Origin of the sequence: Pseudomonas sp. G34 (genome assembly GCF_031119625.1) — a bacterium.
Taxonomy (GTDB): domain Bacteria; phylum Pseudomonadota; class Gammaproteobacteria; order Pseudomonadales; family Pseudomonadaceae; genus Aquipseudomonas.
Genome location: NZ_JAVHZV010000006.1, coordinates 55,513 through 113,183, shown reverse-complemented (window position 1 = coordinate 113,183; position 57,671 = coordinate 55,513). Strand labels below are relative to the sequence as shown.

Here is a 57,671-nt window from a genome sequence, read left to right as displayed (position 1 = left end):
ACGGAGGCGGGCGCATGAGACGCGGTGCGGCGGCCTTGCGCCGTCGCACTAGCCGTCGCACTTTTCCGCAGGCAATAAAAAACCCGCCGAAGCGGGCTTTTACTGACCAATGCCAACATCCTGTCGGCTGCCATCCTGGCTATGGTCACGTCATCCATGACCCTGAGCACGTCCTGTGCTGCAGGTATGGGCATAGATTACGGCGCGGGCCGGGGTGCCACCAGAGCGAACCGGCGCGCCTTCGTGTAAGCCTTTGGCTATAGCGAGGTGCCGCTGAGAACCTGTTCAAAGTTCCTTCAGGCGTCCGGGCCGGGCGTTCTGCCAGGCAATGTCCGAATTCGGCACAGATGGTGATTTTGATTAATAGTTAATTGACATAACTATTTTTCAGGATTAGCTTCTGTTTATCGACAACCAAAACAAGAGCACACCCCCATGAGCAAGTACGAAGCCCGCTGGCAAACCGTGAAGGTCGATGTCGAAGAAGGCATCGCCTGGGTCACTCTCAACCGTCCTGAAAAACGCAACGCCATGAGCCCGACCCTCAACCGCGAGATGGTCGATGTGCTCGAGGTGCTGGAGCAGGACGCCGAGGCTCGCGTACTGGTGCTGACCGGTGCTGGCGAGTCCTGGACGGCAGGCATGGACCTCAAGGAATACTTCCGCGAAGTGGATGCCGGCCCGGAAATTCTCCAGGAGAAGATCCGCCGCGAAGCTTCGCAGTGGCAGTGGAAACTGCTGCGCATGTACGCCAAGCCGACCATCGCCATGGTCAATGGCTGGTGCTTCGGTGGCGGCTTCAGCCCGCTGGTGGCCTGTGACCTGGCGATCTGCGCCGACGAAGCGACCTTCGGTCTGTCGGAAATCAACTGGGGCATCCCGCCGGGCAACCTGGTCAGCAAGGCCATGGCCGACACCGTTGGCCACCGCCAGTCGCTGTACTACATCATGACCGGCAAGACCTTCGACGGTAAGAAAGCCGCCGAGATGGGCCTGGTCAACGAAAGCGTGCCGCTGGCGCAATTGCGTGAAACCACCATCGAGCTGGCGCGTAATCTGCTGGACAAGAACCCGGTGGTACTGCGCGCCGCCAAGCATGGCTTCAAGCGTTGCCGCGAACTGACCTGGGAGCAGAACGAGGATTACCTGTACGCCAAGCTCGACCAGTCGCGTTTGCTGGACGAAGAAGGCGGCCGCGAGCAGGGCATGAAGCAGTTCCTCGACGACAAGTCGATCAAGCCCGGCCTGCAAGCCTACAAGCGCTGATTGCCTGACCTCGGATCCGCCGGCGTCGACCACGGCGCCGCATGAGATTCGCCAGCGGCAGTTCTGCCAAAGACAGCTCCTGATAAAGACAACAATGAGGAATCATCATGCTGGACGTGCCCCTGCTGATCGGTGGCCAGTCGTGCCCCGCCCGTGATGGACGAACCTTCGAGCGCCACAACCCGGTAACCGGTGAGGTGGTCTCGCGGGTCGCCGCCGCTACCGTGGAAGATGCCGATGCGGCCGTCGCCGCCGCCCAGGCCGCGTTTCCGGCCTGGGCCGCGCTGGCGCCCAACGAGCGGCGTACACGCCTGCTCAAGGCGGCCGAGCAGATGCAGGCGCGCGCGGGCGAGTTCATCGCCGCTGCCGGGGAAACCGGGGCGATGGCCAACTGGTACGGCTTCAACGTGCACCTGGCCAGCAACATGCTGCGCGAGGCGGCGTCGATGACCACCCAGATCCATGGCGAGGTGATTCCCTCCGACGTGCCCGGCAGCTTTGCCATGGCGCTGCGCCAACCCTGCGGTGTGGTGCTCGGTATCGCGCCATGGAACGCGCCGGTGATTCTCGCCACCCGCGCCATCGCCATGCCGCTGGCCTGTGGCAATACCGTGGTGCTCAAGGCCTCCGAGCTCAGCCCGGCGGTGCATCGGCTGATCGGCCAGGTGCTGCAGGATGCCGGCCTGGGTGACGGCGTGGTCAACGTGATCAGCAACGCACCCGCCGATGCGGCGGTGATCGTCGAGCGGCTGATCGCCAACCCGGCGGTCCGACGGGTCAACTTCACTGGCTCGACCAAGGTCGGGCGCATCGTTGGCGAACTGTCGGCGCGGCATCTCAAGCCGGCGCTGCTGGAACTCGGTGGCAAGGCGCCGTTGCTGGTGCTCGATGACGCCGACCTGGATGCCGCCGTCGAAGCCGCGGCGTTCGGCGCCTACTTCAACCAGGGGCAGATCTGCATGTCCACCGAGCGCCTGGTGGTCGACAGCAAGGTCGCCGATGCTTTCGTCGCCAAGCTGGCCGCGAAGGTCGCCACCCTGCGTGCCGGTAACCCGGCCAGCAGCGAGTCGGTGCTCGGTTCGCTGGTCGACGTGTCGGCCGGCGAGCGCATCCAGTTGCTGGTCGACGACGCTGTCGCCAAGGGCGCGAAGCTGGTAGCCGGTGGCCAGGTCGAGGGCAGCATCATGCAGGCGACCCTGCTCGACAACGTCACCCCGGCCATGCGCCTGTACGCCGAGGAGTCCTTCGGGCCGGTGGCGGTGGTGCTGCGCGGTGACGGTGACGAGGAGCTGCTGCGCCTGGCCAACGACTCCGAATTCGGCCTGTCGGCGGCGATCTTCAGCCGCGATACCAGCCGCGCCCTGGCCCTGGCCCAGCGTGTCGAGTCGGGCATCTGCCATATCAACGGGCCGACCGTGCACGACGAGGCGCAGATGCCGTTCGGCGGCGTCAAGGCCAGTGGTTACGGCAGCTTCGGCGGCAAGTCGGCCATCGAGCAGTTCACCCAGTTGCGCTGGGTGACCCTGCAGAACGGCCCGCGGCATTACCCGATCTAGCCAGGCTTTTGCGATATTCCTGCGTGTGCCGGCTGCCTCGATCCAGAGGCGGTGCGGTGCTGCGTGACGACAAGAACAACAGCGGCGATCCAGTCGCCCGCGTGGAGAAGCACAGTGAACTCCGATACCGGACCGCGTTATCGCCAGGTGTCCATCGGCCGCCCGGCCGTGGAGGTCAGCGAACGTCAGGGCGTTTTGCACATGCGCTCGCTGGAACCACTGGCACCCTTGCCCGAGCGCCTGCTCGACCGCCTGGTGCACTGGGCCCAAGTGCGTGGGCAGCAGACCTTTCTGGCCGTGCGCGACGAGAACGGCGAGTGGCAGCACACCAGTTATGCGGGGATGCTCGACGCGGTGCGGGCCATTGCCCAGCGCCTGCTCGGCTTTGGCCTGAGCGCCGAGCGGCCGCTGGCGATTCTCTCCGGCAACGGCCTGCAGCATCTGCAGATGGCCCTCGGCGCCCTGTACGCCGGCATTCCCTATTGCCCGGTATCGCCGGCCTATTCGCTGCTCTCCCAGGACCACGCCAAGCTGCGCCATGTCTGCGACTTGCTGCAGCCAGGCCTGCTGTTCGTCGATAAGGCCGCGCCTTACCAGCGCGCCATCGACGCGGTGATGGCCGCCGATGTGCCGGTGATCACCGTGCACGGCGAGGTGGCGGGTCGAGCTAACATCGATTTCGCCAGCCTGCTGGCCGAGCCCGGTGGCGCCGAGGCCGAAGCGGCCTTCGCGGCCACCGGCGCGGATACCATCGCCAAGTTCCTGTTCACCTCCGGCTCGACCAAGCTGCCCAAGGCGGTGGTCACCACTCAGCGCATGCTCTGCGCCAACCAGCAGATGCTCCTGCAGACCTTCCCGGTGTTCGGTGAAGAGCCGCCGGTGCTGGTCGACTGGCTGCCGTGGAACCACACCTTTGGCGGCAGCCACAACCTGGGCATCGTGCTGTACAACGGCGGCACCTTTTATTTGGACGACGGCAAGCCGACGCCCCAGGGCATGGCCGAAACCCTGCGCAACCTGCGCGAGATTTCGCCGACCGCCTACCTGACGGTGCCCAAGGGCTGGGAAGAGCTGGTCAACGCCCTGGAGCAGGACGCAGCGCTGCGCGAAAGCTTCTTCGCGCGCATCAAGCTGTTCTTCTTCGCCGCCGCCGGGCTGTCGCAGAGCATCTGGGATCGCCTCGATCGCATCGCCGAGCAGCACTGCGGCGAGCGCATCCGCATGATGGCCGGGCTGGGCATGACCGAGGCGTCGCCGTCCTGCACCTTCACCACCGGGCCGCTGTCCATGGCCGGCTACGTCGGCCTGCCGGCGCCGGGTTGCGAAGTGCGCCTGGTGCCGGTCGACGGCAAGCTGGAAGGGCGCTTTCGCGGGCCGCACATCATGCCGGGCTACTGGCGCGCGCAGCAGCAGACCGCCGAGGTGTTCGACGAGGAGGGGTTCTACTGCTCCGGCGACGCGCTCAAGCTGGCCGACCCGACCGACCCGCAACTGGGCCTGATGTTCGATGGGCGCATCGCCGAGGACTTCAAGCTGTCCTCCGGGGTGTTCGTCAGCGTCGGCCCGCTGCGCAATCGCGCCGTGCTCGAAGGCTCGCCCTACGTGCAGGACGTGGTGGTCGCCGCACCGGACCGCGAATGCCTGGGGCTCTTGGTATTCCCGCGCCTGCACGAATGCCGGCAACTGGCCGGGCTGGCAGCCGCTGCCACTGACGCCGAAGTGCTGGCCAGCGCCCCGGTGCGTGGCTGGTTCGCCGACTGGCTGCAACGCCTCAACCGCGAGGCCACCGGCAATGCCACGCGCCTGGAATGGATCGCCCTGATGAGCCAGGCGCCGTCCATTGACCGTGGCGAGATCACCGACAAGGGCTCGATCAACCAGCGCGCCGTGCTGCAGTGGCGCGCCGAGCAGGTCGAAGCGCTGTACCGCGGCCGTGACGAGTCGATCCTGCGCGCCGAGTCGCGGCCATGAGCAGCGGCCAGTTCAGCGCCTTCGAGGATGTGGCGATCATCGAGGCGCTGCGCACCCCCTGGAGCGACCTGAACGGGCCGCTGGCCCAGGTATCGCCCATCGACCTGGGCATCAAGGTCGGCCGCGCCGTGCTGGCCCGCGCCGGCCTCGATCCGGCAGCGGTGGACGGCGTGTTCGCTGGCTCCATGGCCCAGGCCAGTTTTGACGCTTATATGCTGCCGCGGCATATCGGCCTGTACAGCGGCGTGCCGCAGCAGGTGCCGGCGCTGGCGGTGCAGCGCATCTGCGGCACCGGCCTGGAGTTGCTGCGCCAAGGGGCCATGCACCTGCAGTCTGGCGGGCAGCTGGCGCTGTGCGTGGGCAGCGAGTCGATGTCGCGCAACCCGATTGCTGCCTATGAACACCGGGCGGGCTTTCGCCTCGGCGCGCCGGTCGGCTTCAAGGATTTTCTCTGGGAAGCGCTGTTCGATCCGGCGCCGGGCGTGGACATGATCGCCACCGCCGAGCGCCTCGCCGCTGAACAGGGCATCAGCCGCGAACAGGTGGATGCCTACGCGTTGGGCAGCCACCAGCGCGCCCTGCAGGCCCGCGACAGCGGCTGGCTGGCCGGGGAGATCGTCGCGGTCGGCAACGAGCGCTTCGAACTGGACGGCTATCAGGCGCGCGGTATCCAGCTGCCCAGGCGGGTTGTCGAGGTGGCGCAGGACAGTCATCCACGGCCAACCGATGCCGAGGCGCTGGCCCGCTTGAGCGCCATCCATCCCGGCGGTGTGCAAACCGCCGGCAACAGCTGCGCAGTGGTCGATGGCGCAGCGGCGGCGCTGGTCGGCCGCGCCTGCGACTGCACCCGCCCACCCCTGGCGCTGCTGCGCACTGCCAGTGTGATCGGCGTGGCGCCGGAGCGCATGGGTATCGGCCCCGCACCGGCTATTGGTCTGCTGCTGGAGCGCAGCGGCCTGCGGCTCGACGAGATCGGCCTGCTGGAAATCAACGAGGCCCAGGGCGCCCAGGTGCTGGCGGTCAGTCAGGCGTTGGGGCTGGATCCGGCGCGCCTGAATCAACGTGGCGGCTCCATCGCCCTTGGCCACCCCTTGGCGGCCACCGGCCTGCGTTTGGTGATGACCCTGGCGCGGCAGCTGCGCGACGCCAATCTGCGTTATGGCATCGCCGCGGCCTGCATCGGTGGCGGGCAGGGCATGGCGCTGCTGATCGAGAATCCGGGCTATCAGGCCTGAGTTTTTGCCCTACAGGGAGGTTGACCATGTGGCAATATCAGGCGCCGCTGCGCGATATGCAGTTCGTGCTCGAGCATTGGTTGCAGGCGCCTGCGGCCTGGGCCGAGCTGCCGGCCTTCACTGACCTCGACCTGCCGCTGGCCATGCAGGTGCTGGAGGAGGCCGCGCGCTTCAGTTCTGCAGTGCTGGCGCCACTGAATGCCCGCGGCGATCGGCAAGGCTGCCGCTGGCAAGACGGCGAAGTGGGCACGCCCGAGGGCTTTGCTGCCGCTTACCAAGCCTATGTGCAGGGCGGCTGGCCGGCGCTGGCCTGCGCGCCCGCCCACGGCGGCCAGGGCCTGCCGCAGCTGCTGGATGCGGTGCTGCAGGAAATGCTCTACGCCAGCAACCACGGCTGGGCGATGTACACCGGTATCGCCCATGGCGCCTACCTGTGTCTGCATGCCCACGCACCGCAGCCGCTCAGGGACCGCTACCTGCCCGCCATCGTCAGCGGTGAGATGCTGCCGACCATGTGCCTCACCGAACCTCAGGCCGGCAGCGATGTGGGCCTGCTGCGCTGTCGCGCCGAACCCCAGGATGACGGCAGTTATCGCCTCTCGGGCAGCAAGCTGTTCATCTCTGGCGGCGAGCACGACCTGACCGAGAATATCCTGCACCTGGTGCTCGCGCGCCTGCCGGATGCGCCAGCGGGCACCCGCGGCATCTCGCTGTTTCTGGTGCCCAAGCGGCTGGACGATGGTACGCGTAACGGCGTGCGTTGCGACGGCATCGAACACAAGATGGGCATCAACGGCAGTGCCACCTGCTCGCTGAGTTTCCAGGGGGCGCAAGGCTGGCTGATCGGCGAGCCGAATCGCGGCCTGGCGGCGCTGTTCGTGATGATGAACTCGGCGCGCCTGCACGTTGGTTTGCAGGGCCTCGGGCATGCCGAGGCGGCCTGGCAGAACGCATCGGACTACGCTCGCGAACGCCGGCAGATGCGCGCGCCAGGCCGACCGGAAGGCGTTGCCGCAGCGTCTGTCGACCCGATCCATTACCACCCGGCGATGCGTCTGACGCTGCTGCGCTTGCGTACCGTCAGCCAGGGCCTGCGGGTGGTCGGTTACTGGGGCGCGCACCTGCTCGATCAGGCCGAGCATGCCAACAGCGAACCGGGTCGCCAGCAGGCCACTCGCCTGGCCGGGCTGCTGACGCCAGTGATCAAGGCGTTCTTCACCGACCAGGGTTTTCATCTGGCCAGCGAGGCGCTGCAGGTGTTTGGCGGCTACGGCTATATCGGCGAGTACGGCATCGAGCAGACCCTGCGCGACAGCCGTATCGCCATGATCTACGAGGGCAGCAACGAGATTCAGGCCAACGATCTGCTGCTGCGCAAGGTGCTGGGCGACGATGGCGTGGCGTTGGGTGAGCTGCTGGTGCTGGTCGAGCAGGAAGCGGCGGCGGGCGGCAGGTATGCCAACCCGCTAAGTGCGCTATCCGCGAAGTTGCGCGTCTTGGTGAAGGGCATCTTCGCGCACACCGAAGGTGACCACGAATACCCGTACCGTATCGCCGGCGATTTTCTGCACCTGCTCGGCTGGGCGCTGCTGGCTTATGCCTGGGCGCGCTCGGCACGCCTGGCAAATGCGCTGCTGGCCGAGGATCCCTGGTATCAGGAGAAGCTCGACAGCGCGGCGTTCTTCTTCAGCTACCTGTTGCCGGAGGTCGAGCTACGCATTGCCCGGATCGATGCAGCTCGGGCGCCGTTGGCGTTTCTGGATTGACGGACGCGCTCTGCCCACCGATGTTTGGCGTGCAGAGAACTGGCAGAAATGTGGCGGGAGCGGCCTTTCGTAGGGTGGACGACGCTTCATCCGTCCACCGCTCTGCGAGCGCAATGGTGGACAAAAAGAGCGTTGTCCACCCTACGCTGGGAACGTCCGCTCTTGCCTTTTAGCGGTCCATCATGCGCCCGCCGCCTCTCACAAGACGCCTTGGCGAGTGACCTTATGCAGCAGATGCAGCAACTGCGCACGCTCATCTTCGTCGAGGGCGGAGGTGGCTTCTTCGTCGCTGGCGACGGCGATTGCTTTCAGCTGCCCCAGCAGGGCAGTGCCCGCCTTGGTCAGGAACACGCCGTAGGCACGCTTGTCCTGCACACCGCGCACGCGCTGGGCCAGGCCGCGGCTCTCCAGCTTGTTGAGTAGCGGTACCAGTTGCGGCGGTTCGATGGCCAGTTGGCGGGCGAGGTCGGCCTGCATCAGCCCGGGCTCGCGCTCGATGATCACCATGGCGGTGAACTGCGCCGGGCGCAGGTCATGTTCGGCGAGCTTGCCGACCAGATGCTGAAACACCTGCAGCTGAGCGCGGCGCAGCGCATAACCCACCAGGGTATCCAGCCAGTTGTCAGGCAGGGCATCGGCCCTGGGCTCGGCCGTTGGCGAGGTGTCCATCTGGCTGGAAGTGGTGCTCATGGGGGCGGGCTTCTTCAGTTAAGCGAATTAAGCATTTTTGCACGTTGGTACCTGAGCTGACCAGCGCAGGCATCGCCAGCGGTCGAGCGAGCGTCACTGGCTGGAGCCTGGCTTGTGGTGAGGTGGGGCAGCGGCCTCAGGCGCGCTTCTTGACGCCAGGTGTAGCGCCCGGCGAGCGGTTGAGCTTTTCCGCGCTGAGGCGGCGCTGGCCTTCGCCGTCGACCCAGCCGGCTTCCCAGGCCGCAGCGGGAATGCTGTCGGCGAACGGCAGGGTGTCGGAGGGGTGCCCGGCCAGCCCTGCCATATAGCCTTGCTGGTAGGCCTTGGTGAGGCTTTCCAGGCTCCAGTGTTGCGTGTTGTCGCGGTGGCTCATGAGAGGGGTTCGCAAAGAGTGCTTGCAAACCATGCTAGCCAAATCCGCTCGGCGCAGCCGGGCCACCTGTCCCGAATTTATGACCATTGGTTTTTTTTGTGACGCAGTCGTCGCGGGCCAGCAGGTCGTTGAAAAACGTAGGCGAGGCAGCCAGTGCAAGGCAAAAACGGCCGAAAAAGCGCAGTTTACGTGTTGTAAATGAGCATTTTGAGGCTGTTTTTAACGCGGCAATGGCAACGTAGATAGTTTTCCAATGGCCTGCCAGGCGAGCCTGGCCCGGTTTCACACGGCCAGGGCGAGGATGCTGGCCTGATAGGCGGCGGCGAAACTGTCGAAGTCACCTTCTTCATGGGCTTCGAGTTCGGCCTGATCCAGCAGGGATTGCCTGGCGGCCTGCTCGAACTCGGCCTGCTGTTCGGCACTCAGCGGCTGGCTGCGGAAATGCTCGGCGTGGCGCTTGCTCTGGCGCAGGGAGAAGGCCGCGAAGGTTTCGCCTTTCTGCAACTCGGCCAGTACCTGCGCCGAGGGGGTGAGGCTGGCGTTGTCGACTTTCGCACGCTGGGCCTGCAGGGCGTTGGCGTGCTGGTTGCTGCCCTGGCTGGCGTCGAGCAGTTCGGCGATGGTTTCGATGCCGTCGAGCAGTTCGTGGGCCCAGGTCTGCAGCACCACCGGTACGCCCTGGCGAGACAGGTGCAGGCCCGGGCGACGGCCTTCCTTGACCACCTTGAGGAAGTTGTCCGAGCAGCTGCCACATTCGCCATTGCTCAGTTGCGGGCTGTCCTGCAGGGCGCAGTAGAGCAGGAAGGCGTCGAGGAAGCGCGATTCGGCGAGGTCGATGCCCATCGGCAGGAACGGGTTGATGTCCAGGCAGCGCGCTTCGACGTACTGCACGCCACGGGCCATCAGCGCCTGGATCGGCCGCTCGCCGCTGTAGGTCACCCGCTTCGGGCGGATGTTGGAGTAGTACTCGTTTTCGATCTGCAGCACGTTGGTATTGAGCTGCAGCCACTCGCCGTCCTTCTTGGTGCCGATGTTCACGTAGGGCGGATAGGGCGTGCCCACCGCCTGGCGCAGGCTGTCGGTATAGCTGGCCAGGTCGTTGTAGCAGGGCGTCAGCCCGGCCTGGGCTTCGCTCTGGTAACCCAGGTCGCTCATGCGCAGGCTGGTGGCGTAGGGCAGGTACAGGGTGTCGGCGTCCAGCTCCTGGAGCTGGTGCGGGCGGCCACGCATGAAGTTCTTGTCCAGCGCCGGCGAGGCGCCGAACAGGTACATCAGCAGCCAGCTGTAGCGACGGAAGTTGCGGATCAGCGCGATATAGCGCGACGACTGATAGTCGCGGGCACTGCGCCCGTCGCCTTCGGCCTCCTGCAACACCGCCCACAGCTGCTCCGGCAGGGAGAAGTTGTAATGAATGCCGGCGATGCACTGCATGGTCTTGCCGTAGCGCAGGGCCAGGCCCTTGCGGTACACGTACTTGAGCTGGCCGATATGCGAGCTGCCGTAACGGGCGATCGGAATCGTCTCTTCATCCGGCAGCGGGCCGGGCATCGACGGGCTCCACAGGTATTCGCCAGCGAGCTTGCTGTACACGAAGCGGTGGATGCGATCGAGCTCGGCCAGCGTCTCGCCCGGGTCGACCGCGGTGGCGGTGATGAACTCGAGCAGGGATTCGGAATAGTCCGTGGTGATCTGCCCATTGGTCAGCGCCGAGCCCAGGGCGGCCGGGTGATCGCTCAGAGCCAGTTGGCCGCGTTCATCGACGCGCAGGCATTCGCGCTCGATGCCGTGCAGGCACTGGGAGAGCAGGGACAGGTTGGCGTGCTCGCCGAGCAGGGCCAGACGGCGGGAGAACAGGTCGCTCAAGATTGCATTCCTTCACGCAGCGGTCGCCCCAATATGGGGGTGGATGCTGGACTCTACAAGGGGGGGATTGCTGACGTTGGTCGTCTGGCGAAAGGCATGTACGTTTTAGCGACACGCGCAGACGGCTTTCACGGCGCCGCTGCCCGTGAAATGGGGCCTCGGAGCCTGCTCACGATCTTTGCATGAAGCGGCAGCTGCAAGGCAAAAGCGGCCGTAGGGTGGATGACGCTCTTTTCATCCACCGTTGCGATCACGGGGCGGTGGACGGATGAAGCGTCGTCCACCCTACGAACTATTTGCCTGCCAAAAAGCGACGAATCTCTACTGAAAGACTAGAGGCAGGCGAAGGTGGCCTGGGCCTTGGCCACCAGCTTGTCGTGCTGGTGCACTTCGGCCTCGATCACCTGGGTGCGGCGGCCGGCGTGGATGACCCAGGCGCGGCAGCTCAGATCACCCTCGGTGACGCCGCGGATGTAGTTGACCTTGCACTCCAGGGTAACGCTGCTCGGCTCGCCGTCGCTCAGGCTGTGGCTGGCCTGGCCCATGGCGGTGTCGATCAGCGAGAACAGCGCGCCGCCATGCAGCTTGCCGTGCAGGTTGCGCAGGCCGTCGTGCATGCTCAGGGCGATGATCGCCTCGCCGGCCTCGGCCTTGACGATCTGCAGGCCGAGCAGGCGCCCGAAGGCGCTGCTCTTGCCGATTTCGTCCACGGGTTGGCTCATCGCTTACTTCCTCAATTGCTTGGCGTTGGCGAACAGCGAAGCCATGGCCGCATTGGCCGGGGCCGGTTTTTCCTGGCCGGAGTGGCGCTCGCTGCGCGGTGCCTGGCCGCCCTTGCCGCCGCCCTGGCGGGCGCCGCCACGGGGGCCATCGACTTTCTCGCCGGGGGTGTCGCTCATGCGCATCGACAGGGCGATGCGGTTGCGCGGGATGTCCACTTCCATGACCTTGACCTTGACCACGTCGCCGGCCTTGACCGCTTCGTGCGGGTCCTTGATGAACTTCTCGGACAGTGCCGAGATATGCACGAGGCCGTCCTGGTGCACGCCGATATCGACGAAGGCGCCAAAGTTGGTCACGTTGGTGACCACGCCTTCGAGGATCATCCCCAGCTCGAGGTCTTTCAGGGTTTCCACGCCTTCCTGGAACTCGGCGGTCTTGAACTCGGGGCGCGGGTCGCGGCCGGGTTTTTCCAGCTCGCTGAGGATGTCGCCAACCGTCACCAGGCCGAAGGTCTCGTCGGTGAACTTCTTCGGATCCAGGCGCTTGAGAAAGCCCGAATCGCCGATCAGCGAGCGGATATCGCGGCCGGTATCGACGGCGATGCGCTGCACCAGCGGGTAGGTTTCCGGGTGCACCGCCGAGGCGTCCAGCGGGTTGTCGCCATTCATCACGCGCAGGAAGCCGGCGGCCTGTTCGAAGGTCTTGTCGCCCAGGCGCGGGACTTTCTTCAGGGACTCGCGGGTCTTGAACGCGCCGTGTGCGTCACGGTGGGCGACGATGTTCTGTGCCAGGGTGGCGTTGAGGCCGGAAATACGCGCGAGCAGGGCGCTGGAGGCGGTGTTGACGTCCACACCGACGGCGTTCACGCAGTCTTCCACCACCGCATCCAGGCTGCGCGCCAGCTTGAGCTGGGACACGTCGTGCTGGTACTGGCCGACGCCGATGGATTTCGGGTCGATCTTCACCAGCTCGGCCAGCGGGTCCTGCAGGCGGCGGGCGATGCTGACTGCGCCACGCAGCGAGACGTCCAGGTCGGGGAATTCCTTGGCGGCCAGTTCCGAGGCCGAATACACCGAGGCGCCGGCCTCGCTGACCATGATCTTGGTCATCTTCAGGCCCGGGTATTTCTTGATCAGCTCGATGGCCAGCTTGTCGGTCTCGCGGCTGGCGGTGCCGTTGCCGATGGCGATCAGGTCGACGCCATGCTTGGCGCACAGCTTGGCCAGCACGTTGAGGGTGCCGTCCCAGTCGTTGCGCGGCGCGTGCGGGTACACGGTGGCGGTGTCCAGCAGCTTGCCGGTGGCATCGACCACGGCGACCTTGCAGCCGGTGCGCAGGCCCGGGTCGAGGCCCAGGGTCGCGCGCGGGCCGGCCGGCGCGGCCAGCAGCAAATCGTGCAGGTTACGGGCGAATACGCTGATGGCTTCGTCTTCGGCCGCTTCACGCAGCTCACCGAGCAGGTCGGTTTCCAGGTGGGTGTAGAGCTTGACCTTCCAGGTCCAGCGCACCACCTCGCCCAGCCACTTGTCGGCGGCGCGGCCCTGGTTGGCGATGCCGAAACGCTCGGCGATCATGCCTTCGCACGGGTGCAGGGTGCCCGACGGAGCGCCGCCCGGAAGCTCGTCGCCGACCTTGAGGCTGGCGCTGAGGATGCCCTCGTTGCGGCCACGGAAAATCGCCAGGGCACGGTGCGACGGGGCACTTTTGAGCTTTTCGTCGTGCTCGAAGTAGTCGCGGAACTTGGCGCCTTCGGTTTCCTTGCCGGCGATTACCCGGGCGCTGAGCGTGGCGTTGTCCTTGAGATAGCCGCGCAGGTTGCTGAGCAGGCTGGCGTCCTCGGCGAAGCGCTCCATGAGGATGTACTTGGCGCCTTCGAGCACCGCCTTGGTGTCGGCGAAGCCTTTCTCGGCATCGATGAAGCGCGCCGCTTCGGTCTCCGGCGTCAGGCTCGGATCACTGAACAGGGCGTCGGCCAGTTCGCCGAGGCCGGCTTCCAGGGCAATCTGGCCCTTGGTGCGGCGTTTCTGCTTGTACGGCAGGTAGAGGTCTTCGAGGCGCGTCTTGGTGTCGGCGAGGTTGATTTCGCGGGTCAGCTCGGGGGTCAGTTTGCCCTGTTCCTCGATGCTGGCCAGGATGCTCGCGCGGCGATCATCGAGTTCGCGCAGGTAGCGCAGGCGCTCTTCCAGATTACGCAGCTGGGTATCGTCGAGGCTGCCGGTGACTTCCTTGCGGTAGCGTGCGATGAACGGCACGGTGGACCCTTCGTCGAGCAGGGCGACGGCGGCAGCGACCTGTTGCGGGCGCACGCCCAGTTCTTCGGCGATACGGTTGTTGATGCTGAGCATAGAAAGAAGAATCCACCTTGAAACGACTAAAACCAGCCTCGCTCATGATTGGCCGGACGATAAAGCGGCGCATTATAGCCACGCCTGCAGGCGCGCATGCCACCGCCGCAAGCTGCTGTCAGACCGTGAATCGGCGGGAAGTGCGCCAATCGAGGCGAAAAATCTGCTAACAATGGACATTGCGTGGTCTACACGGCCTCTGAGCCATAATGCCACCGTTCAGCCGGGCGCATCGCGCCGCGGACTCTCGGTCAAGGAGCCTCTATGAGCAGCACTGCAGTACAACCGGTCGAAGGCGAGAAGATCCTGATTGTCGATGACGACGCCCGCCTGCGTCGCTTGCTCGAACGTTTCTTCGACGAGCAGGGCTATCGTGTGCGTGCGGTGGAGAACGTCGAACAGATGGACCGCCTGCTGTCGCGCGAACTGTTCAACCTGGTGGTGCTCGACCTGATGTTGCCCGGTGAGGATGGCATGAGTGCCTGCCGCCGCCTGCGCGCTGCCAACAACCAGGTGCCGATCATCATGCTCACCGCCAAGGGCGACGAGGGCAGCCGCATCCAGGGCCTGGAAATCGGTGCCGACGACTACCTGGCCAAGCCGTTCAACCCGCGTGAGCTGCTGGCCCGTATCAAGGCCGTGCTGCGCCGCCAGGTGCCGGTGGTGCCGGGCGCGCCAGGCAGCGAGGACGAGAGCGTCACCTTTGGCGAGTACGAGTTGTCGCTGGCGACCCGCGAGCTGAAGAAGGGCAGTGAGGTGCACATGCTCACCACCGGTGAGTTCGCCGTGCTCAAGGCGCTGGTGCAGCATGCCCGCGAGCCGCTGACCCGCGACAAGCTGATGAACCTGGCCCGTGGCCGCGAGTGGGATGCCCTGGAGCGCTCCATCGACGTGCAGATTTCCCGCCTGCGCCGGCTGATCGAGCCGGATCCGTCCAAGCCGCGCTATATCCAGACGGTCTGGGGTGTGGGGTATGTGTTCGTGCCGGACGGCAACAAGTAACAGGCCAGTGAGAAACTACCCGGGCTGCCCGCGCGGCTTTGAAGATGGGCGAAAGATGCTCATGTACCACTCGTACACGCATCGTCTTGCGCTGGCTGCCTCGGCTCGGGCTTGCTGCTTCGCGCTACCGCCTGTGCAGTCGTCGCCTACGTTTCTCAATGCTCTGTAAGCCAACAAGACGCATGAGGGCTGGATACCGAAACCAGCCCTCTTTCGTTCAGCCCTCCGCCTTCAGCGTTCTGCCCCGGCTCCTGTTCTTATGAAAGCTCCACTCTGGTTTCCGCAAAGCTTCTTCTCGCGCACCCTCTGGCTGGTGCTGATCGTCGTGCTGTTCTCCAAGGCGCTGACCCTCGTCTACCTGATGATGAACGAGGATGTGCTGGTGGATCGTCAGTACAGCCACGGCGCCGCATTGACCCTGCGCGCCTACTGGGCGGCGGATGCCGAGGACCGCGGCAATATCGCCGAGGCCGCCGGCCTCAAGCGGGTGACCCGTGCGGAAGTGCCGGCCAGCGAGGAGCACTGGCCCTATAGCGAAATCTTCCAGCGGCAGATGCAGTCCGAACTGGGGCCGGATACCGAAACCCGGGTTCGCGCCAAGAGCCCGCCGGCCCTTTGGGTGCATGCGCCGACGCTCGGCGAGGACTGGGTGCGCGTGCCGCTCTACCCGCATCCGTTGCGTGGCCAGCGGATCTGGAGCGTGCTGGGCTGGTTCCTGGGCATCGGCCTGCTGTCCACGGCAGCGGCATGGATTTTCGTGCGCCAGCTCAGTGCGCCGCTCAAGCGCCTGGTGATCGCCGCCCGTCAGTTGGGTCAGGGGCGTAGCGTACGGCTGCCGGTCGGCGACACGCCGAACGAAATGGCCGAGGTGTACCGCGCCTTCAACCAGATGGCCGAGGACGTCGAGCAGGCCGGGCGCGAGCGCGAACTGATGCTCGCAGGGGTGTCCCATGACCTGCGCACGCCGCTGACCCGGCTGCGCCTGTCGCTGGAGTTTCTCGACCATGATTCGGAACTGACCGATGACATGGTGCGCGATATCGAGGACATGGACGCCATCCTCGATCAGTTCCTGGCCTTCATCCGCGATGGTCGTGACGAACCCGTCGAGGAACTGGTGCTACCCGAGCTGATTCGTGAGGTGGTCGCCCCCTATAACCAGAAGAGCGAGCAGGTGCGCCTGTTCCTCGAAGCGGTGCCGGCCTTTCCGCTGCGCCGGGTGTCGATCAAGCGGCTGATCGTCAACCTCATCGAGAACGCCCTGCGCTATGGCGGCAGCCCGGTGGAGATCGTTCTGTCGGTGGCCGGTGACCACAGCGCGCCCTACGTGGTGCTGAGCGTGATGGACCGTGGCGCCGGGATCGACCCGAGCGAGCTGAGCAATATCGTCAACCCCTTCATCCGTGGCGACAGCGCCCGCGGTGGCAAGGGGGCCGGCTTGGGTCTGGCCATCGTCAAGCGCATCGCCTCGCTGCATGGCGGCAGCGTGGAGCTGCGCAACCGTACCGGCGGTGGGCTGGAAGCCCGTATCTGCCTGCCTCTGGGGTTGTTGCTACCACGCGACGCGGCCTGATTCTCGACTAGGCTGTTAAGTCGATGCAGGCACCTGTACAGCCCTTCCAGGCTGGTTCATGCTGTGCTGGCATAGCGCTATGAGGTTCGTATGCCCCGCACTGCTGAACGCCTGCCATCATGGACATGGTGGCTGCCGCTGCCGGCCTTCCATCTGGCCACCCAGCTGTCGCTGATCACTCAGTTCGAAGGCGGGCTGGGCATTTTCTATCTGCCGTTCGCCCTGGCGCTGGTTCTGGTGCTCTGGTGGGGGCCACGGGTGCTGTTGGCGCTCTACGCCAACGCGGTGCTCTCCACGCCGCTGTGGGGGCTGGACTGGCGCCTGGCGCCCCTGCATGGCCTCCCGGAAACCCTGGGTGTTGCCAGCTGTTACCTGCTGCTGCGCTGGCGCCCGTTCGACGTGGCGCTGCCGGACATCAGCCACGTGCTGCGCTTCGCTTTGCTGGGCGTGCTGCTGCCGGCGGCACTGGCCGTTGTGCTGCTGATCGCAAACCGGCTGCTGCTCGGCGAGTTGCCGGTGCGGCAGGTGCCGCAACTGGCGTTGACGCTCTGGCTGGTCGACAGCCTGACGGCGCTGTTGATCTCCAGTGCACTGCTGACCTACTTCAGCCCCTGGCTGCGTCGGCGTGGCTGGCTGATGCCGGTCGAGGGGCTGGCAGCGCCGCTGCTGCGGGTGCCTGATGCGTTGCGTAAGGTGCCGCGGCCCTATGTCCTGCTGCCGGTGCTGGTGTGCCTGCCGATACTGCTGGAACTGTTGCCCACGGCGTTGAAGTTGCCGGCCGTCGGCCTGATCATGCTGGGCCTGGCGCTGGTGTGGGGATTTTCCGGGGCGCTGTACGGGGCGACAATCAGCGTTCTGGCGGTTCTGGTGCTGCCGTGGCTTGATACCCGCGGTGCCTTCAGCTGGGTCGAGCCGCAGCGCCTGGAACTGCATGTCGGCATCCTGCTGTTCATCTTTGCGGCACTGCTGATCGGCCGCAGCCTCACCGATCTGCGCCTGGCCCTGGTGCACAGCGCAGCGGTGCAGCGCCAGCTGACCCTGGCGCATTCGGCGCTGGATGCCAGCCCGCTGGGGGTGCTGATCGCCGATGCGCGCCAGGCGCAGCTGCCGCTGGTCTACTGCAACCCGGCCTTCGAGCAGATCAGCGGGCGTGAAGCCAACGCCACGCTGGGGTTGAGCCTGCTCGAGCTGCTGCGTGGCGAGAAACGTCACGAAGGCCTGCATGCCCTGGAAACCGCCATCCGCCGTGAAGTACCCGGCAATGCCGTACTGCGCCTGCAGCGCCAGGATGGTGAAGCCTTCTGGGGCGAGGTGATCCTGGCGCCGATGCGCGACGAACAGGGTGTCAGCCACTTCATCGTCATGCAGCAGGACGTCAGCGCCCGCGAGCAGCTGGCCCAGGACATGCTGCGCCAGAGCGAAACCCTGCAGCAGCAGAGCCACCTGTTCACCCAGACGGAAAACATCGCCGACCTGGGCGGCTGGTCGCTGGACATGCGCGACATGAGCATGTACTGGAGCGCCGGCTGCTTCGCCATCTACGAACTGGATCCGAAAAGCGGCGCGCCGTCCTTTGAGGAATCCTTGTGCCAGTTCGATGCCGCCGGCCGCGAGCTGATCGGCCGCACCTTGCAGAACATGTACAAGGGCGAGGATCAGTTCGATATCGAGGTGCGCGGCACCACCGCCAGGGGCCGCCCGCGCTGGGTGCGCTTGCTCGGGGTTGCCGAGCGCGACGGTGGTGAGCTGGTGCGCATCTATGGCGCCGCCCAGGACATCACCGCCAGGCGCCGCACCGAGCAGCAACTGCGCGAGCGCGACGACCGCCTGCGGCTGTTCTTCGAGGCACCGCTGATCGGCATGGCGCTGATCACCCCGACCTTCGGCTGGTCGGAGGTCAACCTCAAACTGTGCAGCATCCTCGGCCTGAGCCGCGAGCAGTTGCTGGAATCCAGTTGGGCGGGCATCAGTTGTGCGGACGACCTCGAAGCCGAGCAACCGCTGCTCGACGAGGTGCTGGCCGGCAGCCGCGAGGGTTTCGAGCGCGACCGCAACTTCTTGCGCGCCGATGGCAGCCGAGTACCGACACGGCTCAACCTGCGCGCGGTGCGGCGCAACGACGGCAGGGTCAGCATGTTCCTGGTGCTGGTCGAGGACATCAGTGCGCGCTTCGAGGCAGAGGCCCGCTACCGTACCGTCGTCGAACATGCGCCGGAGGCGATCATGCTCTACAGCGACGCGGGCGGCATGGTCGACTTCAACGCCAATGCCCTGCGCCTGTTCGGCTATCGCCGCGAGGAGTTGCTCAACCGCCGGCCCTTCGAGCTGAGTCCGGAGCGGCAAGCCGATGGCAGGCCGTCGTCCGAGGCCGCCAGGCATTACCTCAAGGCGGCCCTGGCGGGCGAGGTGCCGGTGTTCGAGTGGCTGCACCGCGACAGCACTGGCCGGCAGTTCCCCTGCGAGGTGCGCCTGGTGCGCCTGCCGGGCGAGCCGATATTGATCCGCTGCAGCGTGACGGACATTTCCGAGCGCCAGCGCTACCAGCGTGAGATCGAGCGCCTGGCCTACAGCGACGAGCTGACCGGCCTGCCCAATCGCCGGCTGATGCTCGACCGCCTGCAGCACGCCATGGATCGCGAGATTCGCCAGGGCAGCCTGGGCGCGCTGCTGTTCATCGACCTCGACCATTTCAAGACGGTCAATGACAGCCTTGGCCATCTGGTCGGCGACAGCCTGCTGCGCGAAGTGACCGCGCGCCTGGAAGCGCAGCTGCGCAACGAAGACACCCTGGCACGCATGGGCGGCGACGAGTTCGTGGTGCTGCTCGAGGGGCTGGACGCCAATGCCCAGCTGGCGGGCGAGCAGGCGGCGATGGTTGGCGAGCGCTTGCTCAAGAGCCTGGAGCAGCCCTGCCTGATCGACGGCCATGAGCTGGCAATGAGTGCCAGCATCGGCATCGCCCTGCATCCGCTCGGCGAGCAGAACGCCGCCGACGTGCTCAAACAGGCGGATACCGCCATGTACCGCGCCAAGCAGGGCGGGCGCAACGCCCTGCACTTCTTTGCGCCGGAGATGCAGGCGGCCATCGATCAGCGCCTGCAGTTGCAGGGCGAGCTGCGCCAGGCCATTGCCCGCGACCAGCTGTACTTGGTGTTCCAGCCACAGCTGCAACTGGGCGACGGCCAACTGATCGGTGCCGAGGTGCTGGTGCGCTGGGCGCACCCGGAGAAGGGCGAAATCCTGCCGGGCCAGTTCATCCCGCTGGCCGAGGAAACCGGGTTGATCCAGGACATCGGCAGCTGGGTGCTGGAGCGCGCCTGCGCCACGCTGCAGGGCTGGTTGCCGCACTACCCCAGCGTGGTGCTGGCGGTGAACCTCAGCCCACGGGAGCTGCGCAGCCGCGAATGCGTCGAGCGGGTGCGCGGCTGCCTGGAGCGCTACGGCGTGCCGGCCACGGCGCTGGAACTGGAGCTCACCGAGGGCGTGCTACTCGAGGACGTCGAGCAGTGCATCGCCAACATGCGGGCGCTCAAGGCCCTCGGCGTGCGCTTCTCGATCGACGATTTCGGTACCGGTTATTCCTCCCTGACCTACCTCAAGCGGCTGCCGCTGGATCGCCTGAAGATCGACCGCAGCTTCACCCAGGACCTGGGCGCCGGCGGCAACGGCAGTAACGTCCTGCTGGTGGAAACCATCCTGATGATCGCCCGCAATCTGGGCCTGGAATGCGTGGCCGAAGGCATCGAGACGCCAGAGCAGCTCGAGCACCTGAAAAAACTGGGCTGTGAGGTTGGCCAGGGCTACCTGCTCGGCAAGCCGATGCTCGCGGCGGATTTTCTGCAGCGCATGGCCCGGCCAAGCCTGGTTCGTTCCTGAGGCGTCACCAGCTCAGCGTGCTGCCCTCGAGCGTGGCATTGCGGCCATAAGGCCAGGCGAAGTTGGCGTCGCCGTGGCCGCTGGGCAGTTCGCCGTACAGCGGGATATCGAACGGCGCCAGGTACTCGCCGATGATCTCCTCGATGCTGTGCTGCACGCCGCGCCGCGGGCAGTCGGTGAAGCTGCCCAGGCACACCGCCGCCGGGCGGCGTTCGGCGAAGCTTTCCAACAGTTGCCAGAAGCTGCGCTCCAGGCGGTAGTAAGGCTCGCCGACGTCTTCGAGGATCAGAATTGCGTTATCCGGCAACTGCATACCGGCGACCGTGCCGCAGCCGCTGGCCAGCGCCGTGAGGTTGCCGCCAACCAGCGGCCCCTCGATGGTGGACTGCGGGCCGCTGAGGTGGCGTACCGGCAATGAATGGCTGCTGCCCTGCAGCAGATCCCACAGCGAGCGCATCGACGCCAGCCGTTCACGCTGCCCGGCCGGTGCGGCCAACGCCTGCAGGCCAAGGGCGGTGGCGACCGGGCCGTGGATGCCGGGCAGCTCATGGCGGGCGAAGGCATCGAGCAGGATCGACAGGTCCGAGTAGCCGATTAGCGGGCGCGGGCTGGCGTTGCGCAGCAGTGCCCAGTCGATGCCGGGCAACAATTGTGCGCAGCCATAGCCGCCGCGCAGGCACCAGACGGCATCGATATCCGGCAGGCTGAAGGCTTCGTGCAGGTCATCCAGACGCTGCGCCGGCGTACCGGCCAGGTAACGATGGCGAGCCCGCACGTTGCGGCCCAGGTGGTAGTCGATGCCCTGCACCTCGAGCTGCGCCAAGGTCGCGTCGAACACGTCATCGGCAATCGCCGAGGCGGGGGCGATCAGGGCCAGGCGGCCTGCAAATGGCGCACTCATCCTTTGCCCTTGGTACGGGTCAGGTTGGGGCCGCCGTTCTTTTCCAGGAACTGGATGATCATCCCGGCGACGTCCTTGCCGGTGGTCACTTCGATGCCTTCCAGGCCCGGCGAGGAGTTCACTTCCATCACCAGCGGCCCATGGTTGGAACGCAGGATGTCGACACCGGCCACCGACAGGCCCATGACCTTGGCGGCACGAATGGCGGTCATGCGTTCTTCCGGGGTGATCTTGATCAGGCTGGCGGTGCCGCCGCGGTGCAGGTTGGAGCGGAATTCGCCCGGCTTGGCCTGGCGCTTCATCGCCGCGATGACCTTGTCGCCGACCACGAAGCAGCGGATGTCGGCGCCGCCGGCTTCCTTGATGTATTCCTGCACCATGATGTTCTGCTTGAGGCCCATGAAGGCCTCGATCACCGACTCGGCGGCCTTTTCGGTTTCACACAGCACCACGCCGATGCCCTGGGTGCCTTCGAGCACCTTGATCACCAGCGGCGCGCCGTTGACCATGTGGATCAGGTCGGGAATGTCGTCCGGCGAGTGGGCGAAACCGGTCACCGGCAGGCCGACGCCGCGCCGCGACAGCAGCTGCAGCGAGCGCAGCTTGTCCCGCGAGCGGGCGATGGCCACCGACTCGTTGAGCGGCACCACGCCCATCATCTCGAACTGGCGCAGCACCGCGCAGCCATAGAAGGTCACCGAGGCGCCGATGCGCGGGATCACCGCGTCGAAGCCTTCCAGCGGCTTGCCGCGGTAATGGATCTGCGGCTTGTGGCTGGCGATGTTCATGTAGGCGCGCAGGGTGTCGATCACCACCATTTCATGGCCGCGCTGTTGCCCGGCCTCGACCAGGCGACGCGTGGAATACAGGCGCGGATTGCGCGACAGCACAGCGATTTTCATTGGGCACCGGTCGGGTCGGGAAGTACGGGTTTGTCTTGTACGTAGGTGAGCGCCGGGTTGACCACCAGGTGGCCGTCGATCAGCGCTTTGGAGCCGAGCAGCATGCGATAGCGCATGGCCTTGCGGCTGGCCAGGGTGAATTCCACCGGCCACTGCAAGTCGCCCAGCATCAGGCTGGTGCGGATCACGTAGCGACTCTGGGCCTGGCCATTGGAGCTCTTGATGATCTTCAGGGCAACCAGGCGCGCTTCGCAGCGATGGCGGCGCTGCACCTGGGTGCCGATATAGGCGGTAAAGCGCACCCAGCGCTCGCCGTCGCGCTCGAACGGCTGGATGTCACTGGCGTGCAGGCTCGAAGTGCTGGCGCCGGTATCGATCTTGGCGCGCAGGCCGACGATGCCGAGTTCGGGCAGGTTCACCCACTCGCGCAGGCCGATCACGTTGAGGTGGTCGAATGTCTTCAAGAAAGCTGTCCGTATCTACTTAGGTCGCGCATCTGCCGCGCATGGTACTGAAAATCCGCCGCGCTGCACGTTCGTCAATGCGTGGTCGCTGCAGGCGTCCACGCCGCGTCGGCGATCTCCGGCAAACCTCGGAATTGCGGCTTGGCGAACAGGTAACCCTGCATCAGGTCGATGCCGATGGAGGCGAGGAAGTCCCGCTCGCCCGGCGTTTCGATCCCTTCGGCGATCACCGTTACACCCAGATCGTTACAGATAGACAGGATGCCGCGCGCGATGGCCTGGCGCGCCTTGTCCTTGTCGACATCGCGAATCAGTGCCATGTCCAGCTTGATCAGGTCAGGCTGAAAGTCGGCCAGCAGGGTGAGGCCCGAGTGGCCGGCGCCGAAGTCGTCGATGGCGGTCTTGAAGCCGAACTCCTGGTATTGGCGCAGGATGTTGGTCAGGTGTTTGCTGTCGGCCATGTGGTCGCTTTCCAGGGTCTCGAAGATCAGCCGGTCGAGCGGAAAATCGTGCTGGCGCGCCGCTTCCAGGGTGCTGCGGATGCACAGCTCGGGGCGATACACGGCATTGGGCAGGAAGTTGATCGACAGGTAGCTGGCCATGCCCAGCTGCTTGGCTTCGGCAATCGCCTGGGTGCGGCAGCGCTGGTCGAAGCGGTAGCGGTTGTCGTCGGTGATGCGCTCAAGCACCGAAAGCGCACCTTCGCCTGCCGGGCCACGTACCAGCGCCTCGTGGGCGAACACCTGGCGGCTGCGCACGTCGATGATCGGCTGGAAGGCGAAATGGAAGGCGAAATCCAGCTCCGTGCTGCCCTGGCAGCCCTGACATTTTTCAGGGTGGATAAGATCGCTGGGAAAGTGGGTCACCGCTGCTCCAGAATGAGGATTGCTCAAGCTTGCATGCATCGGACAATGCGCACAGGCTGGAGTGACAATGAATTGTGAGGTTAGCGAGGTAAGGGTGGCAAAGCAGGATGCCGATGACAAGGTAAGGTTAGACAAGTGGCTGTGGGCCGCGCGCTTCTACAAAACCCGGGCGTTGGCCAAGGCGGCGATCGAAGGCGGCAAGGTGCATTGCCGTGGCGAGCGCTGCAAGCCGGGCAAGGAGCCCAAGGTCGGTGACGAGTACGTGATTCGCACCGGTTTCGAGGAGCGAACCGTGGTGGTGCAGGCGCTGTCGGTGGTGCGCCGCGGCGCACCCGAGGCGCAGACGCTGTATGCCGAAACCGGCGAGAGCATCGTGCGCCGGGAAAAGGCTGCCGAGCAGCGCAAGGCTGGTGCCCTGGGGGTGCAGACCGACGGTCGGCCGAGCAAGAAGCAGCGCCGGCAGCTGTTCTACCTGCGCGGCGGCTCCGGGGACTGGGTGGAGTAGGGCTGCCCGCCATGCAGGCAGGCGGTGGCCGTCAGCGCCCGTTGACCACCGCGAAGGCGCCGATCACCGGCAGCCGCGCCAGGGGGCGCATCAAGGGCGCCGTGGCGCGCTCGATGGCAGCGCTGGCGCGGTAGGCCAGCGGGGTGTAGCAGCTCCAGGCGATGCCCAGCACACTGAGCAGTACGCCGCCGACAAAGGCGTCCGCACCCCAGTGGGCGCCGGCGACCAGGCGCGGCAGCATGCCGAGCATCGCCACGCCCCATACCAGTAGGCGGCGCCAGCCGCTGACGAAGAAGCTGCAGAACATCGCCCAGATCATCAGCACCGAGGCGTGGTCGCCCGGGAAGCTGCGGCTGGCGCTGTCCTTGAGGTCCCAACGTTCTTCCCAGGCCGGGAACATCTCGGTCAGCCGCGCGCTGCCTGCAATCTGCAGCGATGGGCTCGCATGTTGCCAGCCCATGTACTCGACCAGGTCGGAAAAGCCCACACGCATCAGCAGCATGACGGTCAGCGCGACCAGAAACGCATACAGCCCGGTGCGCACCTGGTTGGCCGGGAAGATCAGCCCGGCGCGCAGCAGGATCGCCAGCATCACCACGCCGACGCCGGCATCCACCGGGCGCATGCTGCCGATGGCCCAGATATGCGCCCACAGGCCGGCGGCATGCACGGGGTCGTTGAGCAGATGGAACAGCCAGACGTCGAACTGATTCCAGTACACGCGAGTGACCGGCCACAGCCAGCTGGCGAACAGCAGGCCGATAAGCAGGTGGCTGAGCAAAAGGGCGCGTGGGCGCCATTGGGTATTGAGAGCGAGATACATGACGGCGGCTCGAAGAAAACCGCCGATTCTAGGCAGCTGTGCTGCCTCGCTGGGCGCTATCGCGGCTTCGTTCAGCCCGGGTTCAGCTGCTGTACGCCTGCCGTTCTTCGCGTGCGGCTTGGTCGGCGTCGCGTTTGCGCCTAAAATTGCCGGCCCCCAGTCCAGTGGGCGCGCCCCTGGCCTGTCTTGCATCCATCAGCAGGCGACCCGTTATGTCCGACTTCACCCAACGCTTTATTTTCGATGACACCGATGTGCGCGGTGAACTGGTCGGGCTGTCCGGCAGCTATCAACAGGTGCTGGCCAAGCACGACTACCCACGCCCGGTGGCGCAACTGCTCGGTGAGCTGCTGGCCGCCGCTTCCCTGCTGGTCGGCACCCTGAAGTTCGACGGCCTGCTGGTGCTGCAGGTGCGCTCCGAGGGCCCGGTACCGCTGCTGATGGTGGAATGCTCCAGCGAAGGCGACGTGCGTGGCATCGCCCGTTACCAGGCCGAGCGTATCGCCGAGGGCGACGGATTGCCGCAGTTGATGCCCGAAGGCGTGCTGGCGATGACCGTCGACCCCACCCAGGGGCAGCGCTATCAAGGCATCGTGTCGCTGGACGGCGACACCCTGGCCGATTGCCTGAGCAACTACTTCGCTACCTCCGAACAGCTGGCCACGCGCTTCTGGCTGTGCGCCGACGGCCTGCGCGCCCGCGGCTTCCTGCTCCAGCAACTGCCGGCCGATCGCCTGCCCGATGATGAAGAGCGCGCGGCCAGCTGGGAGCACCTGGTGACCCTGGCCAACACCTTGCAGAACGAGGAGTTGCTGGGCCTGGACAACGAAACCGTGCTGCATCGCCTGTACCACGAGGAGACGGTTCGCCTGTTCGAGCCGCGTGGCATTCGCTTCCGTTGTAGCTGCTCGCGTGAACGCTCGGCCAAAGCGCTGGTCAGTTTAGGGCGGGCCGATGCCGAGCTGCTGGTCAGCGAGCATGACGGCCGCGTGGAAATCGACTGCCAATTCTGCAACGAACGCTACGGCTTCGACGCCGCCGACATCGCTCAGCTGTTCGCGGGCGGAGGCAGTCAGCAGCCCTCCGACACCCGTCACTGAGGGCTGCCAGCAACGCGCAGGCTGTTCTGATTGGGGGCTGCACCCGTAGCCCGCTTTTCTGGCATAATCCGCGCACTTTTTTAGCTGTAGCCCTGCTCCGCGCAGGGCTACAAAACGTTTGGAAGACTCGGCCACTCGGCCGACGGGGACTTACATGACGCAAGCCAACAACGCTGTGTACACCGACATCAGCACTGCCCAACTGGTCGAAGAAGCCCTTCGTCGCGGTGAAGGCGAACTGGCGTCCACTGGTGCTCTGGTTGTACGCACCGGCCACCGTACCGGGCGTTCTCCGGTCGACCGCTTCATCGTCGACGAGCCGAGCACCTCGGCCGATATCGGCTGGGGCCCGATCAACCGCAAGTTTCCAGCCGACAAGTTCGATGCCCTGTGGGATCGCGTCCAGGCGTTCTCCGATGCCCAGGACAGCTTCGTTTCCCACGTTCATGTAGGCTCCGCCGAAGCTCACTACCTGCCCGTCAAGATGACCACTGCCACTGCCTGGCAGAACCTCTTCGGCCGTCAGCTGTTCATCGAGCCGACCCAGTACAACCCGTCCGGCAAGCAGGAGTGGCAAGTTCTCAATGTTGCCAACTTCGAGTGCGTGCCCGAGCGTGACGGCACCAACTCCGATGGCTGCGTGATCATCAACTTCGCACAGAAGAAGGTGCTGATCGCCGGCATGCGTTACGCCGGTGAAATGAAGAAAGCCATGTTCAGCGTGCAGAACTTCCTGCTGCCGGCCGCCGACGTGCTGCCGATGCACTGCGCTGCCAACATCGGCGAAGAAGGCGACGTGACCCTGTTCTTCGGCCTGTCCGGCACCGGCAAGACCACCCTGTCCGCCGATGAAAGCCGTTACCTGATCGGTGACGACGAGCACGGCTGGGGCACTGGCGTGGTGTTCAACATCGAAGGCGGTTGCTATGCCAAGTGCATCGACCTGTCCGAGAAGAACGAGCCGGTGATCTGGAAAGCCATCAAGTTCGGCACCGTGCTGGAAAACGTGGTGCTCGACGAGCAGCGCAAGCCGGATTACACCGACGACAGCCTGACCCAGAACAGCCGCGCCGCCTACCCGCTGGAATTCGTCGAGAAACGCAGCGAGAAGAACCTCGGCGGCGAGCCGAACGCGGTGATCTTCCTGACCTGCGACCTGACTGGCGTGCTGCCACCGGTGTCGATCCTCAACGAAGAGCAAGCGGCTTACCACTTCCTGTCCGGTTACACCGCCCTGGTCGGTTCCACCGAAATGGGTTCGGGCAGCGGCATCAAGTCGACCTTCTCCACCTGCTTCGGCGCACCGTTCTTCCCGCGTCCGGCTGGCGTTTACGCCGAGCTGCTGATCAAGCGCATCCAGGCCTTCGGCTCCAAGGTCTACCTGGTCAACACCGGCTGGACTGGCGGCGGCTACGGCGTCGGCAAGCGTTTCAACATCCCCACCACCCGTGGTGTGATCGCCGCGATCCAGAGCGGCGCGTTGATCGGTACCGAAACCGAGCACCTGCCGATCATCAACCTGAACGTGCCGAAAGCCGTTCCGGGCGTCGAGACCAACCTGCTCAACCCGCGCAACACCTGGGCTGACAAGGCTGCCTACGACGAGGCCGCCAAGGGCCTGGCCAAGCTGTTCATCGACAACTTCACCAAGTTCGACGTCAGCGATGCCATCAAGAGCGCCGGCCCGCAGCTGTAAGCTCGCGCCACGTTCGACAAGGCCGCCTTCGGGCGGCTTTGTCATTTATGGTGCAACACTTCTCGCGGCCCCCAGGCGGCTGTGCGCTGTGAAACGCTTGCCACACAGGTTACGGTTATTGGCCATTCAGCGGTCAATGGAGTGACAGCTCATGTCCACCCTCAAACGTGTCTTCGGTTTCGACCAACTGCGCCCCGGCCAGGAAGCGGTGATCAGCGCCGTGCTCGCTGGCCGCTCGGCGGCGGCGATCTTTCCCACCGGCTCGGGCAAATCCCTGTGCTACCAGTTGCCGGCCCTGCACCTGCCGCACCTGACGGTGGTGGTCTCGCCGCTATTGGCGCTGATGCAGGACCAACTGGCCTTTCTGCACCGCCATGGCATCAGTGCGGCCAGCATCGATTCGGCGCAGAGCCGTGAGCAGGTCAGCGAGACCATGGCCAAGGCCAAGTCCGGTGAGCTGAAGATCCTGATGATTTCGGTCGAGCGCCTGAAGAACGAGCGCTTTCGCAACTTCATCAGTGACGTGCCGATTTCCCTGCTGGTGGTCGACGAAGCCCACTGCATTTCCGAGTGGGGCCACAACTTCCGCCCGGATTACCTGAAGCTGCCGGACTATCAGCGCCAGTTCGGTATTGCCCAGGTGCTGCTGCTCACCGCCACGGCAACGCCGCCGGTGATCAAGGACATGCAGAAGAAATTCGCCATCGCCGCCGAGGATGTAGTCACCACCGGCTTCTACCGGCCCAACCTGAACCTGCTGGTCGAGCCCGTGGCGGGGCGCGACAAGCAGCGCCGCCTCGAGCAGTGGCTGGGCGCCAAGCAGGGCGAGCCGAGCATCGTCTACGTTACCCAGCAGAAGACTGCCGAGCAGGTGGCCGAGCAGCTCAGCCAGCGAGGCTTGTCGGTCAGCGCTTACCATGCCGGCATGGGCCACGAGATTCGCGAGGCGATCCAGCGGCGCTTCATGGCTGGCGAGTTGGGCTGCATCGTCGCCACCATCGCCTTCGGCATGGGCATCGACAAGCGCGACATCCGCAACGTGGTGCATTTCGACCTGCCCAAGTCGGTGGAAAACTACAGCCAGGAAATCGGCCGTGCTGGCCGTGATGGCGAAGCCTCCGACTGCCTGGTGCTGGCCAACCGCGACAGCCTCAACGTGCTGGAGAACTTCGTGTACGGCGATACGCCGGAGCACGACGGCATCGTGCGCGTGCTCGAAGAGATTCGTGGCAACAGCAGTGGCGGGCAGTGGGAAATGACCATCAATGCGCTGAGCGATCACAGCAATATCCGCCAGTTGCCGCTCAAGACGCTGCTGGTGCAGCTGGAGCTGCGCGGCATCATCGCGCCGCGCTACGCCTATTTCGCCGAGTACCGCTTCAAGTACCTGCTCGAGCCCGAGGCGTTGCTGGGCAAGTTCGAAGGCGAGCGGCGGCAGTTCATCGAGGCCATCGTCAGCGCGTCCACGCGGGCGCGTACCTGGTGCACGGTGGATTTCGACGCCCTGTACAACGGCCATCAGGCGCCGCGCGCCCGGGTGGTCAAGGCCCTGGATTACCTGCAGGAGCGCGGCTGGATCGAGCTGGAAAGCAAGCAGATGACCGACGTCTATGCCGTGCTGCAGCCGGATTTCGATATTCAGGCGCTGGCCGCCGAGCTGCACGCCTATTTCCTCGCCCAGGAGAGCAGCGAGATCCGTCGTATCCAGGCCATGCTCGCGCTGTTCGCCAGTGAGCACTGCCTGAGCCATCGGCTGGCCGTCTACTTTGGCGATGAACAAGCGCCGCAGCACTGCGGGCATTGTTCGGTGTGCCGTGGTCAGGTCGCCCAGCTGCCCGAGCCGCCCGTGCTGAAGCCCCTGGCCAGCCTGGATCGCGAGGCGCTGTGCGGCGCATTCATCAGCAAATACCAGAGTGCCCGCGGCGCTGAGTTGCCCAGCAACGAATGCCTGGCGCGCTTTCTGTGCGGCATCAGCGTGCCGCTGTTCACCCGCCTCAAGGCCCGGCAGATCAACGGTTTCGCCGTCCTGGAAGACTACCCTTACGGCGAGATTCGCGCCTGGCTGGCCGGCGGCTGAGGGCCTGTCGACGGGCGGCCCTGGCTACGTGGGCCATACTGCAAGGCTTCGCCGCCCGGATCTTCAACCATGAATGCTTGCATGCCCCAGCGCCTGGCCCGCGCCATCAATGCGCAGCCCGCCGAGTTGACCGCCGCCCTGGCCGGCTTTGCGCTGTTCTTCTGCCTGTTCTGCGGCTACTTCATGCTGCGACCGATCCGCGAGTCGATGGGCATCCAGGCCGGGGTGGAAAACCTGCAGTGGCTGTTCACCGCGACCTTCGTGGTGATGCTCTTGGCGGTGCCACTGTTCGCCTGGCTCAACTCGCGGGTGCCGCGCATCCGCTTCATCGACTGGGTGTACGGCTTCTTCTGCGTCAACCTGCTGGGTTTCGCCGTGGCGTTCAGCCTGATGGCCGACAGCCTGTGGCTGGCGCGGACGTTCTACGTGTGGATCTCGGTCTACAACCTGTTCGTGGTCTCGGTGGCCTGGAGCCTGATGGCCGACGTGTTCGACTCGCCCCAGGCCAAGCGGCTGTTCGCCTTTATCGCCGCGGGCGCCAGCGTTGGCGGTCTGCTCGGCCCGGCGCTGAGTGCGTTGCTGGTCGGCAGCATCGGCGCCAGCGGCCTGGTGCTATTGGCTGCGCTGCTGCTGGCCGCGGCCCTGGTGCTCAAGCATTACCTGATGGGCTGGCGCGAACGGGCCGGTGCCGGGCGGCCGGGAGCCAGCCTGACGGAGAGCCCTCGGCGCCCGGTGGCGGGCAATCCGTTCAGCGGCATGACGCGGGTATTCAAATCGTCCTATCTGCTGGGCATCTGTGCCTTCGTGATCCTGCTCGCCACGGTCACCACCTTTCTGTACTTCGAGCAGGCGCGGCTGGTCGCTGAACGCTTCCCTGATCGCGATGCCCAGGTGCGGGTGTTCGGACTGATCGATTTCGTGGTCCAGGCCGGTGCGCTGCTGGCCCAGCTGTTCATCACCGGTCGCGTTGCCCAGCGCCTCGGCGTACGCAGCCTGCTGGCCGCGGTGCCGATGCTGATGTGCGTGGGCTTTCTCGCCCTGGCCCTGGCGCCGACCTTCGTGGTGCTGGCTGGCTTGATGATCGTGCGGCGTATCGGTGAGTACGCCTTCGTGCGGCCGGGCCGGGAAATGCTCTTCGCGCCGCTGGATGCCGAGAGCAAGTACAAGGCCAAGAACTTCATCGACACCGTGGTCTACCGCGGCGGCGATGCGCTCAGCGGCTGGGCCAAGAGCCTGATCGACATGCTCGGCTATGGCGTGGCGTTGATCGCGCTGGTCGGCGCCCTCTGTGCGGCGCTCTGGGGGCTGCTGGGCTGGTACCTGGGCGGCCGGGCGGATCGCGGCGAAACCGGCACGTCGGCGGCCGAGCGCGAGGTAGCGGTCAGGCGTTGATCAGCGTGCGCGCCTCGCCGAAGCAGGCTTCGGCGAGCGGCGAGCGAGGTGCGCCGCGGCGCATGATCAGGCCCAGCGGCGCCAGGGTATGGGCGTCCTCGATGGGGGTGAGGATCAGCTCGTTGGTGAACTCGGCCAGGCCGTTCTGCAGCGGCATGATCGAGCAGCACAGGCCGGCGCTGACCGCCTGCAGCAACTGGTGAACGGCATCGGTTTCCAGCTTGGGCAGCGGCGTCAGCCCCCGGGAGCGGAAGCTGTGGTCGATCGACTGGCGAAAGTGCATGCCAGCCGACAGCAGGCCCAGGGGCAGGTCGATCAGGCTTTCCCAGCGCAGGGTGGTTTCGCTGAACTGGAAATGCCGGCGGTCGTACAGCAGCCCCATGCGCGTGGCGGCCAGCTCCAGGCTGTCGAAGTGCTCGCGGTCGAGGCGATCCAGATACGATAGGCCCAGGTCGAGCTGGTTGCTGCCCAGGCGCTCGAGAATCTGGTCGCTGCTCAGGGCGAACAGCTGAAAGCGCAGCCCCGGATGCTGCTCGGCGAACAGCCGTACCAGTGCCATCGGGTCGAAGCCGGACAACGGCACCACGCCCAGGCGCAGGGTGCCGACCAGCTGGCCGCGGCAGGCGGCGGCCTCGGCGTACAGGCCGTCGTGGGCGGCCATCAGACTGCGCGCCCAGGCCAGTACCCGCTCGCCTTCGGCGGTGAAGCCCTCGAAGCGTTGGCCGCGGCGCACCAGTTCCAGGCCCAGTTCGTTCTCCAGGTTGCGCAGGCGCATCGACAGGGTCGGCTGGGTGACGTGGCAGCGGGTCGCCGCCTGGCCGAAATGGCGGGTCTCGTCGAGGGCGATCAGAAACTTGAGCTGCTTGATATCCATGGGCGCTCTATCGGCAGGGTAGGCGGTGCCTGGGCGGCGTGGAAAATTCTAGCAGCCGCATCAGGAAACGACGGTATCGTCCCGGGCCTGGGGCTGGCGCTCGCCCACCCAGTATTCGATCAGGTCGCGCAGCTGCGAGAGCTCCACCGGCTTGGCCATGTGGCCGTCCATGCCGGCCTGGCGGGCGCGCTCCTTGTGCTCGCTGAGGATGTGCGCGGTCAGCGCGACCACCGGCGTACGCGGGCGGCGCTCGGCGATCTCCCAGGCGCGCAGCTGCTCGGTGGCGGAAAAGCCGTCCATCACCGGCATTTCGCAATCCATCAGCACCAGGTCATAGCGCTGGGTCTTCATGGCATTCAGGGCTTCCTCGCCATTGCTCGCCGTGTCCGGCTTGAGGTTGAGCTTGCCGAGCATGCCGCGGATCACCTTGGTGGAGATGCTGTTGTCCTCGGCCACCAGAATGCGGAAGTCCTCGGGCACCTCCAGGGTTGCCGGGCTGGCCAGGGCGGGGGCATCCGGGCCGCGCTGGCGCTGGGCGAGCTCGTCGGCCAGGGTGGCCTTGAGGGTGTAGCCGGCCACCGGCTTGGCGAGAATGCGCTTGATGCCGGCGTTGCGCGCGATGATCTTGCTCGGTGCATGGCTGATGCCGGTGAGCATGATGATCAGGATGTCGTTGTTGAGGCTCGGGTCTTCCTTGATCTTGGCGGCCAGCTGCATGCCGCTCATGCCCGGCATGTCCTGGTCGAGCAGCACCACGTCGAAGTATTCGCGCATGTGCGCACGGGTGCGCAGCAGCGCCAGCGCCTCCTTGCCCGACGGCACGCTGCTGACGTTCATGCCCCAGGCATTGCACTGCTGCAGCAGCACCTTGCGGCAGGTGTCGTTGTCGTCCACCACCAGCAGGCGGGTGCCCTGCAGGGTGCCGTCGATATCGGTGCTCGGCTGCTGCAGGCGGGCGTCATCCAGGGGCAGGGTCAGCCACAGGGTGGAGCCCTGGGTGCCGCCGCTCTGGATACCGAACTCGCCGCCCATCAGCAGAATCAACTGGCGGGCGATGATCAGCCCCAGGCGGCTGCCCAGGCGGGTGGCCGAGAGGAAGTCGCGGCTCTGCAGCTCGGTGTTGAGCAGCGCATCGCGCTCGCTGGCATTGAGCGGGTGGCCGCTGTCCTGCACGGCGAAGCGCAGGCGCGGCTGCTCGCCGCTGGTATCGAGGGCGACCACCAGCAGGATCTCGCCTTCGCTGGTCTGCTTGAAGGCGTTGTCGAGCAGGCTGAGGAGGATCTGTCGCAGGCGCGTCGGATCGCCACTGGCGATGCGCGGCACCTGGGGCTGGATGAAGCTGATCAGCTCGATCTTCTGCAGCTCGGCCTTGGCGCGGAAGATGTCCAGGCAGTCCTCGGTCAGGGCGTTGAGGTCGAACTGCACGTCGTCCAGCTCGATCTGCCCCGACTCCAGCTTGGAAATGTCGAGAATCTCGTTGATCAGGTTGAGCAGCTCGTTACCGGAGCTGTGAATGGTCTGCACGTAATCGCGCTGCTTGGCCGACAGTGGCGTGCCGAGCAGCAGCTCGGTCATGCCCAGCACGCCGTTCATGGGCGTGCGGATCTCATGGCTGATCTTGGCCAGAAATTCGGCCTTGGCCCTGAGCTCGGCGTCACTGGCGACCAGCGCGGTGCGCGCTCGCGACGCGGCGCGCTGCAGCTGGCGCTGGTGCTCGGCGAGGGCGGCGCTGAGCACCACGCCGCTCAGCGTGGCGATGGTGAACACGCCGATGACCAGCCAGCCCGGGTCGAGCTGGTCGAAGCCGAACAGGATCGGGATGAACAGGCCGAAGCCGACGTTGAACACCACCATGGCGACGACCAGCAGGCGCGCCGACTGGTAGCCGTTGTGCCAGTGCACGCCGCTGACCAGCAGGACCGCCAGGGTGCCCAGGAACACCAGCAGGTAGACCACTGCGCTGTACCAGAGCAGCCCGGTGATCAGGATGGTCAGGCCCAGCAGCAGCGTTACCAGGGCGTGCCCCTGCAGGACGAGATTGAGCTTGCTGCGCTGCATCGGCGTGTTGCGGAAGAAGCCGAGCACGAACGCTGACAGGCAGAACGCCGCGATCAGCGCGCTGGTGTCGGCGATCAGCGACTGGTTGTAACCCAATCGCGGCACCCAGGCCGCCAGTAGCCCCAGGTTGGCGGCTGCGCACACCGCCAGCCCGGCATGCAGCCCGGCGAGCCACAGGCTGCAGGCCGAGCGGATGTAGGCGAAGCGGATCAGGTTGTAGACCACCACCAGCAGCAACGCGCCGAGCAGGGCGCCAAACAGGTAGGCCGGTTTTTCCAGGCTGACCAGCTCGGCCTCGTCGATGACCTTGAACCAGGCCATCAGCGGGTGGTTGGAGGTCATCCGCACATAGACTTCCCGGGCCTGCCCGTCGTTGGGCAGCGACATCAGGTAAGCCCGCGAGGGCAGCGGCCGCGAGCTCATCGGCATCGACTCGCCGCTGTGCACGGTCTGCTCGATCAGCGCGCCGTTGAGCAGGTAGTAATCGAGAAACTGTACCCGTGGGGCGAACAGCCACAGCCAGTAGGGGGCCTGGTGCTCGGGCACGTCGAAACGCAGCCACACGGCTTTTTCACTGGGCGGGTAGGTGAAAGCGAGGTCATCGAGGGGCAGGAACTGATTGCGCCGGCTGCGCACGTCGTCCAGGTTCAGCTGGGCACTGTCGTCGACGAATACCGACCAGCCGGTGGCATAGGGCGTGACCGCGCGCTGCGCCGCCGTGCTCGACAGGCAGACGCCGGCCAGCAGCAGGCTGACGAGTAGACCTATGGCGATCCTGAGCCGTCGCACGTGGCAATCCCTTTTAGGTTATACGGCTGAATTATAGCCAGCCGAGGTGGCACAGACTATGACACTGAAACCCTATCCTGACAGCCAGGCCGTCCGCTTCAGCGGCTGCCTGTGGTATTGCCGATGGGCGGCATCGCGCGATGCCGCCCATCGTGTCGCATCAGTTGTCGCCGCGCTCGCGGGCGATTGCCCGGTAGCCGATGTCGTTGCGGTGGAACATGCCGTTCCAGCGAATCTTCTCGGCCAGGCGGTAGGCCTGCTGCTGGGCGTCCGCCACGCTGGCGCCAATGGCGGTGGCGCACAGCACGCGGCCGCCAGCGGTCACCACCTGACCGTCCTGCAGGGCGGTACCGGCATGGAACACCTTGCCTTCGAGCTGAGCGGCGTCATCCAGGCCCTCGATGACATCGCCCTTGGCGTAGTCGCCCGGGTAGCCACCGGCCGCCAGCACCACGCCCACGGTCGGTCGCGGGTCCCAGGTCGCTTCGACCTTGTCCAGGGCCTTGGCCAGTGCAGCCTCGACCAGCAGCACCAGGGAGCTTTCCAGGCGCACCATGATCGGCTGGGTTTCCGGGTCGCCAAAGCGGCAGTTGAACTCGATGACCTTTGGCGCACCGGCCTTGTCGATCATCAGCCCGGCATACAGGAAACCGGTGTAGACGTTGCCTTCAGCCGCCATGCCGCGCACGGTCGGGTAGATCACTTCGTCCATCACCCGCTTGTGCACTGCGGCGGTGACCACCGGTGCCGGCGAGTAGGCGCCCATGCCGCCAGTGTTCGGGCCGCTGTCGGCATCGCCAACGCGCTTGTGGTCCTGGCTGGTGGCCATCGGCAGCACGTTCTGGCCGTCGACCATGACGATGAAGCTGGCTTCCTCGCCATCGAGGAATTCCTCGATCACCACGCGCGCGCCGGCGTCACCGAAGGCGTTGCCGGAGAGCATGTCGCGCACCGCGTCCTCGGCTTCCTGCAGGGTCATGGCGACGATCACGCCCTTGCCCGCCGCCAGGCCGTCGGCCTTGATGACGATCGGTGCGCCTTTCTCGCGCAGGTAGGCCAGGGCCGGCTCGACCTCGGTGAAGTTCTGGTAGTCGGCCGTCGGGATGTTCTGGCGGGCCAGGAAATCCTTGGTGAAGGCCTTGGAGCCTTCCAGCTGGGCGGCGGCGGCGGTGGGGCCGAAGATGTCCAGGTCGCGGGAGCGGAACAGGTCGACCACACCTTTGACCAGCGGCGCTTCCGGGCCGACGATGGTCAGCTGCACGTTCTTTTCGGCGAAGTCGGCCAGCGCCTGGATATCCAGTACGTCGATGGCCACGTTCTCGCACTTGGCCTCGGTGGCGGTGCCGGCGTTGCCGGGGGCGACGAACACCTTGGCGATGCGCTTGTCCTGCGCCACTTTCCAGGCCAGGGCGTGCTCACGACCGCCGCTGCCGATGATCAATACGTTCATGTCTCTCTCCCAATGGAGGCGGGCTTTGAGCCCGCGTGGTGGATAAGCGAAGCGTTATCCACCCTACAAATTCCGAGGTCGCGATCGGGCGGGTAGATGCAAGGCGCTGCTGGCTTCGATAAGCGGAGTTGCCTGGTGGCAATGAGCATTATCGGAGCTAGCTGCAACGCCGCAGATGCCTGACCGAGTGCGGCCGATTTTAGTGTCTGAAATGGCGCATGCCGGTGAACACCATGGCAATACCTGCTTCGTCGGCGGCGGCGATCACTTCGTTGTCGCGCATCGAGCCACCCGGCTGGATCACCGCGGTGATGCCGGCCTTGGCGGCATTGTCGATGCCGTCGCGGAACGGGAAGAAGGCGTCCGAGGCCATTACTGCGCCCGGTACCGGCAGGCCGGCGTGCTCGGCCTTGATGCCGGCGATGCGCGCGGAGTTGACGCGGCTCATCTGGCCGGCGCCGACGCCGACGGTCTGGCGGTTCTTGGCGTACACGATGGCGTTGGATTTGACGAACTTGGCCACTTTCCAGGCGAAGATCAGGTCATGGACTTCCTGCTCGCTCGGCGCGCGCTGGGTGACGATCTTCAGGTCGTCGGCGCTGATCATGCCGATATCGCGGCTCTGCACCAGCAGGCCGCCGTTGACGCGCTTGTAGTCCCAGCCCGGCGCACGGGTAGCTGGCCACTCGCCGCACTCGAGCAGGCGCACGTTGGCCTTGGCGGCCACCACTTCACGGGCCGCTGCGCTGATTTTCGGCGCGATGATCACTTCGACGAACTGGCGCTCGACGATGGCCTTGGCGGTTTCGCCATCCAGCTCGCGGTTGAAGGCGATGATGCCGCCGAACGCCGACTCGGTGTCGGTGGCGTAGGCCAGGTCGTAGGCCTTGCGGATGCCGCCTTCGTCTTCCGGCACCACGGCAACGCCGCACGGGTTGGCGTGCTTGACGATCACGCAGGCCGGCTTGACGAAGCTCTTCACGCATTCCAGCGCGGCGTCGGTGTCGGCCACGTTGTTGAACGACAGTTCCTTGCCCTGCAGCTGCACGGCGGTGGCCACGCAGGCTTCATCGGCATGCTCGACGTAGAACGCCGCCTGCTGGTGCGGGTTCTCGCCGTAGCGCATGTCCTGCGCCTTGATGAACTGGGTGGTGAAGGTGCGCGGGAACAGGCTACGGTCTTCGGTGGACAGGCTGTCGCGGCCCTGGTCGATGGTGCCCAGGTAGTTGGCGATCATGCCGTCGTAGGCGGCGGTGTGCTCGAAGGCCTTGAGGGCCAGGTCGAAGCGCTGGGCATAGCACAGGCCACCGATTTTCAGGGAGTCGATGACTGCTTTGTAGTCGCCGGCATTGACCACGATGGCCACGTCTTTGTGGTTCTTGGCGGCCGAGCGCACCATGGTCGGCCCGCCGATATCGATGTTCTCGATGGCGTCGGCCAGGTCGCAACCCGGCTTGGCGACGGTGGCGGCGAAGGGGTACAGGTTGACTGCCACCAGGTCGATCGGCTTGATGCCGTGCTCGTCCATCACCGCGCCGTCGAGGGCGCGGCGACCGAGGATGCCGCCATGGATCTTCGGGTGCAGGGTCTTCACCCGGCCGTCCATCATTTCCGGGAAGCCGGTGTAATCGGCCACTTCCACTGCTGCCACGCCGTTGTCCTTGAGCAGCTTGTAGGTGCCGCCCGTGGAGAGGATTTCCACGTTGAGGGCGACGAGCTCGCGGGCGAATTCGAGGATGCCGGTCTTGTCGGACACGCTGATCAGCGCACGGCGGACGGGGAGGCGGGTGGTCTGGTCGGTCATTACAGGATCCATCAGCAGGGGAATCAGTAAAAAGGGCGGCTCATCAAGGCCGCCCTTCTTCAGGATTTCGGTGATTTACAGCAGATCATACTGCTTGAGTTTCTTGCGCAGGGTGCCGCGGTTCAGGCCCAGCAGTTCCGAGGCCTTGGTCTGGTTGCCCTTCACGTAGTTCATGACGGTCTCCAGCAGCGGGGCTTCCACTTCGGTGAGTACCAGGTTGTAGACGTCGGTGACGTCCGCGCCCTCAAGGTGAGCGAAGTAGTTGTGCAGGGCTTTCTCGACGCTGCCGCGCAGGGTCTGGCCTTCTTCGCTCGGGGTATTGAGGTGCTGTTTCAAACTGGCGTTGTCGCTCACGGGTGCAATCCCACTTCCAAAAGTCTCGGTCAACATTGTCATGCGGCAGCCTCTTTTTCGTCGTTGTAGCGCTCACCGAAGAACTGGCGAACACTTGCACATTGCGCCTCCTGGCTGTCCAGACGATTGAATTGGGCACGGAATTCGCGGGCGCCGGGCAGCGTCGCGAGGTACCAGCCCACATGCTTGCGAGCGATGCGCACGCCCATCACATCGCCATAGAAGGCGTGCAGGGCGGCGAGATGCTCGAGCAGAATGCGTTCGATCTCGGCCAGCGCAGGGGCCGGGCAATGGGCTCCGGTGCGCAGGTAATGCTCTATTTCTCTGAAAATCCACGGGCGGCCCTGGGCCGCCCGACCGATCAGCAGGCCATCGGCACCGGTGGCGGCCAGCACCTGGGCGGCCTTTTCCGGTGAGTCGATGTCGCCATTGGCCAGTACCGGAATCGATACGGCCTGCTTGATCGCGGCGATGGTGTCGTACTCGGCTTCGCCGGTGTACAGGTCGGCGCGGGTACGGCCATGCACGGCCAGGGCGACGATGCCGCACTGCTCGGCAATCCGCGCGACTTCGACGCCATTCTTGTTCTGTCGGTCCCAGCCGGTGCGAATCTTCAGCGTGACCGGGACATCGACCGCAGCCACCACTGCCTCGAGAATCGCCTGGACCAGCGGCTGATCCTTGAGCAGCGCGGAGCCGGCCGCCTTGTTACAGACCTTCTTGGCCGGGCAACCCATGTTGATGTCGATGATCTGGGCGCCCAGCTGCACATTGGCGCGGGCTGCCTCGGCGAGCATCTGCGGGTCACCGCCGGCGATCTGTACCGAGCGTGGCTCCGGATCGCCGCTGTGGATCATGCGCAGGCTCGACTTGCGGGTATTCCACAGGCGCACATCGCTGGTGACCATCTCCGATACCACCATGCCGGCGCCGAGGCGACGACAAAGCTGCCGGAATGGCTGATCGGTGACGCCGGCCATGGGGGCCAGGATCAGTCGATTGGGCAATGTATAGGGGCCGATGCTTAGCGCCGACATAGGGCTTCCCTGCTCAAGAGACATGCTGTTGAGGTCAGTAGGAGGGTGCGAAAGGGGGGAGATCATACCCGCTCTGAATGACCGGATAAAGCTGGTTTTGAACAAAATCTGAACAGTTGGGCTGCGCTACCCGCTCGGCTTGGCGGATGGCCGCGATACAGACGGCCGCCCGCGCGCTGCCGCCTATCGGCTGGCGAGCATTACTCCGGCGAGTGGAAGTTGAGGCTGTAGTTCACCGCGCGGGCGCCCGGGTCGAGGATGTCGAGGGCGATATGGATCGGTGTCTGCGGCGGCATTTCCGCCTGGCCGGCCAGTTCGCCGGCCAGGTACTCGCTGGGCTTGAAGCGGCGGCTGGCGATCAGCTGGCCGTTGAGATCGGCGAAACGCATCTCCAACAGCGGAAATGGCTGCGAGAACGGCGCGCGATTGTAGAGGATCGCGTCAACGACCAGGGCACCGCTGAACTCCGGATGGCTGCGTACCACCAGGTTGCTGCTCTTGATCTGGTCGATATCGACCTTCGATGGCAGGCTGCAGCCAAGGGTCGGACAGATCTGTTCGAACCACGGGCGGTACTGATCCTGGCGGGCCAGTTCGGCGTAGTGATAGATCACGTATTGGCCAGCCAGCGCGGTGGCGGCCAGCAGGTTGAGCAGGCCCCAGCCGATCCAGCGGCCCCAGGGCTTGCGCGGTGGGCGCCAGTCGAGCTGCAGCGGTTCCTCTTCGAGCTCGAACAGGGCGTCGCCGCGCAGGTTCGGCTCGGCGCGTGCGCGGGTTTTCTGTGCTTTCGAGGGTGCCGGTGGCGGTGGTTCGGGTGCGTCTTCCTGGTGCGCGTCAATCACCGGATCGGGCTCGGGCTCGTCATCGCGCTGCGCATTCAGGCTGAAGAGCGGCTCGTCCTCGTCACGGCTTGCGACGACTGGCTTGGTCGGCGCGAGCACATCACGCAGGCCGGGCGTCTTGGGCAGCGGTGGCACCTGTTCCGGCGGCTGGGTGCTGATCGGCGGTTTGCCGAAATCGATACTGGGTGCCTGGCGCTCGGCGAGCGGCTCTAGCGCCAGCTTGCTGACGGGTGGGTCGTCACGCAGCAGGGCTTCGGCCCAGCGCTCGTCCTCGGCGGGCTCATCATCGTCCTGGTCGTCGAAACGCGGCGTTTGCCGGGTCGGCAGGTCGAGTTCGAGGAACTGCCGCGACAGCTGCTGTTCCTGGGCTTCGAGTTTGGCCAGCTCTTCGTCGAGGTCCAGGTCATCGAGATCCAGATCGTCATGAATCCACAGCGTGCCGTCGTCGGCCTTGCCAGCTGGCTTGGCAGGCGGCGGTGGGGCTGCTGCAATGCTCGGTGCTGGTGCTGGTGCTGGTGCTGGTGCTGGTGCTGGTGCTGGTGCTGCCGGGGCGGCCTTGCGCATGTCCGGAATGTTATGACCCTGCTCGCGCAGTTGGCGTGCGGCATTGAATACCTGCAGGCAGGCGCCGCAGCGCACCGAACCCTGGGCGACGGCAAGCTGGGCCAGGTTCACGCGGAAACTGGTGCTGCAGTTCGGGCATTGGGTCACGAAGCTTTCGGTCATGCTGAATCCGACGGCCGCAGGGCGGCAAAAACGGGGCGATAGTCTAACCCAACAGATTGCAAAAGCAGCATTAAGTGCCGCGCCCGCCAATGCGGTCACGGCATGGCCACTGGCTTAGCGGCGAACGCCGCTGATGCGCACCCAGCCGTCCAGGGTGGCGGTAGGGTCGAGTTGGAAGTGGGCGGCGTAGGCGGCGCGCACTTCTTCGGCCTGTTCAGCGAGAATGCCCGAGAGGGCCAGGCGGCCGCCGCGCTTGACCAGCCCGGTGATCTGCGGGGCCAGGCTGACCAGTGGGCCGGCAAGAATGTTGGCGACCACCACGTCCGCCTGCTCCTGGGGCAGGTCGGCCGGCAGGTAGACCGGGAAACGCTCCTCGGCGATGCCATTGCGCCCGGCGTTATCGCGCGACGCTTGCAAAGCCTGTGGGTCGATGTCGGTACCGACCGCGCGCGGCGCGCCGAGCAGCAGGGCGGCGATGGCCAGGATGCCCGAGCCGCAGCCGAAATCCAGCACGCTGCAGCCTTCCAGCGCCTGCCCGTCGAGCCATTGCAGGCACAGCGAGGTGGTTGGGTGGGTACCGGTGCCGAACGCCAGGCCCGGGTCGAGCAGCAGGTTGACGGCGTCCGGCTCCGGCGCTTCATGCCAGCTCGGCACGATCCACAGGCGCTGACCGAAACGCATCGGTGCGAAGCCGTCCATCCAGCTGCGCTCCCAGTCCTGATCCTCGATGCGCTCGATATGGTGTTCCGGCAAGTCGCCGCCGGTCAGCAGGCGCAGATGGGCGATCAAGGCGTCGGCGTCGGTATCGGCTTCGAACAGGGCGAGCAGGTGGGTGTGGCTCCACAATGGCGTGGTGCCCAGGTCGGGCTCGAAGATCGGCTGGTCTTCGGCATCCATGAAGGTCACGGACACCGCGCCGACTTCCAGCAGGGCATCTTCATAGGTGGGCGCCTGCTCGGGCGTGATGGCGAGGCGCAGTTGTAGCCAGGGCATGGAAGGCTCCGGTGAGGGCGGCCGTCAGCGCAGGGCTGGCGGCGGCAGGGTGATGGCCAGGGCGGGTTCAGGTGCTGACGTCGGGGTTGTCCCAGTCGTCCTGGCCGTCGTTGTCGATAAGCCAGTTTAAGGCCGCGTGGCGCTCCATGACTACGCTGGGGTTGAGGCCGGCCGGCATGGCTGCCTGCTTCAGGCGCGCGTCCACGCAGGCCCAGTGATAGCGGTAGATCAGATCGGCTTCGTCGAGGATGCTGGCGATGTCGCGCAGTTTGGTCGTGGCCATGAACGTGGCGAAGTCGGGGTGCTGCGCCACCGCCTGGATGGCGAAGTCGCAATCGATGGCGTGGTCGGGAAAGTCCAGTTCGTCCACCACGCCCAGCGCCCACAGCAGCACCCAGTAGGCCTCGTACTTCCAGACCATGTTGACCACGTCCTGCTCGTCACCCTGGTTACCGAGGATGCGCACTTCGTTGGGCGTCAGCCCGTCGATGCTGTACTGCTCCAGCAGTTCCTGGCACCACTGCGCGGTCTCTGGCGTGTACTGGCCGGCCTGGCGGTCGCAGGCCGCCTGGATGGCGATCAGGCAGGCGATGGCGCGCCGGGCGATATCCTCGGCGCTGCGCGCGCGCACCTCGCTGGCCGCTTCGATCATCGGCAGATGCTCGATATAGGGAATACCGGCTGCCTCGAGTCGGGCGATGGAGGCCTGCTTGCGCGCCTCGGGCGTCAGGTTGCCTTGGCAAGAACCGTTCATGTCGCCTCCTTTACAGGCTTTGAAATGCAAAAGGGGAGCGGCCTCGGCCGCTCCCCTTCTGGTGGTGCTGGACGCGCTTAGTGCTTGTCCATGCCCAGTTTCTTCTCGAGGTAGTGGATGTTGATGCCACCCTCGCAGAAACCCTTGTCACGAACCAGATCACGGTGCAACGGCACGTTGGTCTTGATGCCGTCGATGACGATCTCGTCGAGGGCATTGCGCATACGCGCCATGGCTTCGTCGCGGGTCACCCCGTAGGTGATCAGCTTGCCGATCAGCGAGTCGTAGTTCGGCGGTACCGAGTAGCCGCTGTACAGGTGCGAGTCGACCCGTACGCCAAAGCCGCCTGGGGCGTGGAAGTGCTTCACCTTGCCGGGGCAGGGCATGAAGTTATCCGGGTCTTCGGCGTTGATACGGCACTCCAGGGCGTGGCCCAGCAGCTTGATGTCTTCCTGCTTGTACGACAGCTTGTTGCCCGCGGCGATGCTGAGCATCTCCTTGACGATGTCGATACCGGTGACCATTTCGGTAACCGGGTGCTCGACCTGGACGCGGGTGTTCATCTCGATGAAGTAGAAACGGCCATCTTCATAGAGGAACTCGAAGGTGCCGGCACCGCGGTAGCCGATTTCGATACAGGCATCGACGCAGCGCTTGAGCACTTCGGCGCGGGCCTTCTCGTCGATCAGCGGCGCCGGGGCTTCTTCCAGCACCTTCTGGTGACGGCGCTGCAGCGAGCAGTCGCGGTCGTAAAGGTGGATGGCGTTGCCCTGGCCGTCGGACAGCACCTGGACTTCCACGTGACGCGGATTGCCGAGGAACTTCTCCAGGTAGACCATCGGGTTGCCGAACACCGAGCCCGCTTCGCTGCGGGTGAGGCGTGCCGACTTGATCAGGTCTTCTTCCTTCCAGACCACGCGCATGCCGCGACCACCGCCGCCGCCAGCGGCCTTGATGATCACCGGGTAGCCGACTTCGCGGGCGATGCGCAGCGATTCTGCTTCATCTTCCGGCAGCGGGCCGTCGGAGCCAGGCACCACCGGTACGCCGGCCTTGATCATGGCGTCCTTGGCCGACACCTTGTCGCCCATCAGGCGGATGGTGTCAGCTTTCGGGCCGATGAAGGCGAACCCGGAGTTTTCCACTTGTTCGGCGAAATCGGCGTTTTCCGCGAGGAAGCCGTAGCCGGGGTGGATGGCGGTGGCACCGGTGAGCTCCGCGGCGCTGATGATCGCCGGGATGTTCAGGTACGACAGGTTGCCCGGCGCCGGGCCGATGCACACCGATTCGTCGGCCAGGGCCAGGTGCATCAGCTCGCGGTCGGCGGTGGAGTGCACGGCCACGGTCTTGATGCCCAGTTCCTTGCAGGCACGCAGGATGCGCAGGGCGATCTCGCCGCGGTTGGCGATCAGAACTTTTTCCAGCTTCTGCATTACGGGTTCCCCGTGCATCAGACGATGGTGAACAGCGGTTGATCGTATTCCACCGGCTGGCCGTTCTCGCCCAGGATGGATTCGATCGTGCCGCTGGTTTCGGCCTCGATGTGGTTCATCATCTTCATCGCTTCGACGATGCAGAGGATGTCGCCTTTCTTCACGGTCGAACCGACTTCAACGAAGTTGCCCGAGGTCGGCGAAGCGGCGCGGTAGAAGGTACCGACCATCGGCGAGCGCACCACGGTGCCGTTCAGTTTGGCAGCGGCTGGCGCAGCGTCAGCGGCAGCAGCAACCGGAGCGGCGGCGGCAGCGACCGGGGCAGGAGCCGGCGCGTAGGTCGGCTGGGCGTAGGTCGGTTGCTTGCCATGACGGCTGATGCGTACGGACTCTTCGCCCTCTTTGATTTCCAGCTCGTCGATGCCGGACTCTTCCAGCAACTCGATCAGTTTTTTGACTTTGCGAATATCCATAGGTGTTCAACTCCCAGTCTGGTCAGGGTCGTTCAAGTTTGCGAATGAACCGCCGCGCAAAGGCGCCGGTATCAGGTGTTTTTGCTCGCCAGTTGCTCCAGCGACGCTTCCAGCGCCAGGCGATAGCCCGTGGCGCCGAGGCCGCAGATCACGCCTACCGCCACGTCGGAAAAGTAGGAGTGGTGCCGGAAAGGCTCACGCTTGTGCACGTTGGACAGGTGCACTTCGATGAATGGGATGCTCACTGCCAGCAATGCGTCACGTAACGCGACGCTGGTGTGGGTGAAAGCCGCCGGGTTGATGATGATGAAGTCGACGCCTTCGCCGCGGGCCGCGTGGATGCGTTCGATCAGCTCGTACTCGGCGTTGCTCTGCAGGTGCAGTAGATGGTGGCCGGCTTCGCGGGCGCGCTGCTCGAGGTCGAGGTTGATCTGCTCCAGCGTGGTGGCGCCATAGGTGCCGGGCTCTCGGGTGCCGAGCAGGTTCAAATTGGGGCCGTGCAAAACCAGCAGGGTCGACATGATCCGGGCTTCCTTCTTTTTAGCTGCGCGGACTCTGCCAGAATTGCCGTGGGGCTGTCCAGTTTTTGGGAGTAGTCAGCACGATCCAAGCAGGGTTGGCTGGATATGTGACCGAATTGCTTAAAAACGTTCTCGCGCCTTGCCCAGGCGCTCGGCAAAGCCCGCGGCGTCGATCTCGCCAACTACACGCAGATCGTGCATTTCCTTGCCGCTGGCGGCGAACAGCTGAATCGCCGGCGGGCCGAATAGCTGATAGCGATCGAGCACCGCGCGTTGCGCGGCGGTGCTGTCGGTCATGTCGAAGCGCAGCAGATGGTAGTCGGCCAGTTGCGGGCCGATCTGGGTGGAATTGAATACTTCACGCTCGATCTTCTTGCAGCTGATGCACCAGTCGGCGTACCAGTCGAGCAGCAGCGGTTGGCCGCTGCTCTTGGCTTGCGCCAAGGCGGCGTCCAGCTCAGCGGGCGTGCTGACGGTCTGCCAGCTGCCAGCGCTCGCGGTGCTCGCCTGGCCGGCATTGATGCCGCTGCCGAGTGGGCGCAGCGGGTCATCACGGCCTTGCAGAGCGCCAGTCCAGGCGGCGAGTGCATAGACCAGCAGCGCCAAGCCGAGCAACTGGGCGAGTTTGCCCCAGGCGTTTTTCGACGTGAATTCCAGGGCGCCGAGAAACAGCGCGACGCCCGCGGCCAGCAGCCCCCACAGGGCCAGAGACAGCTCACCCGGCAACACGCGCTCGAGCAGCCATACCGATACGCCCAGCAGCATCACGCCAAAGGCGTTGCGTACGGCGACCATCCAGGTACCGGACTTGGGCAGCAGGGCGCCGCCGCCGGCAGCAAAGATCACCAGCGGCGTGCCCATGCCCAGGCCCAGGGCGAACAGCTGCAGGGCGCCGCCCACGGCATCGCCAGTGCTGCTTATATAAAGAAGCAGCGCGGTGAAGGGCGCCGTGATGCACGGCGAGACGATCAGGCTGGAGAGCACGCCCAAGGTCGCGGCGCCGGCGATGGTGCCGCCCTGGGTTTGCGCCGCCTTGCGGTCCAGGCGCTCGCGGATGAACGCCGGCAGGCGCAGCTCGAAGACGCCGAACATGGCCACCGCGAACAGCGCGAAGAACAGTGCGAAGGGCACCAGAATCCATGGCGACTGCAGCATCGCCTGCAGGTTGAGCTTGGCGCCGAACAGGCCCATCAGGGCGCCAAGCGCCGCGTAGCAGGCGGCCATCGGCAGCACGTAGGCCAGCGACAGCACCAGGCCACGGCTCCTGCTCGGCCGACCGCGCAGCACCACGCCAGAGAGGATCGGCAGCATCGGCAGTACGCAGGGGGTAAAGGTCAGGGTCAGGCCGGCGGCGAACATCAGCGCCAGGTCGGCCCAGCTCCAGCTGGCCTTGCTCTGAGCGCCCCCGGCAAGGCCACCATTGATGGCCAGTATCTCTGTCTCAGGTGGGTAGCACAGGCCCTTGTCGGCGCAGCCCTGGTAGCTGACGGCAATGTCCAGCGGCTGGTTGTCCGGGTTGTTCAGCGGCACTTCGACGTCCAGCACCTCGTAGAACACCTGCACGTCGCCGAAGTACTGGTCGTTCTTGTGCAGGCCTTCCGGCACCTCGACGGGCGCGCCGGCGAGGTCGGCCGGTTCGACCTTGAACTTGAACTGGTGGCGGTACAGGTAATAGCCCTCGGCCGCGACGAAGCGCAGGGTTGCCGAGGTCGGCGTGCTGTTCACGACGCTGAGCTTGAAGGCCTCGCGTACCGGCAGGAAGTCGGCACTGTTGTTAAGCGCCTGGCCGAGCGGCGCAGCATTCGGGCGACTGTCGAACACCCCGGCGCCGGCAGGCAGGACGACAAGCAACAGCAGCAGGCAGATAAAACGTGGCATGGGCATCTCATGGGGCAGTTATCGCGCCATGATAACGGAGCCAGCGCGTCGCGCCATGGGCTGCGCTGTAAGTGGCCGTTGCGCCTGGCGGATGGTGCGCGCCTTGGCGCTGTGCTGCTGCGACACAAGGCCGCGGGGCGCGCTTTTGTGGGAGCGGGCGGGGCCGCCTGGTCCATGCCCGCGAAATTCGGGCGCATGGCGCCCTCCCACAGGGGTGATGGAGCGAGTGGGTGAAATCCATGGCCGGCGATGGGTTTCAATGTGCGTTGCGCACATCCCATGGGCTGACCACGGCCTGCTGCGCGGATGTGCATGTGGGAGCGGGCGGGGACGCCTAGTCCATGCCCGCGAAATTCGGGCGCATGGCGCCCTCCCACAGGGGGATGGGGCGAGTGGGTGAAATCCATGGCCGCCGATGGGGTTCAATGTGCGTGCCCAGGCTTGCCTCGAATACCCGCTGGTTGCCCCGATATGGTGAGTTTCAGGGCTTTTTGCTTCATCTTGGTTCGCGTCCTGCGCCAGCCGCTTCGGCGTGCGCGCGCCCGGCAAGGCCGTGTTCACTGGCCTCCCGGTATTTTCAAAGCCTTGGCATGCAAACTGCTATCGACCCTGTGCACCCATCATCGATGGGGCCGGTGAACAGGCCACGACCTGATGCTCACCCCACATAACTGAATCCAAGGCAAAGACGCCTGAAGCTGACAACAGCTCCAGGCGTCTTTTTTTTTGCGTGGCAGAAAACAGGCAGCAGGCAGAGGGCAGGCTATGAACTCCATCGTCACACCGATCAAGCGCGAGACCCTGATCGTCATCGGCAACGGCATGGTCGGCCACCACTGCGTCGAGCAGCTGATCGCCAGCGGCGCGCTGCATCGCTATCAGCTGCACGTGTATGGCGAGGAGCGCCAGCGCGCCTATGACCGTGTGCACCTGTCCGAGTACTTTTCCGGCAAGGATGCCGAAGCCCTGGCCCTTGGCGAGGCTGATCTGTACGCCCGCCACGGCGTGCACCTGCACCTGGGCGAGCCGGTGCTGGAGATCGACCGCGAGAAGTGTGAAGTGGTCACCAGCAAGGGCCGGCGCAGCTACGACCGCCTGGTGCTGGCCACCGGCTCCTACCCCTTCGTACCGCCGATTCCGGGCGCCGAGGGCAATTCGCGCCTGGTCTACCGCACCCTGGATGACCTCGACGGCATCCGCGCTGCGGCGACCAACGCCCGCCGTGGCGTGGTGGTCGGCGGCGGCCTGCTTGGCCTGGAGGCGGCCAACGCCCTCAAGTCCCTGGGCCTGGAAGCCCACGTGGTGGAGTTCGCACCACGGCTGATGCCGGTACAGCTGGATGCCGACGGCGGCGACGCGCTGCGGGCGCGCATCGAGGCCCTTGGCGTTGGCGTGCACCTGTCGCGCGCCACCCAGGAGATCGTCATCGGCGAGGAATACGCCTACCGGATGAACTTCAATGATGGAGCTGATGGTAAATGTGAGTATCTGGAAACCGACCTGATCGTGTTCTCCGCCGGCATCCGCCCGCAGGATGCTCTGGGGCGTGCCGCCGGCCTGGATATCGCCCCGCGCGGTGGCGTGGTGGTCGACAACGATTGCCGCAGCAGTGACCCGTTCATTTATGCCATCGGCGAATGTGCCTCCTGGAATGGCATGGTCTTCGGCCTGGTCGCGCCGGGCTATTCCATGGCCCGTGCGGTGGCCGCGCAATTGGCCGGCGAGCCCCATGAACCCTTTACCGGCGCCGACATGTCGACCAAGCTCAAGCTGCTGGGCGTCGACGTCGGCTCCATCGGCGATGCCCATGCCGCCACGCCGGGGGCCAAGAGCTACCGCTACATCGACGAAGCGGGCGCCAGCTACCGCCGGTTGGTGGTCTCGGCGGATGGCCAGCGGGTCATCGGCGCGGTGCTGGTCGGCGACAACAGCTACTACGACACCCTGCTGCAGTACGCCCAGAACGGCATCAAGCTGCCGGCCGATCCGTCGAGCCTGATCCTGCCGGTCTCCGACGGTGCGCCGACCCTGGGTGCCGATGCGCTGCCGGCTACCGCGACCATTTGCTCCTGCCACAACGTCAGCAAGGGCGCGGTGTGCTGCCAGGTCGACGCCGGCATCATCGACCTCGGCGAACTGAAGGCCATCACCAAGGCCGGCAGCGGTTGCGGTGGCTGCAGCGCCTTGCTCAAGCAGGTCTTCGAGCACGAGCTGAGCGCCCGTGGCGTGGCGGTGGACAAGAGCCTCTGTGAGCACTTCGCCCATACCCGCCAGGAGCTGTACGCCATCGTCCGGGTGGAAGGCGTGCTCAGTTTCGAGGAGCTGCTGGCCAAGCACGGTCGCGGCCATACCGGCTGCGATATCTGCAAGCCGGCAGTCGGTTCGATCCTCGCTTCGTGCTGGAACCAGCCGATCACCGACCCGGCGCTGATTCCACTGCAGGACACCAACGACACCTTCATGGCCAACATGCAGAAGAACGGCACCTACTCGGTGGTGCCGCGGATTCCCGGTGGCGAGATCACCCCGGACGGGCTGATCGCCATCGGCGCGGTGGCGAAGAAATACGACCTCTACACCAAGATCACCGGCGGCCAGCGCATCGACCTGTTCGGCGCGCAGCTGCACGAGCTGCCGGAGATCTGGAGCGAGCTGATCGCCGCCGGCTTCGAGACCGGGCATGCCTACGGCAAGTCGCTGCGTACCGTGAAGTCCTGCGTGGGCAGCACCTGGTGCCGCTACGGCGTGCAGGACAGCGTCGGCATGGCGCTGCGCCTGGAGGACCGCTACAAAGGCCTGCGCGCGCCGCACAAGATCAAGTTCGCGGTCAGCGGCTGCACCCGTGAGTGCGCCGAGGCGCAGAGCAAGGACATCGGCGTGATCGCCACCGACAAGGGCTGGAACCTCTACGTGTGCGGCAACGGCGGCATGCGCCCGCGGCACGCCGAGCTGCTGGCCACCGACCTGGATGACCAGGCGCTGATCCGTACCATCGACCGCGTGCTGATGTTCTACATCCGCACCGCCGACAAGCTGCAGCGCACGTCGGTATGGCGCGAGTCGCTGGAGGGCGGCCTGGATTACCTCAAGGCGGTGATCCTCGATGACAGCCTGAACCTGGCCGCCGAGCTGGAGGCGCAGATGCAGCTGGTGGTCGACCGCTACGAATGCGAATGGGCCGGTGCTCTTAACGATCCGGAGAAGCTCAAGCGCTTCCGCACCTTCGTCAACGACAAGCGCGCCGACCCGGACATTCATTTCGTCAAGGAGCGCGGCCAACGCCGGCCGATTACCGCCAGCGAACTCCAGCTGATTCCCGTTACCGAGGAGGTACTCTGATGAGCCAGCCCAATGCCGTGCGTGCCCAGTCGCTTCCCGCCACCACCTGGCAACCGCTGTGCCGCAGCACCGACCTGGTCGCCAATTCCGGCGTGGTGGCCTGGCACGATGGCGCGCAGATCGCGCTGTTCCATTTGCCGGACGGCGAAGCCGGCGAGCAGCTGTTCGCGGTGGACAACCGCGACCCGAAATCCGGCGCCAACGTGATCGGCCGCGGCCTGGTCGGCCAGATCAAGGGCGACCTGGTGATCGCCTCGCCGCTCTACAAACAGCACTTCCGCCTGCGCGACGGCACCTGCCTGGAGTACCCGGAGCAGCGCTTGCGGGTGTGGCCGGTGCGCCTCAATGGCGACAGCGTGGAGATCGGCCAGGCGGGCTGACGGTCGGTGCCGTGCCCAACCGGGCACGAGATTGGCGCGGGCGATCGCAATGGATCATGGCGTTGCGCCGTCGGTTCAGCCTCTATCGGTGCTGTTCGTCGGCTGCCTGAGCAGGCGCAAAGGCCCGTCCAGCGGGCATTCCAGTTCGGTAATAAAGAGAAATGATTTGTCGCAAATTGTCATATTCGTCGTTATGGCAAAAGCCCAGAATGCGCTTTCTGTTCAGCCATAAAGTGCGTGATCGTGGACTATATCCTGCAATTGACGAGCGACCCCGCTGCCTGGGTCGCACTGGCCACCCTGGTGGTCATGGAAGTGGTACTGGGCATCGACAACCTGATCTTCATTTCCATCCTCACCAACAAGCTGCCCGAGCATCAGCGCTCCAAGGCGCGTCGCCTCGGTATCGGCGCGGCACTGGTCCTGCGCCTGGCCCTGCTGGGCACCGTGGCGTGGATCGTCAAGCTGGTCGACCCGGTGATCGAGCTGTTCGGCCAGGCGTTCTCCTGGAAGGACATCATCCTGATCGCCGGTGGCCTGTTCCTGCTGTGGAAGGCCACCAAGGAAATCCACCACGCCATGGACCCCGAGCCCGAAGGCGACATGTTCGTTGGCCGTGCGGCCACCGTTGGCTTCGGTGCGGTGATCGTGCAGATCCTGCTGCTCGACCTGGTGTTCTCGGTCGACAGCATCATCACCGCCGTGGGCATGACGCCCCACGTGCCGATCATGGTGGTCGCCGTGGTCGCCGCCGTGACCGTGATGCTGCTGGCTGCCGATCCGCTGGCGCGCTTCATCAACAGAAACCCCACCGTGGTGATGCTGGCGCTGGGCTTCCTGATCATGATCGGCATGACGCTGATCGCCGAAGGTTTCGGCGCTCACGTGCCGAAGGGCTATCTGTACGCGGCAATGGCGTTCTCGGCGGTCATCGAGGGCCTCAACATGCTGTCCCGTCGCGCCAAGCGCAAGGCCAGTGCGCAGAGCAAGATCACCTCGTGATGCCAGCCCTCGGGCGCCTGTTCCGGCAGGCGCCCGAGGCGCCATTGCTTCCCCCTGCCATGTCCGCCTCACCTCCCGGGCCGCTCTGCTAACGATCGACAGCCATGGCGATCTTTTCGTCCGCTTCGGCTTTTGCGTGGCCAGCCTGTCTGCGCCGCGTTCGATGGGGTAATGTGACCGCCGTCACCAATCTCCAATCTGACTGACCTTCCAGCTGTCATTTAGCCATCTGTGGCGGGCCAGTTGCGCGCGTATGGATTAGAATCCGTTGCATTGTTGGCGTCGAAAAGCTGGCAGCCGAGGCTGCCTGACGATCCCTTATTTCAGCCGATAGCGCCGCTGCGCGTGAGGAGCAAGAGTTGATCAAACGTTGCGTGCAGGCCCTGGTGCTGGGCCTTGGCCTGGTCAGTTTCGCCAGTTGGGCGGAAATGGCGCCGCTGGAAGCGATGAACATGGCCGGCCTGCAGCGCAGCCTGGGGCAGATCATGGCCAAGGATTACATGATGATCGGCTCCGACGTGAAGGTTGATGATGCCACCGAGCAGCTCAACACCAGCGTCGCGCGGTTCGAGGATCACCACGCCAAGCTCAAGGCCCACCCGACCAACAGCGAAGTGCAGGCCGCCCTGGCGCAGGTCGAAGTGATCTGGATGGCCTACCGCCCCATGGTCACCGCCACGCCGGACAAGGCCCAGGCGCCGGCCGTGCTGGCCAAGGCCGAAGAACTGGTCAAGCAGACCCAGCACGTCACCGACCTGTTCGAGAAGCACAACGGCGACGCCGCGTCCCACTCGATCAACCGCAGTGGCTGGAACCGTGTGCTTACCCAGCGCACCGCGATGTTCTACATGGCCCGCGCCTGGGGCGTGCAGGCGCCGAACCTGGATGCCAACTTCGAGGCGTCGGTACAGGAGTTCGATCAGATCATGAAGGAGCTGCAGGCCGCTGGCGCGCCGAACCAGGAGATCGCCGCCGCCCTGCGCAAGACCGACGCGCGCTGGCAGTTCGCGACCAAGGCTTTCGCCTCCAAGGAATTCGTGCCGACCATCGTGGCGGTGAATGCCGAGTCGATGTTCCGCCAGCTCAACGAAATGACCCGCCTCTACGCCGGCCTCAAGGGCGACCAGTTGTAAGCGGCGGGCAAGCGGCCGCCTGCCAGGCTGCTTTGCCGCAGGCGGTACTGAGGCCCGTCAAAGACGAAAGCGCGCGATGTTCTGCCTGAGCGCCTCGCTGATCCGCGCCAGGCTTTCGCTTTCCTGCTGGGCGTGCTGAAAGGCCGCCGCGGATTGCTCGGTGCTGTCGCGCATGGACACCACACCACGGCTGATTTCCTCGGCGACCGCGCTCTGCTGCTCGGCCGCCGTGGCGATCTGCTGGTTCATGCCGTTGATGCGCTCGATCATCGCCACGATCCGCGCCACCGCCTCACCCGCTTCGGATACTCCACCTACCGATTGGCTGCTGGAGTCCTGGCAGCGTTGCATGTAGCCCGCCGTTTCGTCAGCAATCGCCTGCAGGCTGGCGATCAGCCCCTCGATCTCGGCGGTGGCTTGCTGGGTACGCCGGGCCAGGCTGCGTACTTCGTCGGCAACCACGGCAAAGCCCCTGCCTGCTTCGCCGGCCCGGGCCGCTTCAATGGCGGCGTTGAGCGCCAGCAGGTTGGTCTGGTCGGCCACCGATTTGATCACGTCAAGCACGCTGCCAATGTTGGTACTTTCGGTTTTCAACCGCGCCATGGCCTCACTGGAGCTGTCGATCACCTTCGCCAGCTCGCCTATCAGGTTTACCGCCTGGCCGGCCTTGTGCTGGCTCAGCAGCGCGGCTTCATCGGCCTCGCCGGCCGCCTGGGCGGCTGACTCGGCGTTGCGCGCTACATCCTGAACCGTTGTTGCCATTTCATGCACCGCGGTGACGATATGCTCTACCTCGCGCTGGGCCTGGGCAACGCTCTCGGCATTGCGCAGGCTCGATTCGCTCAGTTCCTGGCTGGAGTGGGCAACGGTGCGTGAGGAACTGTCGATGCCCTGAGTCACCTCGCGCAGGTTCGTTTGCATGCGCTGCAATGCCGAGAGCACGCTGTCCTGTGAACCCGCCCGGGGCTGTTCCGTGGCACGCAGGTCGCCCTCGGCGACGCGTTGGGCGATCTGGTTGAGGTCCTTGGGTTCGGCACCCAGGGAGCGCAGCAGTGAGCGACTGATCAGGTGGCCCAGCACGGCCGCGAGGATGAAACTCGATGCGGTGATGACCAGCAGAATGTTGCGCTGGTGCTGCGAGTGCGCCTCGTTGTCGGCAACCCGTTGATCGGCCACCGCGGTGGTGTAGGCCAGGTATTGGTCGATCACCCCGGTCAACTCCTCGAGCAGCGGCGTGCACTGTTCGCTGACCATGCGCAGGGCCTCGGCATCCTCGCCCTTGAACAGGTGTTCGGCAATGGTGTGGGCCACCGGGCGGTACCGCCCCTCGAGCGCTTCGATGTGCGCCATTATTTCCCGGCCTTCGGCCGATACATCGCTATGCGTGGCGATGGCCTGGCGTAGTGCCGCGAGGCTATCGTCCACCTGCTTCTCGCGCGCTTCGATTGCGCCGCGCTTGCTCTCGCGCTCTGCCGGCGCGGTATTGAGCGCCAGGTTGCGAAGCTCGATGGCCCGGCTCTTCACCGTATCGCTGAGCTTGCTGGCCAGGCGCGCGCGGGCCTCGACGCCGCCGATATAGGTGGAGAATTCGCGGTCGGCGGTGGTGAGGTTATACAGCGAGACGCCGGCAATCAGCAGCATCAGCGCCAGCAGGCAGGCGTAACTGGCATAAAGCAGACTGCGTGTGGAGAGGCGAAGGGCAGAGGGGGGCATAGGGACACCTGCTGAGCATGTGGACGATCCAGTATTCAGGTGCGCGCACGTCGGGTGACCGGGCCTGGATGACAGCAGGGCCCCGGCTTCGCCCTATCCGGTCTTGGTGAAGAGTGATGCTCTCGGCAACTGGTGCTGAAGCATGCCCCCGACTCGATTCATGCGCCGCGCCGCCCTGTCTCCGAGCGGCTTTTACCTTATCGAGTCTAGAGCAGATTGGCGAAGTTGCTCCTTGCTCCGGCACACCCGGTAAAAGGCTTCTGAACCGGTCGCGTCAGTGACGCGCGCGCCGCTTCGCTAGCGTTCCGCCCCCGGTGGGTGGCCGAAATGCGCGCGGTACGCATGGCTGAAGTTGGCCGGGCTGGTGTAGCCCAGGCGATAGGCGATCTGCGCCACCTGCCATTTGCGCTGGCGTAGCAGCGTGCGGGCCAGCTCCATGCGCTGCTGGCGCACGTACTGCAGCATGGATTGACCGAATACCTGGGCGAAGGCCCGGCGCAAGGTGGTTTCGCCGACCCCCAGCTGCTGCGCCAGGGCCTGGCTGCCCGGCGGCTGTTCCAGGCTGGCATCGAGCAACCGGCGCGCTTCATGGGCCAGGTCGCGCTGGCCGCGAACCGGCTGCGGCGCGGCCGTGGTACGGCCCTTGAAGTGTGCGGCCAGCTCCACCAGCACGGCCAGGCTCAGGCTCTCCTGATGCAGGCGTTCCAAGGCGCCGTGATAGGGCGATTGGTAAAGCCGTTGCAGCAGCCCGCCGAGTGCCTTGCAGCGCTGCAGCTCGGTAAAACGGATGCCGTCGTCGAGCAGGCCGAGCAGCGGTTGCAGGTCAGGGTCCGCTTCGGCCAGTTCATGCAGGTAGTCGCCGGCGATGCGCAGCCCGGCCATGCGCGCGTGGCTGCCGGCCGGCAACTGATCGACCGCCTCCATGCATTCGCTGACGCCCAGCACACGGGGCGTGCCGGGCGTGTAGCGGTGCAGTTGCCCGTCAACCCGGTGCTCCCATTTGCCGTCGAGCACCTGCACGATGCACAGGCTGCCGGGCAGTACCTTGTGAATGCGCAGCGGCTCGGGGAACTGCAGGTCGCAGTCGAAATACTGCAGGTGCGGGCGCACGGTGCGCGCGCGGTAGTGACCGATGGCACTGCCCATCACCCGCGGGGTGCTGGGGTCGAACACCCCTGCCTTGGCCAGCGCGGAGGGATGGTCGAAGCAGAATTGCGTGTCCAGGTAAGGGGTCCAGCGTTGCATCGGGAAGGGCGTATCCATGGGTGGCGGTCGACACACTTTGACATCTTACTGCGATCGACCTTCGACCGTCAGTCATTGTGATCGAGCGCTTTATTGTTGTGGGCCGCGGCTGTGCTGCTAGCCACGCTGCATCACGTTGATTTCAATGGTCGATTTCAACGGGAGTAGATGCATGATGATTTTCGCGAGAAGTACCGCGTTGCTGGCCATGCTGCTGGCGCTTGCCAGCGGTTTTGTACAGGCCGAGGAGCGTCCGGAGGTGGCGCCCAAGGTGGTGGCGTTTTCCGGCGAGCAGGGCGTGAAGGTGTGGACCTTGCGCATCGGCGCACGGAGCGAGAACCGGGCCCTGGTGCAGGTCGAAGGCGTGGACCATGGCTGGGACATGCGTATCCAGCGTATGGATGTGGAAAAAAATGCCGACGACACGCGTTACAGCACCCAGGTCGATGGCAACAAGTTCGTGGTGCTACTGGTGCGCAACGGCTGGGGCGAGCTGTACCTGCCGGGTGAGGCGAAGCCCTTGATGGTCGGCTATGACAACAGCCTCTCGGAGCAGGGCAACGCCCAGGCCTTTCTTACCGACTACCTGCAGGGCCAGTGACACGCTTGGCGCGGACGGCAGAGTTTCGAGCGGGCGGCTGATTGTTGTGAGTAGCAGCCGCTGCGCTGCCCAGGCTGTGCGGCGAATCGGATAATCCTGGCATCATGTCTATGCGAGGATTTTTCCGATGAGCCAGCCCCAGTCGTCCAACTTCTCCGGTGAAGGCACTGCCTACCCGCGTGGTGCCCAGCGCGACGCCGTGATCGCCGAACTCACCCAGGTCATCGAGCGGGTGCCGGAGCAGATGGAGTTCACCAACACCAAGCGTTACTGGGTACTCGGTCCGGTGCTGACCCTGGGCGCGCTGGGCATCCTGTGGGGCGGCTTCAGTATCGGCAAGACCGGCCTGATGATTTGCGGTGGCTTCTTGACGCTGTTCTTCCTGTTGCTCACCTGGCAGCACCGCAACGCCGGCCGCGAGGTGTTCATGCGCCTGACCCGCCGCGAACTGCAGCACAGCGCACTCAGCGGGCCCATCGACCTGACCGATGTGGTCGACGTATTCGTCAAGGACGAAGGCCTGGTAACCCTGCAGAAGCTGACCCTGAGCGAAACCGCTGTGCTGCCCACCCATCGCCCGGTATCGGTGCTGTTCGGCAACCAGGCGATGGTGCTGAAAAAGCCTCGGCCGCATGTGCGCATCAACTCCGCCGGCGTGGCCAGCGGTGGCAGCAAGCTCGCTATCGATGACCTGGCCGCGCTGCTGACCGCCTACGTGCAAGCCGCCCTGGCCCAGCAGCAGCTCGATGCCCTGAAACAACATGGATGATGCCAGCCGCCAGGCGCTGCTGAGCGAACTTCAGGCTCACGCCGACGGCCCGCAGCAGCGTTGCGAAATCCACGAGCGGGCCTCCGGGCAAGCGCTCTTCAGCGCCTTTGGGGCCGCGCTGCTGCTGTTCGTCGGCGGCTGGCTGGTCAGCCTGCCGAGTCTGATCCATATGCGTTCCGCGCAGTGGCTGTGCTGGGTGCCCGGCGCCTTGCTGCTCGCGGCGGGTCTGCTGCTGCTCGCCTGTGCCGAGGCGTTCAGCCGCCGCAACGGCCGTTGCGTGATGGTGCTGAGCGCCGACAGCGTGCAGTTCGCCAACGCCGGCGAGGCCACGCCTTGGGCGTGCTTCGATGGGTTCGAGATCGACCAGCGCCCGTTGCGCATGGCGCTGGTGTTCTCGCTGATGGCCGGGCAGCGCGTGCCGGGGCTTGCGCCGCCGTGCTTCAAATCGCTGGCCGCGCCGGATGCGCGTCCGGTCGCCGCTGGCATGCGCCTGCGGCTGTGGCTGTTCAATCCGATGCTGGACGGTAGGCGCCTGGAT

At 65.4% G+C, this 57,671-nt stretch carries 46 protein-coding genes (2 of these 46 only partly in view); 21 read left to right on the top strand and 25 right to left on the bottom strand.

Annotated features, from left to right (window positions below; translation table 11 throughout):
* The 6 genes from mhpT to QYS36_RS03580 form a co-directional block, all read left to right on the top strand.
* Position 1, top strand: partial view of a 3-(3-hydroxy-phenyl)propionate transporter MhpT gene (mhpT, locus tag QYS36_RS03605; protein WP_308838196.1) — a 1-nt sliver only. It extends 1,217 nt beyond the left edge of the window; just 1 of its 1,218 coding nucleotides falls inside the window; its start codon lies off the left edge, out of view; its stop codon straddles the left edge of the window (only 1 of its three bases is visible, at position 1).
* A 434-nt stretch (positions 2 to 435) separates the two neighbouring features.
* On the top strand, positions 436 to 1,266 hold the full coding sequence (locus QYS36_RS03600; RefSeq protein ID WP_308838195.1) for a p-hydroxycinnamoyl CoA hydratase/lyase: 831 nt from the start codon (positions 436 to 438) through the stop codon (positions 1,264 to 1,266).
* A gap of 107 nt (positions 1,267 to 1,373) precedes the next feature.
* Positions 1,374 to 2,822, top strand: coding sequence for an aldehyde dehydrogenase (locus QYS36_RS03595; protein WP_308838194.1), 1,449 nt, complete (start codon positions 1,374 to 1,376; stop codon positions 2,820 to 2,822).
* 114 nt (positions 2,823 to 2,936) lie between these two features.
* The gene (locus tag QYS36_RS03590) at positions 2,937 to 4,793 is read left to right on the top strand and encodes a feruloyl-CoA synthase (RefSeq protein WP_308838193.1); all 1,857 of its coding nucleotides are present in this window, start codon (positions 2,937 to 2,939) and stop codon (positions 4,791 to 4,793) included.
* Positions 4,790 to 6,028 carry a thiolase family protein gene (locus QYS36_RS03585; RefSeq protein WP_308838192.1) on the top strand — a complete coding sequence of 413 codons (1,239 nt, stop codon included), beginning with the start codon at positions 4,790 to 4,792 and terminating at the stop codon, positions 6,026 to 6,028. The genes QYS36_RS03590 and QYS36_RS03585 overlap by 4 nt, the downstream gene beginning before the upstream one ends.
* 26 nt (positions 6,029 to 6,054) lie before the next feature.
* Positions 6,055 to 7,794, top strand: coding sequence for an acyl-CoA dehydrogenase family protein (locus QYS36_RS03580; protein ID WP_308838191.1), 1,740 nt, complete (start codon positions 6,055 to 6,057; stop codon positions 7,792 to 7,794).
* 198 nt (positions 7,795 to 7,992) lie between these two features.
* Here QYS36_RS03580 and QYS36_RS03575 read toward each other — a convergent pair whose 3' ends face one another.
* From QYS36_RS03575 to QYS36_RS03555, 5 genes are all read right to left on the bottom strand, one after another.
* Positions 7,993 to 8,463 (bottom strand): MarR family transcriptional regulator, encoded by a 471-nt coding sequence (locus QYS36_RS03575; RefSeq protein WP_308838203.1) that lies wholly within the window; start codon positions 8,461 to 8,463, stop codon positions 7,993 to 7,995.
* 157 nt (positions 8,464 to 8,620) lie between these two features.
* Positions 8,621 to 8,857, bottom strand: a complete 237-nt coding sequence (rmf, locus tag QYS36_RS03570) for a ribosome modulation factor (RefSeq protein ID WP_308838190.1) — start codon at positions 8,855 to 8,857, stop codon at positions 8,621 to 8,623.
* 282 nt (positions 8,858 to 9,139) lie between these two features.
* The gene (gene gshA, locus QYS36_RS03565; protein WP_308838189.1) at positions 9,140 to 10,720 is read right to left on the bottom strand and encodes a glutamate--cysteine ligase; all 1,581 of its coding nucleotides are present in this window, start codon (positions 10,718 to 10,720) and stop codon (positions 9,140 to 9,142) included.
* A 332-nt stretch (positions 10,721 to 11,052) separates the two neighbouring features.
* Complete coding sequence (locus QYS36_RS03560; protein WP_308838188.1) at positions 11,053 to 11,442, bottom strand: PaaI family thioesterase; 390 nt, start codon at positions 11,440 to 11,442, stop codon at positions 11,053 to 11,055.
* Positions 11,443 to 11,445: 3 nt separating this feature from the next.
* Positions 11,446 to 13,788, bottom strand: a complete 2,343-nt coding sequence (locus QYS36_RS03555; RefSeq protein WP_308838187.1) for a Tex family protein — start codon at positions 13,786 to 13,788, stop codon at positions 11,446 to 11,448.
* Positions 13,789 to 14,052: 264 nt separating this feature from the next.
* Here QYS36_RS03555 and ompR point away from each other — a divergent pair, with 264 nt between their 5' ends.
* The 3 genes from ompR to QYS36_RS03540 all read left to right on the top strand — a co-directional run bounded on the left by ompR (position 14,053) and on the right by QYS36_RS03540 (position 20,239).
* Positions 14,053 to 14,790, top strand: a complete 738-nt coding sequence (gene ompR / locus QYS36_RS03550) for a two-component system response regulator OmpR (protein WP_308838186.1) — start codon at positions 14,053 to 14,055, stop codon at positions 14,788 to 14,790.
* A gap of 259 nt (positions 14,791 to 15,049) precedes the next feature.
* Positions 15,050 to 16,363 (top strand): ATP-binding protein, encoded by a 1,314-nt coding sequence (locus tag QYS36_RS03545; RefSeq protein ID WP_308838185.1) that lies wholly within the window; start codon positions 15,050 to 15,052, stop codon positions 16,361 to 16,363.
* Between the two features lie 90 nt (positions 16,364 to 16,453).
* Positions 16,454 to 20,239, top strand: coding sequence for an EAL domain-containing protein (locus QYS36_RS03540; RefSeq protein ID WP_308838184.1), 3,786 nt, complete (start codon positions 16,454 to 16,456; stop codon positions 20,237 to 20,239).
* 4 nt (positions 20,240 to 20,243) lie between these two features.
* On the opposite strand, the gene QYS36_RS03535 is transcribed toward QYS36_RS03540, so the two are convergent.
* The 4 genes from QYS36_RS03535 to QYS36_RS03520 form a co-directional block, all read right to left on the bottom strand.
* Positions 20,244 to 21,140, bottom strand: coding sequence for an LD-carboxypeptidase (locus QYS36_RS03535; protein ID WP_308838183.1), 897 nt, complete (start codon positions 21,138 to 21,140; stop codon positions 20,244 to 20,246).
* Positions 21,137 to 22,042: a 30S ribosomal protein S6--L-glutamate ligase gene (gene rimK, locus QYS36_RS03530; protein ID WP_073267393.1), complete on the bottom strand. Its 906-nt coding sequence runs from the start codon at positions 22,040 to 22,042 to the stop codon at positions 21,137 to 21,139. The genes QYS36_RS03535 and rimK overlap by 4 nt, the downstream gene beginning before the upstream one ends.
* Positions 22,039 to 22,473, bottom strand: a complete 435-nt coding sequence (locus QYS36_RS03525) for an ATP-dependent zinc protease (protein ID WP_308838202.1) — start codon at positions 22,471 to 22,473, stop codon at positions 22,039 to 22,041. Before QYS36_RS03525 ends, rimK begins: the two co-directional genes overlap by 4 nt.
* Positions 22,474 to 22,580: 107 nt before the next feature.
* Positions 22,581 to 23,372 (bottom strand): EAL domain-containing protein, encoded by a 792-nt coding sequence (locus tag QYS36_RS03520; RefSeq protein ID WP_308838182.1) that lies wholly within the window; start codon positions 23,370 to 23,372, stop codon positions 22,581 to 22,583.
* A gap of 67 nt (positions 23,373 to 23,439) precedes the next feature.
* On the opposite strand from QYS36_RS03520, the gene QYS36_RS03515 reads away from it, so the two are divergent.
* Entirely contained in the window at positions 23,440 to 23,877 is a 438-nt protein-coding gene (locus tag QYS36_RS03515) for an RNA-binding S4 domain-containing protein (protein WP_374990414.1), read from the top strand.
* Between the two features lie 31 nt (positions 23,878 to 23,908).
* Here QYS36_RS03515 and QYS36_RS03510 read toward each other — a convergent pair whose 3' ends face one another.
* Positions 23,909 to 24,700, bottom strand: a complete 792-nt coding sequence (locus QYS36_RS03510) for a phosphatase PAP2 family protein (protein ID WP_308838181.1) — start codon at positions 24,698 to 24,700, stop codon at positions 23,909 to 23,911.
* 212 nt (positions 24,701 to 24,912) lie between these two features.
* Here QYS36_RS03510 and hslO point away from each other — a divergent pair, with 212 nt between their 5' ends.
* The 4 genes from hslO to QYS36_RS03490 all read left to right on the top strand — a co-directional run bounded on the left by hslO (position 24,913) and on the right by QYS36_RS03490 (position 30,965).
* The gene (gene hslO, locus QYS36_RS03505; RefSeq protein ID WP_308838180.1) at positions 24,913 to 25,800 is read left to right on the top strand and encodes an Hsp33 family molecular chaperone HslO; all 888 of its coding nucleotides are present in this window, start codon (positions 24,913 to 24,915) and stop codon (positions 25,798 to 25,800) included.
* A 154-nt stretch (positions 25,801 to 25,954) separates the two neighbouring features.
* On the top strand, positions 25,955 to 27,496 hold the full coding sequence (locus QYS36_RS03500; RefSeq protein WP_308838179.1) for a phosphoenolpyruvate carboxykinase: 1,542 nt from the start codon (positions 25,955 to 25,957) through the stop codon (positions 27,494 to 27,496).
* 151 nt (positions 27,497 to 27,647) lie between these two features.
* The gene (locus tag QYS36_RS03495) at positions 27,648 to 29,573 is read left to right on the top strand and encodes an ATP-dependent DNA helicase RecQ (protein WP_308838178.1); all 1,926 of its coding nucleotides are present in this window, start codon (positions 27,648 to 27,650) and stop codon (positions 29,571 to 29,573) included.
* An 81-nt stretch (positions 29,574 to 29,654) separates the two neighbouring features.
* Positions 29,655 to 30,965: an NTP/NDP exchange transporter gene (locus tag QYS36_RS03490; protein ID WP_374990416.1), complete on the top strand. Its 1,311-nt coding sequence runs from the start codon at positions 29,655 to 29,657 to the stop codon at positions 30,963 to 30,965.
* On the opposite strand, the gene QYS36_RS03485 is transcribed toward QYS36_RS03490, so the two are convergent.
* The 13 genes from QYS36_RS03485 to QYS36_RS03425 form a co-directional block, all read right to left on the bottom strand.
* Positions 30,955 to 31,839 (bottom strand): LysR family transcriptional regulator, encoded by an 885-nt coding sequence (locus QYS36_RS03485; protein WP_308838176.1) that lies wholly within the window; start codon positions 31,837 to 31,839, stop codon positions 30,955 to 30,957. The genes QYS36_RS03490 and QYS36_RS03485 overlap by 11 nt on opposite strands.
* A 60-nt stretch (positions 31,840 to 31,899) precedes the next feature.
* Positions 31,900 to 34,686, bottom strand: a complete 2,787-nt coding sequence (locus QYS36_RS03480) for a response regulator (RefSeq protein WP_308838175.1) — start codon at positions 34,684 to 34,686, stop codon at positions 31,900 to 31,902.
* A gap of 160 nt (positions 34,687 to 34,846) precedes the next feature.
* Positions 34,847 to 36,136 carry a phosphoribosylamine--glycine ligase gene (purD, locus tag QYS36_RS03475; RefSeq protein WP_308838174.1) on the bottom strand — a complete coding sequence of 430 codons (1,290 nt, stop codon included), beginning with the start codon at positions 36,134 to 36,136 and terminating at the stop codon, positions 34,847 to 34,849.
* A 199-nt stretch (positions 36,137 to 36,335) separates the two neighbouring features.
* Positions 36,336 to 37,940, bottom strand: coding sequence for a bifunctional phosphoribosylaminoimidazolecarboxamide formyltransferase/IMP cyclohydrolase (purH, locus tag QYS36_RS03470; RefSeq protein WP_308838173.1), 1,605 nt, complete (start codon positions 37,938 to 37,940; stop codon positions 36,336 to 36,338).
* Positions 37,941 to 38,015: 75 nt separating this feature from the next.
* A complete protein-coding gene (fis, locus tag QYS36_RS03465; protein WP_308838172.1) occupies positions 38,016 to 38,336 on the bottom strand; it encodes a DNA-binding transcriptional regulator Fis in 321 nt (106 codons plus the stop codon).
* The gene (gene dusB, locus QYS36_RS03460) at positions 38,333 to 39,331 is read right to left on the bottom strand and encodes a tRNA dihydrouridine synthase DusB (RefSeq protein ID WP_308838171.1); all 999 of its coding nucleotides are present in this window, start codon (positions 39,329 to 39,331) and stop codon (positions 38,333 to 38,335) included. The genes fis and dusB overlap by 4 nt, the downstream gene beginning before the upstream one ends.
* 200 nt (positions 39,332 to 39,531) lie before the next feature.
* On the bottom strand, positions 39,532 to 40,899 hold the full coding sequence (locus QYS36_RS03455) for a DUF3426 domain-containing protein (RefSeq protein WP_308838170.1): 1,368 nt from the start codon (positions 40,897 to 40,899) through the stop codon (positions 39,532 to 39,534).
* Between the two features lie 114 nt (positions 40,900 to 41,013).
* The gene (gene prmA, locus QYS36_RS03450; protein ID WP_308838169.1) at positions 41,014 to 41,892 is read right to left on the bottom strand and encodes a 50S ribosomal protein L11 methyltransferase; all 879 of its coding nucleotides are present in this window, start codon (positions 41,890 to 41,892) and stop codon (positions 41,014 to 41,016) included.
* 67 nt (positions 41,893 to 41,959) lie between these two features.
* Positions 41,960 to 42,646 carry a DUF4272 domain-containing protein gene (locus tag QYS36_RS03445; RefSeq protein WP_308838168.1) on the bottom strand — a complete coding sequence of 229 codons (687 nt, stop codon included), beginning with the start codon at positions 42,644 to 42,646 and terminating at the stop codon, positions 41,960 to 41,962.
* A gap of 77 nt (positions 42,647 to 42,723) precedes the next feature.
* Entirely contained in the window at positions 42,724 to 44,079 is a 1,356-nt protein-coding gene (accC, locus tag QYS36_RS03440) for an acetyl-CoA carboxylase biotin carboxylase subunit (protein WP_111464273.1), read from the bottom strand.
* Between the two features lie 17 nt (positions 44,080 to 44,096).
* Positions 44,097 to 44,552, bottom strand: a complete 456-nt coding sequence (gene accB / locus QYS36_RS03435) for an acetyl-CoA carboxylase biotin carboxyl carrier protein (RefSeq protein ID WP_308838167.1) — start codon at positions 44,550 to 44,552, stop codon at positions 44,097 to 44,099.
* A gap of 71 nt (positions 44,553 to 44,623) precedes the next feature.
* Positions 44,624 to 45,073: a type II 3-dehydroquinate dehydratase gene (gene aroQ, locus QYS36_RS03430; protein WP_027909693.1), complete on the bottom strand. Its 450-nt coding sequence runs from the start codon at positions 45,071 to 45,073 to the stop codon at positions 44,624 to 44,626.
* Between the two features lie 120 nt (positions 45,074 to 45,193).
* Positions 45,194 to 46,951, bottom strand: a complete 1,758-nt coding sequence (locus QYS36_RS03425) for a protein-disulfide reductase DsbD (RefSeq protein ID WP_374990413.1) — start codon at positions 46,949 to 46,951, stop codon at positions 45,194 to 45,196.
* Between the two features lie 765 nt (positions 46,952 to 47,716).
* On the opposite strand from QYS36_RS03425, the gene nirB reads away from it, so the two are divergent.
* From nirB to QYS36_RS03405, 4 genes are all read left to right on the top strand, one after another.
* Entirely contained in the window at positions 47,717 to 50,290 is a 2,574-nt protein-coding gene (gene nirB / locus QYS36_RS03420; protein ID WP_308838165.1) for a nitrite reductase large subunit NirB, read from the top strand.
* Complete coding sequence (gene nirD / locus QYS36_RS03415) at positions 50,290 to 50,670, top strand: nitrite reductase small subunit NirD (protein ID WP_308838164.1); 381 nt, start codon at positions 50,290 to 50,292, stop codon at positions 50,668 to 50,670. The genes nirB and nirD overlap by 1 nt, the downstream gene beginning before the upstream one ends.
* A 243-nt stretch (positions 50,671 to 50,913) precedes the next feature.
* Positions 50,914 to 51,672 carry a TerC family protein gene (locus QYS36_RS03410; RefSeq protein WP_308838163.1) on the top strand — a complete coding sequence of 253 codons (759 nt, stop codon included), beginning with the start codon at positions 50,914 to 50,916 and terminating at the stop codon, positions 51,670 to 51,672.
* 359 nt (positions 51,673 to 52,031) lie between these two features.
* Positions 52,032 to 52,805 carry a type IV pili methyl-accepting chemotaxis transducer N-terminal domain-containing protein gene (locus tag QYS36_RS03405; RefSeq protein WP_308838162.1) on the top strand — a complete coding sequence of 258 codons (774 nt, stop codon included), beginning with the start codon at positions 52,032 to 52,034 and terminating at the stop codon, positions 52,803 to 52,805.
* A 57-nt stretch (positions 52,806 to 52,862) separates the two neighbouring features.
* Here QYS36_RS03405 and QYS36_RS03400 read toward each other — a convergent pair whose 3' ends face one another.
* Positions 52,863 to 54,518, bottom strand: coding sequence for a methyl-accepting chemotaxis protein (locus QYS36_RS03400; protein ID WP_308838161.1), 1,656 nt, complete (start codon positions 54,516 to 54,518; stop codon positions 52,863 to 52,865).
* A 297-nt stretch (positions 54,519 to 54,815) separates the two neighbouring features.
* The gene (locus tag QYS36_RS03395; protein WP_308838200.1) at positions 54,816 to 55,763 is read right to left on the bottom strand and encodes an AraC family transcriptional regulator; all 948 of its coding nucleotides are present in this window, start codon (positions 55,761 to 55,763) and stop codon (positions 54,816 to 54,818) included.
* 172 nt (positions 55,764 to 55,935) lie between these two features.
* Between QYS36_RS03395 and QYS36_RS03390 the strand changes: the two genes are divergently transcribed.
* From QYS36_RS03390 to QYS36_RS03380, 3 genes are all read left to right on the top strand, one after another.
* A complete protein-coding gene (locus QYS36_RS03390; RefSeq protein ID WP_308838160.1) occupies positions 55,936 to 56,364 on the top strand; it encodes a hypothetical protein in 429 nt (142 codons plus the stop codon).
* A 127-nt stretch (positions 56,365 to 56,491) separates the two neighbouring features.
* On the top strand, positions 56,492 to 57,133 hold the full coding sequence (locus QYS36_RS03385; RefSeq protein ID WP_308838159.1) for a hypothetical protein: 642 nt from the start codon (positions 56,492 to 56,494) through the stop codon (positions 57,131 to 57,133).
* Positions 57,126 to 57,671 carry the 5' portion of a hypothetical protein gene (locus QYS36_RS03380; RefSeq protein WP_308838158.1) on the top strand. 123 nt of this gene lie beyond the right edge of the window, so the window shows 546 of its 669 coding nt (coding positions 1-546); the start codon lies at positions 57,126 to 57,128; its stop codon lies beyond the right edge, outside the window. Before QYS36_RS03385 ends, QYS36_RS03380 begins: the two co-directional genes overlap by 8 nt.

Bases quoted from the DNA above. Each gene is read 5' to 3' on its own strand.
- QYS36_RS03600 (WP_308838195.1), top strand. From the start codon at position 436: ATGAGCAAGTACGAAGCCCGCTGGCAAACCGTGAAGGTCGATGTCGAA.
- QYS36_RS03595 (WP_308838194.1), top strand. From the start codon at position 1,374: ATGCTGGACGTGCCCCTGCTGATCGGTGGCCAGTCGTGCCCCGCCCGT.
- QYS36_RS03585 (WP_308838192.1), top strand. From the start codon at position 4,790: ATGAGCAGCGGCCAGTTCAGCGCCTTCGAGGATGTGGCGATCATCGAG.
- QYS36_RS03580 (WP_308838191.1), top strand. From the start codon at position 6,055: ATGTGGCAATATCAGGCGCCGCTGCGCGATATGCAGTTCGTGCTCGAG.
- QYS36_RS03575 (WP_308838203.1), bottom strand. From the start codon at position 8,463: ATGGACACCTCGCCAACGGCCGAGCCCAGGGCCGATGCCCTGCCTGAC.
- rmf (WP_308838190.1), bottom strand. From the start codon at position 8,857: ATGAGCCACCGCGACAACACGCAACACTGGAGCCTGGAAAGCCTCACC.
- QYS36_RS03560 (WP_308838188.1), bottom strand. From the start codon at position 11,442: ATGAGCCAACCCGTGGACGAAATCGGCAAGAGCAGCGCCTTCGGGCGC.
- QYS36_RS03555 (WP_308838187.1), bottom strand. From the start codon at position 13,788: ATGCTCAGCATCAACAACCGTATCGCCGAAGAACTGGGCGTGCGCCCG.
- ompR (WP_308838186.1), top strand. From the start codon at position 14,053: ATGAGCAGCACTGCAGTACAACCGGTCGAAGGCGAGAAGATCCTGATT.
- QYS36_RS03545 (WP_308838185.1), top strand. From the start codon at position 15,050: ATGAAAGCTCCACTCTGGTTTCCGCAAAGCTTCTTCTCGCGCACCCTC.
- QYS36_RS03540 (WP_308838184.1), top strand. From the start codon at position 16,454: ATGCCCCGCACTGCTGAACGCCTGCCATCATGGACATGGTGGCTGCCG.
- QYS36_RS03535 (WP_308838183.1), bottom strand. From the start codon at position 21,140: ATGAGTGCGCCATTTGCAGGCCGCCTGGCCCTGATCGCCCCCGCCTCG.
- rimK (WP_073267393.1), bottom strand. From the start codon at position 22,042: ATGAAAATCGCTGTGCTGTCGCGCAATCCGCGCCTGTATTCCACGCGT.
- QYS36_RS03515 (WP_374990414.1), top strand. From the start codon at position 23,440: ATGAATTGTGAGGTTAGCGAGGTAAGGGTGGCAAAGCAGGATGCCGAT.
- QYS36_RS03510 (WP_308838181.1), bottom strand. From the start codon at position 24,700: ATGTATCTCGCTCTCAATACCCAATGGCGCCCACGCGCCCTTTTGCTC.
- hslO (WP_308838180.1), top strand. From the start codon at position 24,913: ATGTCCGACTTCACCCAACGCTTTATTTTCGATGACACCGATGTGCGC.
- QYS36_RS03500 (WP_308838179.1), top strand. From the start codon at position 25,955: ATGACGCAAGCCAACAACGCTGTGTACACCGACATCAGCACTGCCCAA.
- QYS36_RS03495 (WP_308838178.1), top strand. From the start codon at position 27,648: ATGTCCACCCTCAAACGTGTCTTCGGTTTCGACCAACTGCGCCCCGGC.
- QYS36_RS03490 (WP_374990416.1), top strand. From the start codon at position 29,655: ATGCCCCAGCGCCTGGCCCGCGCCATCAATGCGCAGCCCGCCGAGTTG.
- QYS36_RS03485 (WP_308838176.1), bottom strand. From the start codon at position 31,839: ATGGATATCAAGCAGCTCAAGTTTCTGATCGCCCTCGACGAGACCCGC.
- purD (WP_308838174.1), bottom strand. From the start codon at position 36,136: ATGAACGTATTGATCATCGGCAGCGGCGGTCGTGAGCACGCCCTGGCC.
- purH (WP_308838173.1), bottom strand. From the start codon at position 37,940: ATGACCGACCAGACCACCCGCCTCCCCGTCCGCCGTGCGCTGATCAGC.
- fis (WP_308838172.1), bottom strand. From the start codon at position 38,336: ATGACAATGTTGACCGAGACTTTTGGAAGTGGGATTGCACCCGTGAGC.
- dusB (WP_308838171.1), bottom strand. From the start codon at position 39,331: ATGTCGGCGCTAAGCATCGGCCCCTATACATTGCCCAATCGACTGATC.
- QYS36_RS03455 (WP_308838170.1), bottom strand. From the start codon at position 40,899: ATGACCGAAAGCTTCGTGACCCAATGCCCGAACTGCAGCACCAGTTTC.
- prmA (WP_308838169.1), bottom strand. From the start codon at position 41,892: ATGCCCTGGCTACAACTGCGCCTCGCCATCACGCCCGAGCAGGCGCCC.
- QYS36_RS03445 (WP_308838168.1), bottom strand. From the start codon at position 42,646: ATGAACGGTTCTTGCCAAGGCAACCTGACGCCCGAGGCGCGCAAGCAG.
- accC (WP_111464273.1), bottom strand. From the start codon at position 44,079: ATGCAGAAGCTGGAAAAAGTTCTGATCGCCAACCGCGGCGAGATCGCC.
- accB (WP_308838167.1), bottom strand. From the start codon at position 44,552: ATGGATATTCGCAAAGTCAAAAAACTGATCGAGTTGCTGGAAGAGTCC.
- aroQ (WP_027909693.1), bottom strand. From the start codon at position 45,073: ATGTCGACCCTGCTGGTTTTGCACGGCCCCAATTTGAACCTGCTCGGC.
- QYS36_RS03425 (WP_374990413.1), bottom strand. From the start codon at position 46,951: ATGCCACGTTTTATCTGCCTGCTGCTGTTGCTTGTCGTCCTGCCTGCC.
- nirB (WP_308838165.1), top strand. From the start codon at position 47,717: ATGAACTCCATCGTCACACCGATCAAGCGCGAGACCCTGATCGTCATC.
- nirD (WP_308838164.1), top strand. From the start codon at position 50,290: ATGAGCCAGCCCAATGCCGTGCGTGCCCAGTCGCTTCCCGCCACCACC.
- QYS36_RS03400 (WP_308838161.1), bottom strand. From the start codon at position 54,518: ATGCCCCCCTCTGCCCTTCGCCTCTCCACACGCAGTCTGCTTTATGCC.
- QYS36_RS03395 (WP_308838200.1), bottom strand. From the start codon at position 55,763: ATGCAACGCTGGACCCCTTACCTGGACACGCAATTCTGCTTCGACCAT.
- QYS36_RS03390 (WP_308838160.1), top strand. From the start codon at position 55,936: ATGATGATTTTCGCGAGAAGTACCGCGTTGCTGGCCATGCTGCTGGCG.
- QYS36_RS03385 (WP_308838159.1), top strand. From the start codon at position 56,492: ATGAGCCAGCCCCAGTCGTCCAACTTCTCCGGTGAAGGCACTGCCTAC.